At 73.1% G+C, this 55,976-nt stretch carries 54 protein-coding genes, 1 pseudogene and 1 riboswitch (2 of these 56 cut by a window edge); of the genes and pseudogenes, 22 read left to right on the top strand and 33 right to left on the bottom strand.

The window, feature by feature from the left end; translation table 11 throughout:
• The 3 genes from AB0J88_RS23165 to fmdA form a co-directional block, all read left to right on the top strand.
• Positions 1–505, top strand: the 3' portion of a protein-coding gene (locus AB0J88_RS23165; RefSeq protein WP_364359137.1) for an FAD-dependent monooxygenase. The gene continues 659 nt to the left of window position 1, outside the view; the window shows 505 of its 1,164 coding nt (coding positions 660–1,164); the start codon falls outside the window, past its left edge; the stop codon is at positions 503–505.
• 94 nt (positions 506–599) lie between these two features.
• On the top strand, positions 600–869 hold the full coding sequence (locus AB0J88_RS23160) for a zinc ribbon domain-containing protein (protein WP_364359140.1): 270 nt from the start codon (positions 600–602) through the stop codon (positions 867–869).
• A 56-nt stretch (positions 870–925) separates the two neighbouring features.
• Complete coding sequence (gene fmdA / locus AB0J88_RS23155; RefSeq protein WP_364359143.1) at positions 926–2,179, top strand: formamidase; 1,254 nt, start codon at positions 926–928, stop codon at positions 2,177–2,179.
• Here fmdA and AB0J88_RS23150 read toward each other — a convergent pair.
• From AB0J88_RS23150 to AB0J88_RS23115, 8 genes are all read right to left on the bottom strand, one after another.
• Positions 2,142–3,224 carry a VWA domain-containing protein gene (locus tag AB0J88_RS23150; RefSeq protein WP_364359146.1) on the bottom strand — a complete coding sequence of 361 codons (1,083 nt, stop codon included), beginning with the start codon at positions 3,222–3,224 and terminating at the stop codon, positions 2,142–2,144. The two genes, fmdA and AB0J88_RS23150, sit on opposite strands and share 38 nt — an antisense overlap.
• On the bottom strand, positions 3,224–4,159 hold the full coding sequence (locus AB0J88_RS23145) for a VWA domain-containing protein (protein ID WP_364359149.1): 936 nt from the start codon (positions 4,157–4,159) through the stop codon (positions 3,224–3,226). The genes AB0J88_RS23150 and AB0J88_RS23145 overlap by 1 nt, the downstream gene beginning before the upstream one ends.
• Before the next feature lie 17 nt (positions 4,160–4,176).
• A complete protein-coding gene (locus AB0J88_RS23140) occupies positions 4,177–5,061 on the bottom strand; it encodes a DUF58 domain-containing protein (protein WP_364359152.1) in 885 nt (294 codons plus the stop codon).
• On the bottom strand, positions 5,058–6,026 hold the full coding sequence (locus AB0J88_RS23135; protein ID WP_364359155.1) for an AAA family ATPase: 969 nt from the start codon (positions 6,024–6,026) through the stop codon (positions 5,058–5,060). Before AB0J88_RS23135 ends, AB0J88_RS23140 begins: the two co-directional genes overlap by 4 nt.
• A gap of 8 nt (positions 6,027–6,034) precedes the next feature.
• Entirely contained in the window at positions 6,035–6,817 is a 783-nt protein-coding gene (locus AB0J88_RS23130) for a trypsin-like peptidase domain-containing protein (protein ID WP_364359158.1), read from the bottom strand.
• Between the two features lie 105 nt (positions 6,818–6,922).
• Positions 6,923–8,146: a glycosyltransferase gene (locus AB0J88_RS23125; protein ID WP_364359161.1), complete on the bottom strand. Its 1,224-nt coding sequence runs from the start codon at positions 8,144–8,146 to the stop codon at positions 6,923–6,925.
• A complete protein-coding gene (locus AB0J88_RS23120) occupies positions 8,143–9,066 on the bottom strand; it encodes an NADP-dependent oxidoreductase (protein ID WP_364359164.1) in 924 nt (307 codons plus the stop codon). The genes AB0J88_RS23125 and AB0J88_RS23120 overlap by 4 nt, the downstream gene beginning before the upstream one ends.
• A gap of 13 nt (positions 9,067–9,079) precedes the next feature.
• Positions 9,080–9,718 carry an HD domain-containing protein gene (locus AB0J88_RS23115; RefSeq protein WP_364359167.1) on the bottom strand — a complete coding sequence of 213 codons (639 nt, stop codon included), beginning with the start codon at positions 9,716–9,718 and terminating at the stop codon, positions 9,080–9,082.
• A gap of 146 nt (positions 9,719–9,864) precedes the next feature.
• Between AB0J88_RS23115 and AB0J88_RS23110 the strand changes: the two genes are divergently transcribed.
• Positions 9,865–10,812, top strand: coding sequence for a DJ-1/PfpI family protein (locus AB0J88_RS23110; protein WP_364359170.1), 948 nt, complete (start codon positions 9,865–9,867; stop codon positions 10,810–10,812).
• Here the strand turns inward: AB0J88_RS23110 and AB0J88_RS23105 are convergent, their stop codons facing one another.
• From AB0J88_RS23105 to AB0J88_RS23090, 4 genes are all read right to left on the bottom strand, one after another.
• Positions 10,813–11,238, bottom strand: a complete 426-nt coding sequence (locus tag AB0J88_RS23105) for a hypothetical protein (RefSeq protein WP_364359173.1) — start codon at positions 11,236–11,238, stop codon at positions 10,813–10,815.
• A 62-nt stretch (positions 11,239–11,300) separates the two neighbouring features.
• Positions 11,301–13,475, bottom strand: a complete 2,175-nt coding sequence (locus tag AB0J88_RS23100; protein ID WP_364359175.1) for a hypothetical protein — start codon at positions 13,473–13,475, stop codon at positions 11,301–11,303.
• A 273-nt stretch (positions 13,476–13,748) separates the two neighbouring features.
• Entirely contained in the window at positions 13,749–14,687 is a 939-nt protein-coding gene (locus AB0J88_RS23095) for a helix-turn-helix domain-containing protein (RefSeq protein WP_364359178.1), read from the bottom strand.
• A 23-nt stretch (positions 14,688–14,710) separates the two neighbouring features.
• Positions 14,711–15,670, bottom strand: a complete 960-nt coding sequence (locus AB0J88_RS23090) for a DUF2267 domain-containing protein (protein WP_364359181.1) — start codon at positions 15,668–15,670, stop codon at positions 14,711–14,713.
• 155 nt (positions 15,671–15,825) lie between these two features.
• Between AB0J88_RS23090 and AB0J88_RS23085 the strand changes: the two genes are divergently transcribed.
• The gene (locus tag AB0J88_RS23085; protein ID WP_364359184.1) at positions 15,826–18,342 is read left to right on the top strand and encodes an ATP-dependent Clp protease ATP-binding subunit; all 2,517 of its coding nucleotides are present in this window, start codon (positions 15,826–15,828) and stop codon (positions 18,340–18,342) included.
• Here AB0J88_RS23085 and AB0J88_RS23080 read toward each other — a convergent pair.
• The 3 genes from AB0J88_RS23080 to AB0J88_RS23070 all read right to left on the bottom strand — a co-directional run bounded on the left by AB0J88_RS23080 (position 18,336) and on the right by AB0J88_RS23070 (position 20,515).
• Positions 18,336–18,737: a hypothetical protein gene (locus AB0J88_RS23080; protein ID WP_364359187.1), complete on the bottom strand. Its 402-nt coding sequence runs from the start codon at positions 18,735–18,737 to the stop codon at positions 18,336–18,338. The genes AB0J88_RS23085 and AB0J88_RS23080 overlap by 7 nt on opposite strands.
• 69 nt (positions 18,738–18,806) lie before the next feature.
• Positions 18,807–19,445, bottom strand: a complete 639-nt coding sequence (locus AB0J88_RS23075) for a response regulator transcription factor (RefSeq protein ID WP_364359190.1) — start codon at positions 19,443–19,445, stop codon at positions 18,807–18,809.
• Complete coding sequence (locus tag AB0J88_RS23070) at positions 19,442–20,515, bottom strand: sensor histidine kinase (RefSeq protein WP_364359193.1); 1,074 nt, start codon at positions 20,513–20,515, stop codon at positions 19,442–19,444. Before AB0J88_RS23070 ends, AB0J88_RS23075 begins: the two co-directional genes overlap by 4 nt.
• Before the next feature lie 55 nt (positions 20,516–20,570).
• On the opposite strand from AB0J88_RS23070, the gene AB0J88_RS23065 reads away from it, so the two are divergent.
• From AB0J88_RS23065 to AB0J88_RS23055, 3 genes are all read left to right on the top strand, one after another.
• Positions 20,571–21,482, top strand: coding sequence for an ATP-binding cassette domain-containing protein (locus AB0J88_RS23065; protein ID WP_364359196.1), 912 nt, complete (start codon positions 20,571–20,573; stop codon positions 21,480–21,482).
• Positions 21,475–22,245 (top strand): hypothetical protein, encoded by a 771-nt coding sequence (locus tag AB0J88_RS23060; RefSeq protein ID WP_364359199.1) that lies wholly within the window; start codon positions 21,475–21,477, stop codon positions 22,243–22,245. Before AB0J88_RS23065 ends, AB0J88_RS23060 begins: the two co-directional genes overlap by 8 nt.
• An 18-nt stretch (positions 22,246–22,263) precedes the next feature.
• A riboswitch (SAM riboswitch) is annotated at positions 22,264–22,377 on the top strand.
• A gap of 31 nt (positions 22,378–22,408) precedes the next feature.
• Complete coding sequence (locus AB0J88_RS23055) at positions 22,409–23,629, top strand: aminotransferase class V-fold PLP-dependent enzyme (protein ID WP_364359367.1); 1,221 nt, start codon at positions 22,409–22,411, stop codon at positions 23,627–23,629.
• A 24-nt stretch (positions 23,630–23,653) separates the two neighbouring features.
• Here the strand turns inward: AB0J88_RS23055 and AB0J88_RS23050 are convergent, their stop codons facing one another.
• From AB0J88_RS23050 to AB0J88_RS23035, 4 genes are all read right to left on the bottom strand, one after another.
• Positions 23,654–25,018 carry an alpha/beta hydrolase domain-containing protein gene (locus AB0J88_RS23050; protein ID WP_364359202.1) on the bottom strand — a complete coding sequence of 455 codons (1,365 nt, stop codon included), beginning with the start codon at positions 25,016–25,018 and terminating at the stop codon, positions 23,654–23,656.
• A 96-nt stretch (positions 25,019–25,114) separates the two neighbouring features.
• On the bottom strand, positions 25,115–25,663 hold the full coding sequence (locus tag AB0J88_RS23045) for a QsdR family transcriptional regulator (protein WP_364359205.1): 549 nt from the start codon (positions 25,661–25,663) through the stop codon (positions 25,115–25,117).
• Between the two features lie 24 nt (positions 25,664–25,687).
• Positions 25,688–26,479 (bottom strand): MBL fold metallo-hydrolase, encoded by a 792-nt coding sequence (locus AB0J88_RS23040; RefSeq protein WP_364359208.1) that lies wholly within the window; start codon positions 26,477–26,479, stop codon positions 25,688–25,690.
• Positions 26,476–27,276: an alpha/beta hydrolase gene (locus AB0J88_RS23035; RefSeq protein ID WP_364359211.1), complete on the bottom strand. Its 801-nt coding sequence runs from the start codon at positions 27,274–27,276 to the stop codon at positions 26,476–26,478. Before AB0J88_RS23035 ends, AB0J88_RS23040 begins: the two co-directional genes overlap by 4 nt.
• Positions 27,277–27,529: 253 nt before the next feature.
• On the opposite strand from AB0J88_RS23035, the gene AB0J88_RS23030 reads away from it, so the two are divergent.
• Entirely contained in the window at positions 27,530–28,957 is a 1,428-nt protein-coding gene (locus AB0J88_RS23030; protein ID WP_364359214.1) for an RICIN domain-containing protein, read from the top strand.
• 49 nt (positions 28,958–29,006) lie between these two features.
• On the opposite strand, the gene AB0J88_RS23025 is transcribed toward AB0J88_RS23030, so the two are convergent.
• Positions 29,007–29,846 (bottom strand): MBL fold metallo-hydrolase, encoded by an 840-nt coding sequence (locus AB0J88_RS23025; RefSeq protein WP_364359217.1) that lies wholly within the window; start codon positions 29,844–29,846, stop codon positions 29,007–29,009.
• 35 nt (positions 29,847–29,881) lie between these two features.
• Positions 29,882–31,984: a serine/threonine-protein kinase gene (locus tag AB0J88_RS23020; protein ID WP_364359220.1), complete on the bottom strand. Its 2,103-nt coding sequence runs from the start codon at positions 31,982–31,984 to the stop codon at positions 29,882–29,884.
• Positions 31,985–32,125: 141 nt separating this feature from the next.
• On the opposite strand from AB0J88_RS23020, the gene AB0J88_RS23015 reads away from it, so the two are divergent.
• Positions 32,126–32,710 (top strand): response regulator transcription factor, encoded by a 585-nt coding sequence (locus AB0J88_RS23015; protein WP_364359223.1) that lies wholly within the window; start codon positions 32,126–32,128, stop codon positions 32,708–32,710.
• 103 nt (positions 32,711–32,813) lie between these two features.
• Here AB0J88_RS23015 and AB0J88_RS23010 read toward each other — a convergent pair whose 3' ends face one another.
• The 9 genes from AB0J88_RS23010 to AB0J88_RS22970 all read right to left on the bottom strand — a co-directional run bounded on the left by AB0J88_RS23010 (position 32,814) and on the right by AB0J88_RS22970 (position 41,372).
• The gene (locus tag AB0J88_RS23010) at positions 32,814–33,716 is read right to left on the bottom strand and encodes a type II secretion system F family protein (protein ID WP_364359226.1); all 903 of its coding nucleotides are present in this window, start codon (positions 33,714–33,716) and stop codon (positions 32,814–32,816) included.
• A gap of 2 nt (positions 33,717–33,718) precedes the next feature.
• On the bottom strand, positions 33,719–35,536 hold the full coding sequence (locus tag AB0J88_RS23005; RefSeq protein ID WP_364359229.1) for a type II secretion system F family protein: 1,818 nt from the start codon (positions 35,534–35,536) through the stop codon (positions 33,719–33,721).
• A complete protein-coding gene (locus tag AB0J88_RS23000) occupies positions 35,530–36,879 on the bottom strand; it encodes a CpaF family protein (protein WP_364359232.1) in 1,350 nt (449 codons plus the stop codon). The genes AB0J88_RS23005 and AB0J88_RS23000 overlap by 7 nt, the downstream gene beginning before the upstream one ends.
• Positions 36,876–38,030 carry a P-loop NTPase gene (locus AB0J88_RS22995; protein WP_364359235.1) on the bottom strand — a complete coding sequence of 385 codons (1,155 nt, stop codon included), beginning with the start codon at positions 38,028–38,030 and terminating at the stop codon, positions 36,876–36,878. The genes AB0J88_RS23000 and AB0J88_RS22995 overlap by 4 nt, the downstream gene beginning before the upstream one ends.
• A gap of 1 nt (position 38,031) precedes the next feature.
• Positions 38,032–38,817, bottom strand: a complete 786-nt coding sequence (locus tag AB0J88_RS22990) for an RcpC/CpaB family pilus assembly protein (RefSeq protein ID WP_364359237.1) — start codon at positions 38,815–38,817, stop codon at positions 38,032–38,034.
• 19 nt (positions 38,818–38,836) lie between these two features.
• Positions 38,837–39,865: a Tad domain-containing protein gene (locus tag AB0J88_RS22985; protein WP_364359240.1), complete on the bottom strand. Its 1,029-nt coding sequence runs from the start codon at positions 39,863–39,865 to the stop codon at positions 38,837–38,839.
• Positions 39,862–40,290, bottom strand: coding sequence for a TadE family protein (locus AB0J88_RS22980; RefSeq protein ID WP_364359243.1), 429 nt, complete (start codon positions 40,288–40,290; stop codon positions 39,862–39,864). Before AB0J88_RS22980 ends, AB0J88_RS22985 begins: the two co-directional genes overlap by 4 nt.
• Positions 40,275–40,472: a hypothetical protein gene (locus tag AB0J88_RS22975; protein ID WP_364359246.1), complete on the bottom strand. Its 198-nt coding sequence runs from the start codon at positions 40,470–40,472 to the stop codon at positions 40,275–40,277. The genes AB0J88_RS22980 and AB0J88_RS22975 overlap by 16 nt, the downstream gene beginning before the upstream one ends.
• Before the next feature lie 168 nt (positions 40,473–40,640).
• Positions 40,641–41,372 (bottom strand): A24 family peptidase, encoded by a 732-nt coding sequence (locus AB0J88_RS22970; protein WP_364359249.1) that lies wholly within the window; start codon positions 41,370–41,372, stop codon positions 40,641–40,643.
• A gap of 95 nt (positions 41,373–41,467) precedes the next feature.
• Between AB0J88_RS22970 and AB0J88_RS22965 the strand changes: the two genes are divergently transcribed.
• Positions 41,468–41,896, top strand: coding sequence for a hypothetical protein (locus tag AB0J88_RS22965; protein ID WP_364359252.1), 429 nt, complete (start codon positions 41,468–41,470; stop codon positions 41,894–41,896).
• Here AB0J88_RS22965 and AB0J88_RS22960 read toward each other — a convergent pair.
• Positions 41,893–42,660 (bottom strand): AfsR/SARP family transcriptional regulator, encoded by a 768-nt coding sequence (locus AB0J88_RS22960; RefSeq protein ID WP_364359255.1) that lies wholly within the window; start codon positions 42,658–42,660, stop codon positions 41,893–41,895. The genes AB0J88_RS22965 and AB0J88_RS22960 overlap by 4 nt on opposite strands.
• Positions 42,661–42,875: 215 nt before the next feature.
• On the opposite strand from AB0J88_RS22960, the gene AB0J88_RS22955 reads away from it, so the two are divergent.
• From AB0J88_RS22955 to AB0J88_RS22905, 11 genes and pseudogenes are all read left to right on the top strand, one after another.
• A complete protein-coding gene (locus AB0J88_RS22955) occupies positions 42,876–44,054 on the top strand; it encodes an AMP-binding protein (protein WP_364359258.1) in 1,179 nt (392 codons plus the stop codon).
• Positions 44,051–45,748 (top strand): acetyl-CoA carboxylase carboxyltransferase subunit alpha/beta, encoded by a 1,698-nt coding sequence (locus AB0J88_RS22950; protein ID WP_364359260.1) that lies wholly within the window; start codon positions 44,051–44,053, stop codon positions 45,746–45,748. The genes AB0J88_RS22955 and AB0J88_RS22950 overlap by 4 nt, the downstream gene beginning before the upstream one ends.
• Positions 45,745–46,260: an acetyl-CoA carboxylase biotin carboxyl carrier protein subunit gene (locus tag AB0J88_RS22945; RefSeq protein ID WP_364359263.1), complete on the top strand. Its 516-nt coding sequence runs from the start codon at positions 45,745–45,747 to the stop codon at positions 46,258–46,260. Before AB0J88_RS22950 ends, AB0J88_RS22945 begins: the two co-directional genes overlap by 4 nt.
• A 9-nt stretch (positions 46,261–46,269) precedes the next feature.
• Positions 46,270–47,637, top strand: a complete 1,368-nt coding sequence (locus AB0J88_RS22940) for an acetyl-CoA carboxylase biotin carboxylase subunit (protein WP_364359266.1) — start codon at positions 46,270–46,272, stop codon at positions 47,635–47,637.
• A complete protein-coding gene (locus AB0J88_RS22935; protein ID WP_364359268.1) occupies positions 47,634–47,891 on the top strand; it encodes an acyl carrier protein in 258 nt (85 codons plus the stop codon). The genes AB0J88_RS22940 and AB0J88_RS22935 overlap by 4 nt, the downstream gene beginning before the upstream one ends.
• Positions 47,888–48,229: pseudogene (locus AB0J88_RS22930) on the top strand (SRPBCC family protein); the annotation flags it as partial. The gene AB0J88_RS22935 and the pseudogene AB0J88_RS22930, both read left to right, overlap by 4 nt.
• A 111-nt stretch (positions 48,230–48,340) precedes the next feature.
• Positions 48,341–48,772: a cupin domain-containing protein gene (locus AB0J88_RS22925; protein ID WP_364359370.1), complete on the top strand. Its 432-nt coding sequence runs from the start codon at positions 48,341–48,343 to the stop codon at positions 48,770–48,772.
• Complete coding sequence (locus tag AB0J88_RS22920) at positions 48,769–50,031, top strand: beta-ketoacyl-[acyl-carrier-protein] synthase family protein (protein WP_364359271.1); 1,263 nt, start codon at positions 48,769–48,771, stop codon at positions 50,029–50,031. Before AB0J88_RS22925 ends, AB0J88_RS22920 begins: the two co-directional genes overlap by 4 nt.
• Complete coding sequence (locus AB0J88_RS22915) at positions 50,019–51,227, top strand: beta-ketoacyl synthase N-terminal-like domain-containing protein (protein ID WP_364359274.1); 1,209 nt, start codon at positions 50,019–50,021, stop codon at positions 51,225–51,227. Before AB0J88_RS22920 ends, AB0J88_RS22915 begins: the two co-directional genes overlap by 13 nt.
• Positions 51,217–53,568: an FAD-dependent oxidoreductase gene (locus tag AB0J88_RS22910; protein ID WP_364359277.1), complete on the top strand. Its 2,352-nt coding sequence runs from the start codon at positions 51,217–51,219 to the stop codon at positions 53,566–53,568. The genes AB0J88_RS22915 and AB0J88_RS22910 overlap by 11 nt, the downstream gene beginning before the upstream one ends.
• Positions 53,565–53,885 carry a TcmI family type II polyketide cyclase gene (locus AB0J88_RS22905; RefSeq protein WP_364359280.1) on the top strand — a complete coding sequence of 107 codons (321 nt, stop codon included), beginning with the start codon at positions 53,565–53,567 and terminating at the stop codon, positions 53,883–53,885. Before AB0J88_RS22910 ends, AB0J88_RS22905 begins: the two co-directional genes overlap by 4 nt.
• Here the strand turns inward: AB0J88_RS22905 and AB0J88_RS22900 are convergent.
• A complete protein-coding gene (locus AB0J88_RS22900; protein ID WP_364359283.1) occupies positions 53,809–54,798 on the bottom strand; it encodes a hypothetical protein in 990 nt (329 codons plus the stop codon). The genes AB0J88_RS22905 and AB0J88_RS22900 overlap by 77 nt on opposite strands.
• On the bottom strand, positions 54,795–55,976 hold the 3' end of the coding sequence (locus AB0J88_RS22895; RefSeq protein WP_364359286.1) for a DUF4062 domain-containing protein. 1,413 nt of this gene lie beyond the right edge of the window; only the last 1,182 of its 2,595 coding nucleotides appear in the window; its start codon lies beyond the right edge, outside the window — the gene reads right to left on this strand; its stop codon occupies positions 54,795–54,797. Before AB0J88_RS22895 ends, AB0J88_RS22900 begins: the two co-directional genes overlap by 4 nt.

The following is a 55,976-nucleotide window of genomic DNA, read 5'->3' as shown; positions in this document are numbered from 1 at the left end:
CTGCGTGATCGAGGAGGACACCTGGACCCGCGAGTCGTGGACCGACCACGGTGACCCCGCCGAGCTGCGGTCCGCGTTCGCGGACTGGGACCCGGTGGTGCGGGCGCTGGTCGACGCGCTCGACGCGCCCCTCAAGTGGGCGTTGTTCGACCGCTTGCCGTTCCCGCGCTGGAGCAAGGGCCCGGTGACCCTGCTCGGCGACGCGTGCCACCCGATGCTGCCCTACGGTGCGCAGGGCGCGGCACAGGCGATCGAGGACGCCGCGGTGCTCGCCGCCTGCCTGAGTGAGGCGGCCACCGACGTTCCCGCGGCGCTGGCCCGCTACGAGCTGCTCAGGCACGACCGCACCGCCCGCGTCCAGGAGCTCTCGCGCGGCAACGCGACCCGGTTCCACCTGCCGGACGGCCCGGAGCAGCAGGCGCGCGACGCCGCCATCGCGTCGACGTACGGCCTCTCCCCCGACATCGACTGGCTCTACGGGTTCGACCCGCTCACGCCCCGCTGACCGTGCCGTCACCCGATCGGGTGCCTCGGCCGCGCGCCTGCCCGGGCGGGACTTGCCGGCGTTCGATGCTGGGACCCGGGGGAAGGAGACGGCGATGGCGACGTACGTCTACCGCTGCCCGAGCGACGGCGACTTCGAGGTGCGGGTCCCGCTCGGCGCGGCCACCGCGACCGTCCCCTGTGCTCAGTGCTCCGGTGACGCCGCCCGGGTCTGGTCCGCGCCGCACCTGGGCCGGACGCCCCGCGCGCTCACCGAGGCCATCGACCGCGCCGGCCGCAGCGCCGAGACGCCGCGGGTGGTCTCCCGGATACCCGGCACCCGGCGCACGCCGGCAGCAGTCCCGCGCGGCTTGCCACGGCTGTAGCCGGGACCCAGGACGGCGCGCGCCACGGGGGCGCGGCGCGGCGAGAAGGAGTGGGCATGCCCGAGGTCATCTTTGGGTTGGACTCGACGAAGCGGTTCAAGGACCAGGAGAAGGTCGGCCACAACCGGTGGCACCCGGCCGTTCCACCGGTCGCGACCGTCAAGCCCGGGGCCACGTTCCGGGTGCACTGCCGGGAATGGTTCGACGGCGCCATCCACAACGACGACTCGGCCGACGACGTGCGCGACGCGCCACTGTCCACCGTGCACGCCCTCAGCGGGCCGTTCGCGGTGCAGGGCGCGGAGCCGGGCGACCTGCTGATGGTCGACATCCTGGACGTCGGTCCCATTCCCCAGGAGGACTCAGGGCCGCTGGCCGGGCAGGGCTGGGGCTACACGGGCATCTTCGCCAAGCAGAACGGCGGCGGGTTCCTCACCGACCAGTTCCCTGACGCGTACAAGGCGATCTGGGACTTCAGCGGCCAGGTGGCCACCTCCCGGCACGTCCCCGGCGTCTCGTTCACCGGCCTCGTGCACCCCGGGCTGATGGGCACAGCGCCCTCGATCGAGCTGCTGCGCAAGTGGAACCAGCGGGAGACGGCCCTGCGCGAGACCGACCCGAACCGGGTGCCGCCGCTGTCGTTGCCGCCGCTGCCGCAGGACGCGATCCTCGGATCGCTGTCGGGCAAGGCGTTCGACGACGCCGCGGCCGAGGCGGCGCGCACCGCACCGCCGCGGGAGAACGGCGGCAACCAGGACATCAAGAACCTGACGAAGGGCTCGCGGATCTTCTACCCGGTGTTCGTGCCGGGCGCCAACCTGTCCCTGGGCGACCTGCACTTCTCCCAGGGCGACGGCGAGATCACCTTCTGCGGCGCGATCGAGATGGGCGGGTTCATCGACCTGCACGTCGACGTCATCAAGGGCGGCATGACGACGTACGGCGTGGCCGAGAACGCGATCTTCCTCCCGGGCAACAACAACCCGCAGTACAGCCAGTGGCTCGCGTTCTCCGGGGTGTCCGTGACGCTCGACGGCGAGCAGCGCTACCTCGACTCACAGCTGTCGTTCCAGCGGGCCTGCCTGCACGCGATCGACTACCTGGAGAAGTTCGGGTACAGCCGGGAGCAGGCGTACATCATCCTGGGCGCGGCGCCGATCGAGGGGCGCTTCTCGGGCGTCGTGGACATCCCGAACTCGTGCGCGACGGTCTACCTGCCGACCGAGATCTTCGACATCGACGTGCGCCCGTCGGCGTCCGGCCCAGCGAAGGTCAAGGCTGGGAAGCCGGTGCCGAAGTCGTCGTTCTGACCGGGGGCCGCGTCCACCACTGGGCCAGGGCCACGGCGGCGAGCACCAGCAGGGCTCCGGCGAGCGCGAACCAGCCGGTGATCTCCATGTCCTGCCGCTGGAGCACGATCGTGCTCGGCAGGTCACGGAGCACCCGGCTGAGCTCGGCCGCGTCCTGCGCCTGGTAGTACTCGCCGCCGGTGAGCTTGGCGACCTCGCGGAGCGTCGGCTCGTCGATGTTCTGGTAGCGCCGGCCACCGAACCCGCCACCGCCGAACCGGGAGCTGTCGCCGAACATCGCGTCGCCGCTGACCTGGGCGGGGTCGCACACCATCGACGAGGGCTGGGTGGTGCCGAAGCCGATCGTGTAGACGCGCAGCCCGCGGGCCGCGGCCTGCTCCGCGGCGGTGGTGGGGTCGACGCCCTGGGTGTTGCGGCCGTCGGTCAGCACGACGATGGTGTCGGCCTGGAAGTCACCCGGCGTGCTGCCGGCCGGCAGTTCGACGCCGGTCGGCGGCACGCCGACGTTGACCTCGGCGATCGCGTCCACGGAGGCGAGGATGGCCAGGCCGATGGCGGTGCCGCGGGCCGTGCGCAGGGCGTCGATCGCGGCGGTCAGCGCCTCTTTGTCCTCGGTCGGCTCGACCAGCAGGCCGGCGTTGCCGGAGAACGTGACCAGGCCGATCCGGGCTCCCTCGGGCTGGCTCTCGACGAACTCCTTGGCCGCCTGCTGCGCCGCGGTGAGCCGGTTGGGCGGCACGTCGGTCGAGCACATCGAGCCGGAGGAGTCGATCGCCAGCATGATGGTGGTCGAGTTGGCCGGCACCGGCACCGAGGCCTGCGGGCGCGCGGCGCCGGTGGCGAGCACGACCAGGCCGGTTGCGAACAGCCACAGCGGTATCCGGCGCCGCCAGCGCGACCGCCCCGGCAGCGCGGCCCGCACCAGGGCGATGCTGGGCAGCCGCACCGTCTCGCGGCGCCGGCGGCGGCGGGTCCAGGCGCGGTAGCCGAGCAGGGCCGGGAAGACCAGCAGTGCGGCCAGGGCCCAGGGCCAGGTCAACGACATCAGAGCAACCGCCCGAACCAGTGGATCGTGAGCAGCGCGCCGGCCACGAGCAGCAGCAGCGCCAGGACGACGATCGCGCCGGTCAGCTCGATCGGCTGCGGCTCGATCGTGGTGCGCAGGTCGAGGTCGCGGTACGCGGCGTCCAGCGCGCCGGCGTCCTGGGCGCGGTGGTAGGCGCCGCTGGTGGTCGCCGCGATCTGGGACAGCAGGTCCTCGTCCAACGCGGTCGAGATCTGGAAGCCGTCGACGTCGACGGTGTCGCCCTCGACCGTGCCGACCCCCACGGTCTGGATGTGCACGCCGGCGTTGGCGGCAAGCTCGGCGGCCTGGAGCGCGTCCGGGCCGCCGGTGTCCTCGCCGTCGGTGAGAAGCACGATCGTCGCGTCCGGGTGGTAGCCGATATCCGGCGGCGGCGCGGGCGGCTCCGGCAGGGCCACGGTCCGGCCGGCGATCGCCGTGAGCGAGCCGAGGATGGCCTGGCCCAGCGAGGTGCCACCGGTGACGCGCAGGCGTTTGATCGCGTCGACGGTCTCGACGTGCTTGTTGGCGGGCTTGTGCGTGGTCAGCGCGCCCTGGCTGAACGCGACGATGCCGATGTCGACAGTGTCGGGCTGCTCCTCGACGAACGCGGTCGCGGCGGCCTGCGCGGCGGCCAGCCGGCTGGGCGCGATGTCGTCGGCACCCATGCTGTTGGAGACGTCGAAGGCCAGGATCACGGTGCCGGACGTACGCGGGACGCCGAGTGTCGCCTGTGGACGCGCCACGGCCAGCAGCAGGAACACGACGGCGGCGAGGAACACCAGCGGCGGCAGGTAGCGGCGAAGGCCTCCGCGGCTCGTCGCGCCGACGGCCGCGTACGCCCTGGTCCGGTCGCGGTGCAGCCGCCGCAGCGCGAGCGCGCCGGCGGCCCCCACCAGGACGGCGACCGCGATCATCACGGGATGCTGGACGCTCATCGGCGCCCGCGCCGGGTCCGGCGGACCATCTCGACCAGCACCTCGACGAGGTCCTCGTCGGTGCGCACCCGGTGGGCGGCGACACCCGTGCGGGCCATCCGCTCGTCCATCATGGACTCGCGTGCCTCGACCTCGGCCCGCAGCCGTTCCCGGAAGAGCGGGTCGCCGGTGTCGGCCAGCAGCTGCTCGCCGGTCTCCGCGTCCTCCACGAGCACGAGGCCCAGGTCGGGCAGGTCGAGCTCGGCCGGGTGGACGACCCGGATCGCGACCACCTCGTGCCGCAACGCCAAGCGGGTCAGCTCGCCGGCCCAGTCGCCCTCGCCGATGAAGTCCGAGACCACGAACACCAGGCCGCGGCGCCGGGCGCTGCTGGCGGCCAGCTTGAGCATCGCCGCCAGGTCGGTGCTGCCGCCGCCCCGGTCGGCCGTCGGCGCGGTGACGAGGTCGGTGAGGCGCAGCACGTGGTCACGGCCGGTGCGCGGCGGGACGATCCGGTGCGCCCGGTTGTCGTAGAGGATCGCGCCGACCCGGTTGCCGCCGCGGGTGAACAGCCGGGCCAGGCACACGGCCAGGTCGGTGAGCATCGAGTCTTTCCCTTGCGGCGTCTCACCGAACCGCATCGAGGCCGACTGGTCGAGCACCAGCCAGGCGGTCAGCTCGCGCTCCTGCGTGTACTGCCGGACGTGCGGCTGGTCCAGGCGGGCGGTGACGTTCCAGTCGATGTGCCGGACGTCGTCGTCCGGCGCGTACTCGCGCAGGCTGTCGAAGTCGATCCCGGTGCCGCGGAACGCCGTGCGGTAGGCGCCCTGCAACCGGCCGTCGAGCCGGCGGATGACCCGCCACTCGAGGCGGCGCAGGAGACGGTCCGGGGCGGTCCTCACGGGCGTCCGGCTCGTTGCAGGGGAGCCTCGGGCACGGGCACGGCCGCCATCACGCTGGTCAGGACGTCGTCGGCGGTCACGTCGTCGGAGAGCGCCTCGTAGGACAGCACCAGGCGGTGCCGGAACACGTCGTGGACGAGCTCTGTCACGTCAGCCGGCACCACGTAGTCGCGGCCGCGGACGAAGGCCAGCGCGCGACCGGCGAGGATCAGGTTGATCGAGGAGCGAGGGCTGGCACCGAAGCTGACGTAGCGGGCCAGGTCGCCGAGCCCGGCCGCGGCGGGGTCGCGGGTCGTGTTGGCGAGGCGCACGGCGTACTCGATGAGCGCCGGGTCCACGTACACCCGGTCGACCTGGTCCTGCATCGCGACCAGCTTCTCCGGGTCGGACACGGCCTGACCGGCGGCGGTCGCGGCGATCGCCCGCTCGACGATGACGAACTCCTCGGTCGGGCTCGGGTAGCCGACCAGGACCTTCATCATGAACCGGTCGACCTGCGCCTCCGGCAGCGGATAGGTGCCCTCGGACTCGATCGGGTTCTGCGTCGCCATCACCAGGAACGGGCGCGGCACCCGGTGGGTCTCGCGGCCGATGGTGACCTGCTGCTCCTGCATCACCTCGAGCAGCGCGCTCTGCACCTTGGCCGGCGCGCGGTTGATCTCGTCGGCGAGCAGCAGGTTGGTGAACACCGGGCCGAGCGACACCTGGAACTCGCCGCTGTGCTGGTGGTAGACCCGGGTGCCGACGACGTCGGCGGGCACGAGGTCGGGGGTGAACTGCACCCGGTGGAACTGGCCACCGACGGCGCCCGCGAGCGCCTTGACCGCCAGCGTCTTGGCCAGGCCCGGCACGCCCTCGACCAGGATGTGCCCGCGGGCGAGCAGGGCGACCAGCAGCCGCTCCAGCAGCGCGTCCTGGCCGACGATGGTCTTCTTGACCTCGTACAGGATCTGCTCGGTGTCCATCCACGCTCCTATCGCATCGGTCCGGGTGGTCCGGTGCCGTCCGAGCCACCACCGAGCGCGGCGCCGATCGGCACGGCGAAGCCCACACCGACGAAGGTGCCGGCCGGGGTCGGGTTGAGCAGGGCGACGACGATGCCGACGGTCTCGCCCCGGGTGTTGACGAGCGGGCCGCCGGAGCTGCCCGGGTTGACCGCGGCGTCGAACTGGATGAGCCCGCGCAGCCGGGTGCCGTCGGTGCCGGTCGCGGCCCGCTCCAACCCGGACACGACGCCGGCGGTGGTGCTGTGCACGAGACCGAGCTGGTTGCCGATGGCCACGACGTCGTCGCCCACCACGAGCCGGCCGGCGTTGCCGAGCACGGCCGGCACGATCGGGCCGGGCGGGCTGTCGGGCATCAGCAGCGCGATGTCGTTGTCGGGGTCGCTGCCCGCGAGGGTGGCCGGCACTTCGGTGCCGTCCGCGAAGGTGATGGCGATCCGTCTCGCGCCGTCGACCACGTGCAGGGCGGTGACCACCAGCCCGTCGGCGTTGGCGACCACGCCGGTGCCGTTGCCCGCGCCCTCGATGCTGACCACGGACGGGGCCAGCGTGGCGTACACCTGCGACGTGGTCAGCGGTGGCTTGCTCGTCGGCGACGGGCTCGGCTCAGTCTGCGGCCCCGCCTGTCCCCCACCGCCGGCCTGGAAGGCGACGAGGGCGGTGACGACCAGCAGGACGACGACGCCCGCACCGGCCAGTCCACCCCGCCGTGACCAGCGGGGGCGGGGCGGCGGGACGCCCTCGTCGGTCATCGCGGGCCGCGGCCCACGCGCGTCCGGCTGGCGCGGTGCATGAGGCCACCCTAACCGCGCCCCGCCGCCAGGGAAATTGTCCGTCCTTTCGAGACCGCGCCGTGATCAGCGCGCGACAATCTCTGCGATCGCCGCGAACGGGTCGTACCGGCTGATCTCTTTGGCCATGATGCCGGCCCTGTCGTGGTAGGCCGCGGTCTCCAGCACGGTCCGCACCGCGAGGCGCAGCTCCGCGGGCTCCGGCCGGCCGGTGCGCAGGTCGATGCCCGTGCCGCTCCACGCGACGCGGGCGGCCACCTCCGGCTTGTCCTCGCTGGCACCGGCGACGACCAGCGGAACCCCGTGGTAGAGCGCGGTCTGCACGCCGCCGTAGCCGCCGTTGGTGACCATCACGTCGGCGAGCGGCAGCAGGCGGTCGAAGGGCAGGAACCCCGCCAGTCGTACGTTGTCCGGCACGACGCCCAGCTCGCGGCGCACCAGGTCCGGTCCGTCCTCCCGGGCCGTGGCGGCCACCACGACGACGTCCTGGTCGGCAAGGGCCAGCACCGTCGGGACGACCAGCTCGGTCAGGTCGCTCGTGGCGACCGTGCCCTGGGTGACGACCACGACCGGCCGGCCGGCCGACAGCTCGGGCCACCACGACGGCTCATCGAAGTGGACGGTGGTGTGCGGCGGAAGAGCGCCGACGAACCGGATGTGGGGCGGCAGGTCGTCGCGGGGGTACTCGAAGGCGGGCACCGTCAGCTGCAGGTAGTGGTCCGTGCCGCGGAACGCCAGGTCGAGCGGGAAGCCGGGCGCCGACGCGCCCAACGACGCGAGCGTCGCCTCGGCGAACCTCTCCAGGCCGGCGAAGGCCTCGCGGACCGGGGCGGGCGGTCCCTCGGTGTCGAAGAGCAGCGGCACCGTCCCCAGCGTCACGAGCGTCGGGCGGTCCTGCGGCGCGGTGGTGAGGCTGAGCGCCGGAATCGACCAGAACCCGAGCTCACCGAGCACCACGTCGGCGGGGAACGTCGCCAGCAGCTCGCGCAGCCCCCGCAGCTGCGCGGGCAGTTGGCCGATGAAGAAGTGCTCGAAGTCGAAGGAGATCTGGGGCGGCCCCGGCGGCAATGTGGCCCGCTCCGGAAAGCGGGTGTCCAGCTCCCGGTCGTCGAGGTCGGCGTCCGGCGGGAGCGGCCGGAACCGCGCCCCGGTCGCCGCGACCCGGTCCGCGAACCGCGATCCGGTGTAGACGACCACGTCGTGCCCCCGCCGGACCAGGTCCGCCGCGACGGTGAGGACCGGGCTCACGTGTCCCTGGAAGGGCGTCGCGCAGACGACGACCTTGCTCATTCGTCGCCCACCTTGATGATCGTCTTCCCCGCCGCGTGGTGACGGCGGTCGAACGCGTCGGGGGTCTCGGAGAGGGGTCGCACGGCACCGACGACGGGCGTGAGCCGGCCGGCGCGGACGCGCTCCGCGAGATCGGCCAGCCGGGCGCGGTCGGGCTCGACCACGAAGAACACGGCCCGCCCGTCCTTGGGCCGCACGGTCGGTGGCTCGGCGATGGTGACGACGGTGCCGCCGGGCCCGACCAGCGCGGTGGACCGGGCGAGGATGTCGCCGCCGATGACGTCGAACACCACGTCCACCTCGCCGACGGTCGACTCCCAGTCGTCGGCGCCCAGGTCGACGAACGACCGCGCGCCGAGGCCGAGCACGGCGTCGCGGGCGGCGGCGCGGCCGGTGCCGATCACGTGGGCGCCGACCTCGCGGGCGAGCTGGACGCCGATCGAGCCGACGCCGCCCGCGGCGCCGTGGATCAGCACCCGCTGGCCCGTCGCGAGGTGGGCGTGGTCGAACAGTGCCTGCCACGCGGTCAGGCCGGAGATGGGCAGCGCGGCGGCCACGGTGTGGTCGAGGTCGGCCGCGAGGGGCGCGAGGTTGCGCGCCTCCACCGCGGTGAACTCGGCCAGGGACCCGTTGCGCGCCCAGTCGGTCAGCCCGAACACCCGCTGGCCCACGGACAGGCCCGTGGTGCCGTAGCCGAGCTCGGCGACGGTCCCGGACAGCTCGTGCCCAGGGATCGTCGGTGTGCGGTCGTGTCCGGCGCGGTCGGTCCAGGTCGCCGGCCACTCGAGCTCGCCGGGAGTGAACCCGGCCGCGTGTACGCGCACGATGACGTCGTTCTCCGCGGCGTGCGGGTACGGCATGTCGGTCAGGGTGAGGCCGCCGACGCCTGCGTCCCGGTCCTGCACGGTGATCGCTCGCATGTTGGGTCCCCTCTCAGCTCGGCCAGGGTGCACGGATGGTCAGGTCGACCAACGACGGGCTCCGGTAGCCAGGGACGAAGTGCTCGAGCAGATCGGCGTTGAACGTGCCGATCGTGGTGTCGGGCCGGTTCCGCATGCCGTCGACCTGCACCCGCAGGAACTCGTTCTTGAAGTCACCGCGCGGGTGGGCGGCGAGGATCTCGTCGACCTGGTCCTGCTCGAGCCCGTCCAGGCCCGCGCCGATGACGTCTGTCATCACGCCGAGCTGGGTCGTCGCCACCTCCGGACCCATCCGGCCGGGAATGCCCGGCGTGGTGTGCAGCGCGACCGCCTCCCAGACGGTCTGCGCGGCGGCCGCCGAGAAGCCCCGGTCGAGGAGGAACGCGCTGGCGTGGTCGGCACCGTCGATCTCGAAGCGCTGTTCGACCTCGGAGAACGGCGCCGACAGACCGTAGTCGTGGAACAGCGACGCGACATAGAGCAGCTCCGGATCCGGTTTCAGCCCGAGGCGTTGTGCGAAGAGTTGGGCGAAGAGGTAGACCCGCCGCGAGTGGTGGTAGATGACCGGTTCGGTCGCCTCCCGGATATGCGTGGTCGCTTCGGCGACCGCCGCGGTCTCAGGAATCTCAATTCCCGCGATGACCTCAGCCATGACCTCTGACTCCCCCGAGAAGGTACGTGTGCTCTCTTCCATGCTGCCCACCGGCGGGGCCGTACCGCTGCCTTTCTCCGGCCAGGAACCCCTCGCATCCGGACAAGGCGAAATCGGGGTGCATTACCGTGTGTTACGAATGAGCCGTGCCCAGCCATCGCGTCGCGATCCTCGCCTACGACGGAGTGACGATGCTGGACATCGCCGGGCCGGCGGAGGTGTTCAAGGAGGCCAACCGGTTCGGCGGCGACTACCGGCTTGTCGTGCTGTCCCCCACCGGTGCGGACGTCACGTCGAACCTCGGGTTCCGGATGTCGGTCGACGCCGCGGTCTCCGACGAGTCCTTCGACACGCTGCTGGTGCCCGGCGCCGACCGCTTTCCGCGCACGCGGGTCCCGGCCGACTTGGTGGACGCCGTGCGCGTGCCGGTGGCCGACCGGATCGCCTCGGTCTGCACGGGTGCGTTCATCCTCGCCGCCGCCGGGATGCTCGACGGCAAGCGGGCGACCACGCACTGGAAGGTCGCGCACGAGCTCGCCCTGCGCTGCCCGACGTGCCAGGTCGATCCGGACGCGATCTACGTGCGCGACGGCACCACGTACACGTCGGCGGGGGTGACGGCCGGGATCGACCTGGCGCTCGCCCTCGTCGAGGAGGACCTCGGAGCCGACGTGGCGCGCGAGGTCGCCCGCATGCTGGTGGTCTACCTGCAGCGGACGGGCGGCCAGTCCCAGTTCTCGGCGCCGTTGCAGGGACCGCCGCCCCGCTCGCCGATGGTGCGCAGGATCACGGACCTGGTGAGCGCGAACCCCCAGGCCGAGTACTCGCTGGCCGACCTCGCGAAACACCTCAACGTCAGCACGCGGCACCTGAACCGGCTCTTCCACGACGAGCTGTCGACCACGCCGGCCCGCTACGTCGAGAGCATCAGGTTCGACCTGGCCCGGACGCTGCTCGACCAGGGCTACACGGCGACGCGGGCCGCGACGCTCGCGGGCTTCCCCAGCTACGAGAGCATGCGGCGGGTCTTCGCCCGGCGGCTGTCGATCAGTCCGTCGGCCTACCAGCGCCGCTTCGGCACCACCCGCCGGTGACTATCCGGCGAGCCGGCGGAAGACCTCGCCGCAGACGTCGAGGCAGTGGGCCAGGACCACGTCGGCGGTGAGCGCCTCGGTGGTCGTGAAGAGGAAGACCTCGCGGTCGACCCGTTCGACCACCTCTGTCCAGGGCGCGGCCGTGAGCACCTGCTCGAACACGTCGGTGCCCGGACGCGACAGGTCGAAGACGACGAGCATCCCGTCGTCGAAGCTCAGTGTCCACTCACCACCGTCCTTCGTGGAGATGGACAGGTAGGCCGGCAGGTCCTCGAGCGCGGGATCCCGCGGCAGGCGCGCGACGGCCCCGGCCACCGCGGACCGGCCGGCCAGCGTGTCGCCTTCGAACACGTCCCAGCCGTCGATGCGCCTGGGCTCGACGCCGTCGACCGCGTAGGCCGGGCGGGAGCGTCGCAACCAGCTCATGAGATCCAACCTAGCTCCAGGTCCGGAGCCCGGCGTCGCCGCCGGGCTCCGGAGCGACGGGGTCACGGCCAGAAAAGGCCGGTCGAGGCGTAGATCTTGTAGGGGATCCGGTTGCGGCGCAGGCAGTCCAGCAGGTCCTGCGGGATGTCGAGCGAGCCGTTGGCGTGCGGCAGGAAGTGCCAGGTCGCCTCGGCCACCTCCCCGATGTCGAGCAGGTGCCGGTCCTGGTCGCACTGCTTGAGATAGTGACCGGGGTACGGCTTGCCGGTCTTCACCTCGTGCAGCTTGCGCGGCGGTCCGGTCTCCAGGAAGTCGGGCTCACGCGCGGAACCTGGCCTCGGCACGCCCGGGGTCTCGATGCGGCCCGCGTTGTTGCGCAGACCCGGCACGCCGGTCATCAGCACGTCGGCGAAGTAGTCCTCGCCGCGGTCCGCGCCCCGGATCCACGGGATCGGTGACGGCGGTGGCGTGACCGCGGTGGTCAGTGCGTCCGCGAGCCGCCCGAGGCTGTTGTCGGCCCTGCGGGCCAGCCGCAGGATGACGTCGCGCGAGAAGCCCGCATCGGTCAGCCGCCCGTAGTTGCCGAGCAGGATCAGCCGGAACGTCGCCTCTTTGACGCTGTCCGGGATCTTGTCGTACTTGGCGACGAAGTGGATGACCTTGTCGAGCCGGTGCAGGTAGCGGGCCACGAACTTCGCGGCCTTGCCCGGGATCGCGACCGCGTCACCGACGTAGGGCACGAGCCCCATGACGCTCAGGCCGGCGCCGACCCAGTCCTGGTTGATCAGGCCGGCGACGGTGTCGCGCAGGTCGGCGAGGCCGCCCAGGACCCAACCGACGACCGGGATCAGGCTCAGCCCGCCGGAGCACAGATAGCCCGCCAGCCACGCCATCGAGTCCTTGGGCGAGAAGTCGCCGGCGATCAGGCCGACCACGAAGTCGGTCACGTAGGTCCACTTGCTGACCCGCTCGTCCGCGGTCAGCGGGTCGAGGCCCTGGTCCTCGGCGTGCGCGATCTCGTACGCGTCGGCGATCGCGTCACCGTCGGTGTCGGCGGCGAGCGGGTTGGTCAGGTGCTCACCGATCTCGAGCCCGTCGCTGAGGCCGTCGCCGTCGGTGTCGGGGTTGGCGGGATCGGTCTCGGAGTCGTCGCGCTCGGTGCTGTCGGCGACGCCGTCACCGTCGGTGTCGACGTCGGTCGGCGTGGTCTGCACCGGCGCTGTCGGCTCGCTGACCGGCGGCGGCGGGTTGTCGGCGACCAGCGGGTCGCGGCCGCGCTCCAGCTCTGCGCCGTCGGCGAGCCCGTCGCCGTCGGTGTCCGGGTCGGTCAGCTTGGTGCCCAGCTCCTGCTCGCGCAGGTTGGTCAGGCCGTCGCCGTCGGTGTCCTCGGCGCCGTCGTCGACGCCGTCGCCGTCGGAGTCCGGGTTGTCGGGCCGGGTGTCGGTGGCGAGCTGCTCGATCTCGGTCTTGTCGGTGAGGCCGTCACCGTCGGAGTCGACGAGCAGCGGGCTGGCGCCGAACCGCAGCTCTACGACGTCGACCAGCCCGTCGGAGTCGTGGTCGCCCTCGTAGGTGATGCCGAGCCGGGTCAGGACGGTGAAGCCGTTGTGCCAGGCCCGACCGGCGTTGATCGTCGCCGGCGCCGGGTTGGCCTTGCGCAGCATGTCGTCGGCCTTGGCCAGGTCGTCGCGCGCGGCGTCCAGGTCGGCGAACGCCGCGGCCAGGCCCGGTGGCGACGGGCCGGGCGGCGGGCTGGCCCGGAACGGGCCGATCGTCGCCTCGGCGTCCTGGATCGCGGCGTCGGCGAGCAGCCGCGTGGCCGTCAGCGTCTCGACCAGGGCGGTCAGGTGGGCGAGCTCCGCGTCGCCGTTGGGCGCGCTGGCACCGCCCATCCGGCTCTTGAGGAACGTCGCGAGCTGCTTGAGGTTGTCGAAGGCGGGATCACCCTCGGCGGTGCCCCGCAGCCGTGCCCCGTCGAAGAAGGCGGTCTCCGCGTCGGCCAGCACGGCATCGACGCGCTCCTGCCCCGGTCCGTTGCCGAGGTGCGGGACCAGGGCGTTCAGCGACTCGGTGATCGAGACCACGGCGTCCCGGGTGTAGGCCGCGGTCGGGATCTTCGCGACCTCGGCTTCCCACGACTTCGGCCCGGCCTTGACCGGTGCCGCGAAGGCCTGCGCGGCAACCGCCGCGACGACGACCGCGGCGAGCGCATGCCGCATCCGTCTCTTGACTCTCATCGACGTCCCCCCATGCTTCGATGATCAGAGCAGGGGTGAGCGTATTGGAGTTCATGATTGGCCGCCGTCCCGCCCGGCCGACTTGTCCTGTCCCGAGGGGAAAGATCGGTAGTTCAGGGCATCCAGGGCCAAGACGGTTGGGCACTGTGCGCTAACGACATCCGGACGCCGGCCCGGCATCGTTGTCGGCGTCGCGCGGCGCGGGGGCCGCACGGCACGACCGCCGCCGAGACCGTCACGGGGGCGATCTGGACGGCGGTCGTGTCGCGCGGGCTAGCGGCGCCGTTCCGAGGGTGGCATGCCGTAGGCCGCACGGAACGCGCGCGTGAAGTCCGCCGCACGTGGAAAGCCCCACCGGGCGCCCACGACGTGGATGGGCGTGTCCGCCAGCGCCGGGTCCGCCAGGTCGCGGTGCGCGCCCGCCAGGCGTTCGCGACGGATGTAGGCGGCCACGGTCTCGCCCTCGGCCTGGAAGAGCCGGTGCAGGTAGCCGCGCGAGATGTGGTGGTGCTCGGCGATCCGGGTCGGGGTCAACGTCGGTTCGTGCAGGTGCTGCCGGACGAAGTCCTTGACCCGCGGGATCAGCGCGTGGCCAGGGGGCTCCTCCGCCTCGACCGCCTGGGCCACCATCGCGGCCACCAGGTCGACCAGCACCGTCGCCAGCCGGGGTCCGTCGGCCGGCCCGTACACGCTGGTGTCGGCGACCAGGTCGGTCAGGAAACGCGAGAGCAGCGCGCCCACCCCGACCTCGTCCGAGAAGCGCCGGCCGACGGCCCGGTCGACGGTGCGCCGGGGCAGCGGCAGCAGCGCCTTGGGTATCTCGACACCGACCATCGAGGTCCGACCGTTCCCGGTCCAGATCTCGTAGGGTCGCGACGAGTCGTTGAGGTGGAAGTCACCCACGCGGTACGCCGCCCGGTTGTCGCCCCAGGACGCTTTGGCGGCCCCGGCCCGCATGAGCGAGAGGTGGTAGACCTCGGGGTCGGACTGCCGGATCAGCTTCGGCGTGCGCACGAAGACGAGTTGGTCGAAGCTCGCGGGCCAGACCGCCACCGCGCCGAGCGTGATCAGCCGCTGGTGCGCGCGGAAGTCCGCGGCGTGGTCGCTCTCCAGCCGCATCGGCGCGTGGGTCCGGCCCATCCGCTCGCACCAGGCGTCGAACCGGTCGCCGACCGCGAGGTCACCGCTGTCGAACACCGACTCCTGGAGCATGCCGGGGATCCTCGCACGGAGACTCAGCCGGCCATTCCCGCCCCGGCCTCGTCGATCGCGCTGTCCACCCGGTGGGCCAGCGTCACGTCCGCCTCGGTCACGGTGCCGGTCGCCGAGGTGTACGCCGTCAGCGTCGCCGTGCGGGCGTCCGGTCGGGCGATGTGCGGGGCGCGCCCGCTCTCCCGCAGCCGTTCGATCCTCGGCAGCACCCGGTCGAGGTTGTCGGGCGGCAGCTCGATCGTGCGGCTGATGGCGTGGTGGTCACCGGACCACTCCGGGAGGTCGCGCAGCGCCGCGACCACGTCGGCGTCGCTGAGCGGCAGCGGCCGGCCGGCCGTCGTGCGCTCCTCCGGCGGCAGCGGCTCGGACAGCTCGCGGAGCGGCGCCGGAAGCGGCAGGTCGACCCCCGCGTCGCCGAGCACGGCGAACACCGCCTGCACCTTGACCCTTATCTGCTCGGGCCGCCGCTCCACCAGCCGGCCGACCTCGCGCAGGAACATGGTCAGGTCCCGTTCCGGCGGGCCGCTCAGCGCGCGCGGCACCTCCAGCTCGCCCGGCAGCACCGCGACCAGGCGCTTGCCGTCAGGCTCGTCCAGTGACCGGGCGGTGACCCCGACCACCGCCTGGGTCAGCTCGCGGGCCACCGCGAACTCGTCCCCGGTCAGCCGGGCGATCTCGGTGACCATCTCCCGGTAGCGCAGCCGGGGACCCGCGCCGGCGTCCGTGCCGTCGTCGACCGGTGCCGGGCGGCGGGGCCAGGCGGACTCCGGCGTGGCGGGCTCGGTGATCTCGGCGGCACCGGCACGCGGCTTGTGCCGGCCGACGGGCTCCGGCCCCGACCGGCGTTTCTCCTCGCGGTGCTCCTGTTGTTTCGAGGCACCTAGCGTGACGCCCTCCGCGCTGGGCTTGCGGTCCGCGTTGCGGGCCTCCCGGGCCAACTGGCGACGGCGACGGTTGTCGCCCTCCATCTCTTTCGGGGCCATGCGGGTCGGGTGCCCGCTGCACGAGGGGCTACACGCCCCGGATCGTGCGCTTTCGACTCAGTGTCACCGCGGTTCCCGCCTGCCGCGTTGCCGGTTTGCCGGCCCGGTGAACGGGTAGGCGCCGGCAATCGTGGTTTCGACCCGAGGAGAGTCAGATGTCTACCGGTTACTGGGGAAACGGGCCATTCGGCGGCGATCCGTTCGACGAGTTCATGGCTCAGTTCCTTTCCCCGGGGCAACCCCGCGCCCGGCTCGACCTGGGCAAGGTGATGAGCCAGGACGCCCGCGAGCTGCTCCAGGCGGCCGCGGGTGAGGCCGCCCAGCTCGGCAGCACGGACCTGGACACCGAGCACCTGCTGTGGGCGATGACCCAGAAACCTCCGCTCAACGAGCTGCTGGCCCGCGCGGGCGCGGACCCGGCGACGCTGGCCGGCGAGATCGAACAGCGCGACCGCCGGGGCCAGGCGGTCGAGGGCATGCCCGCGCTGACCCCGGCGGCCAAGCGGGTGCTGCTCCAGGCGCACCAGATCTCCCGCCGGCTCGGGTCGTCGTACCTGGGTCCGGAGCACATCCTGCTGGCTCTGACCCTCAGCCAGGAGACCGAGGCCGGCCGGCTGCTCGCGATGCACGGCATCAACCCGGAGTCGCTGCAGGCGGCGTCCCGGCCCGGCGCGCAGACCGTGCCGCGGCCGGCGCAACAGCAGCAGGAGACCGACACACCCACGCTCGACCAGTACGGGCGGGACCTGACCGCGATGGCCCGGGAAGGCCGGATCGACCCGGTCGTCGGCCGCGCGGACGAGATCGAGCAGTGCGTCGAGGTGCTGGCCCGGCGCACCAAGAACAACCCGGTGCTGATCGGCGAGGCCGGCGTCGGCAAGACCGCGATCGTGGAGGGGCTGGCCCAGCGGATCGTCGACGGCGAGGTGCCGCGCACGCTGACCGGCAAGCGGCTCGTGCAGCTCGACGTGACCGGGCTGGTCGCCGGCACCCGCTACCGGGGCGACTTCGAGGAACGGCTCAAGAACCTGCTGGACGAGGTGCGTACCCACTCCGACGACCTGGTCGTGTTCATCGACGAGATCCACACGGTGGTCGGCGCGGGCGGCGGCGAGGGCGCGACCGACGCGGCGAACATCCTCAAGCCGGCGCTGTCCCGCGGCGAGCTGCACGCGGTCGGCGCGACCACGCTCGACGAGTACCGGCGTTACATCGAGAAGGACGCCGCGCTGGAGCGGCGCTTCCAGCCGATCCTGGTGCCGGAGCCGAGCGTCGAGGACACCATCGAGATCCTGCGCGGGCTGCGCGACCGGTACGAGGCGCACCACGGAGTGCGGTTCGCCGACCAGGCGCTGATCGCCTCGGCCGAGCTGTCCGACCGCTACCTGACCGACCGGTTCCTCCCGGACAAGGCGATCGACCTGATGGACCAGGCCGGTGCCCGCGTGCAGCTGCGCAGCCGGTCGGTGGCCAAGGACGAGCGCGACCTGGAGGAGCGGATCGACCAGCTCTGCCGCGACAAGGACCAGGCGGTCGCCGCGGAGCTCTTCGAGCGGGCCAGCGAGCTGCGCGACGAGGTCGCCGGGCTGCGCAAGCAGATCGAGGAACGGGACGCCGACGGGCAGAGCAAGGTGCCGGAGGTGACGCCGGACGACATCGCCGAGGTGGTCTCCCGGGCGACCGGCATCCCGGCGCGGCAGCTCAGCGAGGAGGAGAAGGAGCGCCTCGCCAACCTGGAGGCGCGCCTGCACGAGCGGCTGGTCGGTCAGGACGAGGCGGTTCGGGTGGTCGCGCAGGCGATCCGCCGGTCGCGGACCGGGCTGGGCGACCCGAACCGGCCGATCGGCAGCTTCCTGTTCCTCGGCCCGACCGGCGTCGGCAAGACCGAGCTGGCCCGGGCGCTGGCGGAGACCCTGTTCGGCAACCAGGACCGGATGATCCGCCTCGACATGAGCGAGTTCCAGGAACGGCACACGGTCAGCCGGCTGGTCGGCGCGCCTCCCGGCTATGTCGGGTACGACGAGGCCGGCCAGCTGACGGAGGCGGTGCGCCGAGCTCCGTACTCGGTGGTCCTGCTCGACGAGATCGAGAAGGCGCACCCGGACGTGTTCAACCTGCTGCTCCAGGTGCTCGACGACGGCCGGCTCACCGACAGCCAGGGCCGCACGGTCAGCTTCAAGAACACCGTGCTGATCATGACGAGCAACCTGGGCTCCGAGCTGATCACCGCGGAGCAGCCGTCGGTCGGCTTCGCCACGGCGGGCAGTGGCGACGCCGACCGCGACCTCGCCGACCGCGTCACCCGCCGGCTGCGGGAGGAGCTGCGCCCGGAGTTCATCAACCGGATCGACGAGATCGTCATCTTCCGGCGGCTGGACCCCGAGCAGCTCGTCGCGATCACCGACCTGATGCTGGAGCAGACCCGGCGGCGGATGCACGCCCAGGACATCGCCGCCGAGTTCACCCCGGAGGCGATCCGGTGGCTGGTCGACCGGGGCTACGAGCCGGCCTACGGCGCGCGCCCGATGCGCCGCACGATCCAGCGCGAGGTCGACAACCGGCTGTCGGAGATGCTGCTCGACGGGCGACTCTCGGCGGGCCAGAAGGTCACGGTCGGCGAACGGGAGGGCGCCCTGACCTTCGAGGTCTCGTCACCGGTGACCGCTCAGTGATGGTGGTGGTAGTAGTCCGCCCGGCGCCACCACATGGCGGCCAGCATGGTCACGAACATCAGCACGTGGCCGCCCATCATCAGGCCGTGCCCGGAGACGGCGCCCAGGAAGTAGGGCACGAGCAGCACCACGAAGGGCGCGTACATCGCGGCGACCATCTCCGCGATTCGCGGCCACGCGTGGCGACGGATCGCCATCCAGGCCGCCATGCCGACGGACATGTCGGTGGCCATCACCAACGCGTCGGCGGCGGGATGGTCGGCCAGGCCGGGTAACGCCATGGACCACAGTGGACCCAGGGCGAACATGCCGACCAGCATCGAGACGACCATCTCGAGGTAGTGGAGGGCGAAGCGGAGGTGGCCTCGGCGGCTGCTGTGCGTCGATGTGCTCATGTGGACGATCCTCCCGGCGCGGGCTCGGCGCACGCAGGTGCCGAAGGTCATGACCGGGGTCATGTGACCTCAGAGCAGGCCGAGCTCCCGGGCGCGCAGGGCGGCCTGGGTGCGGTCGCGGGCGTCGAGCTTGCCGAGCACGTTGGTCACGTGGTTCTTGACGGTGCCCTCGGCCAGGAACAGCGCGGCGGCGATCTCCCGGTTGCTGCGGCCGCCGGCGAGCAGCCGGACCACCTCCAGCTCCCGCTCCGACAGCGGCTGGGTCAGCGGCGCGACCTCGGCGGGCTCCGCCGCGATGCGGGCCACCAGCTTGGCGGCGACCGACGGCTGGAGCACCGACTCGCCGCGGGCCGCCGCCAGCACCGCCTCCACCAGCCTGGCCGACGACACGTCCTTGAGCAGGTAGCCGACCGCCCCCGCGCGCAGGGCCGCGAACACGTCCGCGTCGTCGTCGAAGGTGGTCAGGGCGATCACGCGTACGCCCGGATGCTCGGACCGCACGCGCCGGGTGGCGGCGACGCCGTCGAGCACCGGCATCCGCAGGTCCATCAGCACCACGTCGGGTGCGAGCGTCGCCACCGCCGCGAGTGCCCGCGCGCCGTCCCCGGCCTCACCCACGATCTCGATGTCGGCCTGGACGCCGAGCAGCATCGCCAGCGCCTCGCGGAACAGCGCCTGGTCGTCGACGAGCAGCACCCGCACGGTCACCCGGGCACCTCCACCCACAGCGTCGAACCCTGGCCGGGCACCGACTCCAGGCTCATCCGGCCGCCCAGGTGCGCGGCGCGCTCGCGCAGGCCGAGCAGGCCGAACCCGGCGGTGTCGGCCTGGGCGCCGGTGCCGTCGTCGCGCACCTCGACCCGCACCTCCGCCGCTCGTGAGTAGTCCAGGGTCACCGCGGCTCCCCGCGCGTTCGCGTGCTTGCGCACGTTCGTCAGCCCTTCCTGAGCGGCCCGGAACAGGGCCTCCTCGGCCTCGGCCGGCAGTGCTCGCACCGGGCCGGTGACGTCGAGACCGGTCGGCACGCCGGCCGCCGAGGTCTCGGCCGCCAACGCCTTCAGCGCCTCCGGCAACGGCACCGCCGGCTGTCGTTCGCGCAGCGCTCCCACCGAGCGGCGCACCTCCCGGAGTGCTTCCTCGACCTGGTCCTGCGCCTTCGCCAGGACGTCGTCGGCCCGGTCGGGCTGGGCCACCAGCACCGCGCGAGCCGCCTTGATCTGCATCTGCACCACGGTCAGCGAGTGCCCGAGCCCGTCGTGGATGTCGCGGGCCACCCGGTTGCGTTCCCGCACCGCGGCCAGTTCCTCCGCCTGCAACGCGTACTCCCGAAGCTGTTTTCGGGCTTCCTGTTCGCGGACCAACAGCTTGGTCAGCACGGCGGCGAACACAGCGGCGGCGAACAGGCCCAGGCCCTCGCGTAGACCCTCGGCGAAGGCCATGCCGGTGTGGAAGAAGGGCACCAGCACGACCACCACGACCACCGCCGGCAGGGGCAGCAGCAACGTGGTCTGGCTCACCAGCACGACCAGCAGCAGCGCGGCGCCGACGTAGCCACCGGAGGCCGTGAAGACGGCGCCGCCGAGCAGGAAGAGCGCCACGATGTACGCGTACCGCGGCCATCGCCGCAGGTTGCGCTCGACCGGTCCGAAGCCGAGCGTCGCGGCGAGCACGAACGCGACCGCCGGCGCGAGCGACACCGCCGACCGGTGTCCGGCGACGACGTCGACCACGAGGGTGACGAACGCCGCGACGGTCAGCGCGGCCAGGGCACGTCTCACGCCACCACTGTGGGCTCTCAGGCCAGGCACAGCAACCCTGGGCGATCCTGCACGCATGATCCTGGCTACCCACCTGGGCAAGCGGTACGGCGCGAAGGTCGCCGTCGACGACCTCTCGTTCGAGGTCCGCCCTGGCATGGTCACCGGCTTTCTCGGCCCCAACGGTGCCGGCAAGTCGACCACCATGCGACTGATGCTCGACCTCGACCGCGGCGCCGGCGAGACCCTCTTCGACGGTCGGCGGTTCGGCACCCTGCGGCACCCGATGCGCGAGATCGGCGCGGTGCTGGAGGCGCGGGCCTTCCACCCGACCCGCACCGCCCGCAACCATCTGCGCATGCTCGCCGCGGGCAGCGGCATCCCGGTCTCCAGGGTCGACGAGGTGCTCGAGTTCGTGGGCATCGCCGATGTCGCGCGTCGCAAGCCCAAGGGCTTCTCGCTCGGCATGGCGCAACGGCTCGGGCTGGCCCAGGCGCTGCTGGGCGACCCGGGCACGCTGATCCTCGACGAGCCGGCCAACGGCCTGGACCCGCACGGCATCCACTGGTTGCGCGACGTGCTGCGGGCGCTGGCGGCCGAAGGCCGCACGGTGTTCGTCTCCAGCCACCTGCTCTCGGAGATGGAGCTGATGGCGGACGAGCTCGTGGTCGTGGGGCGCGGCCGGATGATCTACCAGGGGAAGGTCGACGGGTTCGTGCGCGAGTTCACCCGGTCGACGGTGCTGGTGCGCAGCCCCCAGGCCTCGGCACTGGCCGACGCGCTGCGCCGCCTCGACGGAGTCAGCGTGGAGCCGACGGAGGCCGGCGGGTTGCGGATCGCCGGCGCCGACGCGGTGGCGATCGGCGACGTCGCGTTCGACAACGGTGTCCGGCTGCACGAGCTCACCACGACGACGGCCTCGCTGGAGGCGGCGTTCATGACCGCGACCGGAGACGCCTCGGAGTACGTGGCGGTGGCGCATGGGTGACGCGCTGCGCTTCGAGTGGGTGCGGCTGCGCACGTTGCGGTCGACCTACTGGCTGATCGGCTCGGCCCTGGTCCTCAACGTGGCGATCGCGCTGCTGGTCGCCTCCTTGGCGGCCGACCCGACGGTCGACGTGGTCGCGGCGGCGGTGACCGGCGGCGGTGCGAACGCGCCGGTGCCGATGGCGGTGGTGTTGCTCGCGGTGGTCGGGGTGTTCGCGTCGGGCCACGAGTACCGCTACGGCACGATCCAGCCGACCTTGACCACGGTGCCGCTCCGGGGCTTGCTGTTCGCCGCGAAGGTGCTCGTCGTCGGGCTGACGGCCCTGGTCGTCACGGTGGTGTCCGTGTCGCTCAACGTCGCGGCGACCATGCCGTTCTGGGCGGACACGCCGTCGCTGACCGACGTGACGGTGATCGGCTACGTGCTGCTCGCGGTGCTCTGGGCGGTCGTCGGCGTCGCCCTGGGACAACTGCTGCGCGGTGTGCCGGGCGCCCTCGTGGTTCTCCTGGTGACGCCGATGATCGTCGAGCAGCTCGTCTTCCGGCTGTCGTACGTGCCGGCCCTGGACTGGCTGCACCCGGCGGTGAGGTTCCTGCCCTTCACCGCCGGCCTGCAACTGGTCAGTGCGGCGGGCGAGGCGTCCGGCGGGCTGGCGTCCGAGGTCGGCCTGTTCGGGCGATGGGGTTCGGCGACGGTGTTCGCGGTCTTCGTGGCCGCCGTCCTGGCCGCCGCCGTGACCCTGTTCCGCCGCCGGGACGCCTGAGCGGGTATGGTGGCCCCAGGTCATGAGTGTCAGCGCGTAGCCCCGGCTTGCTGACCGGCAACCCTTCATCGCGATGGGGTGCCCCGGGTGAGGACCTGGCCGACGCCGCCCGGTGTTCGGCAAGCGCGAGCATCGGAAGGCCCTCGTGATCACTCTTGCTGCCCTGCCGCCTTCGGTGGCGCTCCCTGACGGGCGGAAGCTGCCCTTCGCCAACCTCGACTACGCGGCGACCGCGCCCGTGGCCAGCGCCGCGGTCGAGGCGGTGGAGGACCTGTTGCCGTGGTACGGAAGCGTCCACCGGGGCGCCGGTGCCTTGTCGCAGAGGACCTCGCTCGCGTACGAGCGGGCCAGGCAGACGATCGGCGACTTCCTCGGAGCCCGCGCCGGCGACTCGGTGATCTTCACGCGGAACACCACCGACGCGATGAACCTGCTCGCCCACGCCCTGCCGCCGCGCACGCTGACGGTGACGTTCCTGGGCGAGCACCACGCCGGCCTGCTGCCGTGGCCCTCGGTGCACCGGTTGCCGATACCCGATTCGCCGGCGTCAGCGGTGGCGTCCCTGGCGGCGGCGTTGCGGGCCGCCCGGGCGCGCGACGGCGCGGCCCGGCCGGTGCTCGTGGCCGTGACCGCCGCCAGCAACGTGACCGGCGAGCTGTGGCCGATCGCCGAGCTGGTGCGGGAGGCGCACCGGCACGGCGCCCGGCTGGCGGTCGACGCCGCCCAGCTGGCGCCGCACCGGCCCGTCGACCTGGCGTCGTGGGACGCGGACTACGTGGCGGTCTCGGGACACAAGCTCTACGCGCCGTTCGGCTGCGGGGTGCTCGCGGGCCGGGCGGACTGGCTGGACGAGGCACCGCCGTACCTGTCCGGCGGCGGCGCGACCCGCGGGGTGACCGACGACGGGACGACGGTGACGTGGACGGACGGGCCGTCGAGGCACGAGGCGGGCACGCCGAACGTGTTCGGCGCGGTGGCGTTGGGAGCGGTCTGCGCCGCGCTGACGGCGTCGGACCGCTGTGCCTGGCAGGACCACGAGGCCCGGCTGTCAGCACGCCTGGAGCGACGGCTGTCGGGCATCCCGGGCGTGGCGGTGCTGCGATCCTTCCCGGCCGGCTCCGACCGGGTGGGCATCGTGTCGTTCGCGGTCTCGGGCCACGACAGCGGCGACCTGGCCACGTGGCTGAGCGTGGAGCACGGCATCGGCGTACGCGAGGGCCTGTTCTGCGCGCACCCGTTCAGCCGCCACCTGCTGACCCAAGCCGCCCACCGCACGGGTTTGCCGATGCCGGCGACGGCCCTGCGCGCCAGCGTGGGAGCCGGCACCACCCCGGACGACATCGACCGCCTCGTCGCGGCCCTCAGGCAGGCGGTGTCGGCCTGACGGCAGGCCGCCGGCGGGATCTCCTCAGCGGCCGACGCTGGACCGCAGCGCCGTCCGTAGGTTCTCCGCCGCGTCCGCGGGCTGGAGGTGGCCGGCGACGACGTTGCGGACGTCGGTGGCCACCACTCGCGCGACGTAGCCCAGGTGCGTGCGGTAGAGACCGTCCAGTGTGGCCTCGTCGAACGGCTGGTGCGTGCCGAACAGGAAGCAGAACGACTCGCCCGCGTTGTCTCCGGTGTTCAGGGCCGTCGGAACGTCCACCTGGGACAGTCGGATGCCGCCGTGGATCAGGCCCAGGGCGTCGCGGGCCTTCGTGCCGTCCGCGTTGAACTCGATCGGCGGCGCGGTCGGCGGTGGGGTGCCGCGGCGGACCCACCTCTCCAGGTGTGCGTACGCCGCCGCCGTCACGTGCTGCACCGGCACCTGGCTGAACGGTGGCTGCGCACACGCGTAGACCGGCGCCGCGCCGAGGTCGCGTGCCTGGATCGGCGCCCGGTAGACCTGGCCGTGGTAGCCGCTGTGCGCACCCCCGGCCACCTCCCAGCGGCGGAACCGGTCCGTGTCGGCCGGCCGCACCGGTGTGCGCACGTCGGTCTCGGACAGCACCTGGAAGACGGGCTCCGGCCCGACCCGGGTGGGCGCCGAGCCGACGACGAAGGCGTAACCGGCGTACACCGGCCGCACCTGCGGCAGCACCTTGTCGTAGTAGACGGTCATCCGGGACGCCGACTGCGAGGCGCCGATCGCGAGGACCGTGCGGGCCGTCAGCCGGCCGAGCGGGGAGACGCCGCGCGGGTCGGCGATCGCCTTGCCCGCCTGGGCGAAGATGTCGTACGACAGCTCGTCGGTCAGGAACTGCCGACCGCCGGTCACGTCCAGCGTGCCGTAACGGGTGGGGCTCCAGCCGCGAAGCTGGTCCACCCCGACCCGTTGCGCGGAGACGCCGACCCAGGCGTGGCCGGCGCGGGTGGTCGCCTCGGCGTTCCACAGCGCGTCGAGGTCGTAGCCGGCGGTGACGTTCTGCCACTCGACCAGCACGGTGCCGCTGAACGCGAGGACGTTCGCCGGCCGGCGGACCACCAGTCGCGTCCGGTAAGGCACGTCGGTGGCGACCTGGGTGCCAAGGGTGTCCCACCCGTCGGCGACCCCGGAGAGGTAGAACTCCTCCTCCACGTAGCCGTGCCGGGCCAGGTCGAAGGGCGTCGAGAAGAAGGGGTACGTGTCGGCGAGGTCGGTCGACTTCGGGTCGCCCGGCGCGGTGCCGGGCAGCGGCCCGGATACCGTGGCACGGGCGATCGGCGCGGGGCCGGCCGCGTGCGCCGGGGCCGCGGACAGGAGCGAGGCGAGCAGTCCTGCGGCGAGCGCGGCGCGGCTCCAGAGACGGGTCATGTCGGCGAGCTCCTTCACGACGACGGTCCTGCGCCGCACCATAAGTGGTCTTCGATGCGTGCTGCTACCGGTCGCACGGAAGCTGAGACGGCCGTCTCAGCAGGCCTCGAGCACCGCCCGGGCGGCCCGCTCGGTGGTGCCGGGGTCGGCCCGGTGACCGCCGAGCAGCTCGGCGTACAAGGCGGACTCGATGATCCGGACGTAGAGGTAGGCGGCGCCGTCGAGGTCGCCCGGTGACCAGGCGGGGTCGGTCGCCGCGGCGAGGATGCCCCGCTGCGCCGCGACCACCCGGGCGTGCACTCCCCCGGCCGGGGTGAACAACACCCGCGCGGCCGTCGCGGGCTCCGCATGCAGGAAGGCCAGGAAGGGCTCCGCCGCTCTGACCTGGTCGGCGAACCGCCGGGTGGTCTCCAGGACGCCGTCGATGCCGGGGCTCGTGGTCTGCGCGCGGGCGCGGGCCAGCATCCGCTCGGCGAGCCGCCACAGCACCTCGCCGAGGATCGCGTCGCGGCCGTGCACCACGCGGTAGAGCGTGGCGCGGCTGACCGACAGGCTGCCGGCCAGGCCGTCCATGTCCAATGTGCCGTGCCGCAGGAAGAACGCGCAGCCGCCCCGCACGACCCGTTCCTGGCTGACCACCCGCATGCCGGTGACGATAGCGCGGAACAGTCAGACGTCGATATCCGTCGGCGCACCGATCGGGAGCCACCGCACGCTGCCACGGACGGCCTCCGGCGCGGCGCCGAAGGCCCGCTCGATCGCGGGCCGCGGCTCCTGGAAGTGGCTCCAGCCCTCGTAGTGCACCGGGATCGCGGTGTGCGGGCGGACGAGCTCGCACAGCCGCACGGCCCGTCGCGCGGTCAACGAGTAGCGCAACGGGCCGGTGATCGGGAACCGCACGCCGCCGAGGTGGAGCACGGCGGTGCCGACCTGCACGCGGTCGGCGACGCCGCGCACGCCGCCGTAGAGCACGGTGTCGCCGGTGAACCAGAGCGCGCCGTGCCGCTGTCCCTCCCACCGCAGGGCGAAGCCGATCACGTCGCCGACCAGCGGGCCGCTCAGCGGCGGGCCGTGCCGGCAGGGCGTCGCGGTGACCTCGATGCTGGGCCGTCCGGGCCGGGACAGCGTGAGGGTCTGCCAGGGACGCAACCCCTGTGCCCGCCCGCCGAGCCGGCGCGCCCCGGACGCCGTCGTGACGATGTCGTCCGCGACGGACAGCAGCGCGCGCCCGGCGTCGTCGAGGTTGTCGGCATGGTGGTCGTGGGTGAGCAGCACCGCGTCGATCGGGCCGAGGCCGTCGACCGCGACGGCCGGGCCGGTCAGCTTGCGCGACGAGGTGCCCAGGCCGAACCCGTACCGCCGGCCCGGTGGGTCGAAGGTCGGGTCGGTGAGCAGCCGCCAGCCGGCGACCTCGACCAGGGTGGTCGGGCCGCCGACGTGCGTCAGCCGAGCCTGGGTCACTTGGCGTGCTCGAGTGCCCAGTCCAGGGCGTAGTCGGCGATGTCCTGCCAGCCGTCCTGGGAGGGCAGCAGGTGCGCGTACCCCTCGTACAGCTTCACCTCGGTGATCGTGTCGCCCTTGTAGTGCGCGGCGTTCGACTTCTGCACGCTCGGCGGCATGATGTGGTCCTCGGAGCCCGAGATGAACAGCAGCGGCGCGCGGTCCGCGTTGCGGTAGTCGACCGCGATGTCCTGCGGACCGGGCATCAGGTTGGCCAGCACGCTGTTCCAGAGGATGCCGCCCGAGGCCGGGATCGCGTAGCGCTCGTAGAGCGCCCGTGCCCTGTCCTCGGGGAAGGTGTTGGTGAACGCGTAGTTCCACTGGTCGAAGTCGAAGCCGACCGCGCGGTGCCGGTTGGCCGGGTTCTTCAGCACCGGGAACGTCGACTTGAGCTGCGAGAGCGGGGTGACCTTGACCCCCTCGGTCGGCGCCGAGTTGAGCACTACGGCCGACGCGCCGTAGCCCCGGTCGAGCAGCACCTGGGTGAACGCGCCGCCGGCCGAGTGGCCCATCAGGATCGGCGGCTTCGGCAGCGCTCCGACCACCGCGGACAGGTGCTCGATGACCTGCGGCGCGGTCAGGGAGGCGATCGGCGACGGGTCGGCGTTGAGCGCCTCGACCTCGACCTCGAAGCCGGGGTAGGCCGGCGTGACGACGGTGAAGCCCTTCGCCTCGTAATGCGCCTTCCAGTCTTCCCAGCTGCGGGGTGTCACCCAGAATCCGTGGATCAGAACGATGGTGTCCGGCTTTTCGCTCATGCTCAGGCTCCGTGTGGTCGAAGTCGGGCGAGAAAGTCAGCAAACCGCAACATCATCGCACCCCGACACCGGCGGTGGCCTCAGCCGAACGCATTGCAAACTTCCTGCACGTGCCAAAGCATTGACGAGCATGGTTATAAAAGCCTACCTTTCCCCGAGGAAAGCGCTTACCTAAGCCAGCTCGGCCCTATGGCCAATTCAGCATGCCGGCGACCAGCCCCGCCGGCTGAACGGCAATGGAGGTCTTGTCCCCATGCGACATTCCGCTCCCGCGCACCGCGTACGCGCGCTGCTCGCAGGCGCCCTGGGCCTGCTCGCGGCCGTCGCGGTCACGCAGGTGGTGGCCGCACCCGCGCAAGCGGCCACCATCGACACCGGTGCCTACTACGTGATCGTCTCCCGGCACAGCGGCAAGGCCATCGATCTCTACAACTTCAACACTGCCGACGGCGCACCGATCGTGCAGTGGACCCGCAACAACAACAACGCGCAGCAATGGCAGTTCGTCGACGCCGGCAGCGGCTACTACAAGCTGCGCTCGCGGCACAGTGGCAAGTTCCTGGAGCTGCCGAACGCGAACGACGGCACGCAGCTCGTCGCGAACTCCGACAACGGCACGACCCGGCAGCACTTCGCCGTCCGGGACACCGACAGCGGCTTCGTGAAGCTGCTCAACCGGCACAGCGGCAAGGCGCTCGACATCTGGGAGTGGTCGACGGCCGACGGCGGCGTCATCTCGCAGTACGCGGACCTCGGCGGCTGGAACCAGCAGTGGCAGCTCGCCGCGGTCGGCAGCGGCGGAGGCGGCGGCGGTGGCGGCACTCCGCAGACCGGCCCGGTCGGTTGGGCCACGCAGGGCGGCGGCACCACCGGCGGCGGCAGCGCGTCCGCGACCACGGTGACGAGCTCGTCGGCGCTGTCCAGCGCGGTCTCCGGGTCGACGGCTCGGGTCGTCCGGATCTCCGGCACGATCTCGTGCTCCGGGATGATCTCGGTCGGGTCGAACAAGACGATCCTCGGCAACTCCGGCGCGACGATCGCCGGTTGCGGGCTCAACGTCTCCAACGCCAGCAACGTGATCATCCGCAACATCTCGTTCCGCGACTGGGACGACGACGCGATCAACGTCCAGTACTCCACGCGGGTCTGGGTCGACCACAACAGCTTCACCAACGGGTACGACGGCGCGGTCGACGTGAAGCGGGCGTCGGACTACGTGACCGTCTCCTGGAACCGGGTGTACGGCCACGACAAGTCCATGCTCCTCGGCCACAGCGACGACAACGCCGGCGAGGACCGGGGCCACCTGCGGGTGACGTACCACCACAACTGGTTCGACGGCTCCGGCACCCGCCACCCGCGGGTCCGGTTCGGCAACCCGGTGCACGTCTACAACAACTACTACCGCGGCAACGAGTACGGCGTCGCGTCCACGATGGGCGCCGGCGTGCTGGTCGAGGGCAACTACTTCGAGAGCGTCGACGAGCCCACGCTGGTCGGTTACGCGGACTCGGACGACGGCGCGATCGTCCAGCGCAACAACTACTTCACCGGCTCCGGCACCCCGGAGAGCGGTGGAGGGAGCGTCTCCGGCATTCCCTACTCGTACCAGCTCGACAGCGCCAGCGGCGTCAAGGCGAGCGTCTCGGCAGGGGCCGGCGCCGGCCGGATCTCGGTCTGACGAACACCACCGGCGCGGCGGCCGACTCGCCGCCGCGCCGGCGTGCGCCCTAGCTCTTGGCGGCCTCCGCCGAATGCCAGAGGACGGCCCGGTTGATCCGGTCGGGGTGGCGCTCGATCATCGTGTCGTAGAGCGCCTGCGCGTCGGAGGTGCGGCGCACCGCCTCGACCCAGTCGCGCAGGTAGTCGCGGGTCGCGTCGACGTCGGTCGGGCGGTCGTCGGCGTCGGCGCGCTTGTGGCCGGCCACCACCGCCCGCGGTCGCAGCCCGGCCACGGTGTCCAACGCGTCGAACCAGCCGTCGAGCCCGTCCCGGCCGGCCTCGGCCAGATAGAGGTGCACGCCGTTGTAGACGCTGTCGCCGGCCACGACCAGCCCGATCGACGGTGCGTGCAGCGCGGTGGTGTGGTCGGTGTCGCTGTGCCCGAGCGCGACGGCGTGCAGCTCCTGTCCCTCGAGCTCGATGGTGTCGCCGTCGAGCGGCTCGGCCACCACGGGGTCGCCGATCTGGTCGGGGAACCTGGCGCGCCAGAACCCGTCGAGCAGGTCCGGCTCGACCTGCTCGGCCATCACGTCGACCACCTCGGAGGTGGCCACCAGCCGGGCGTCCGGGAACCGCTCCAGCACCGCGGCGGCGCCGAAGAAGTGGTCGCCGTGCCCGTGCGTGACGTAGATCGTGGTCAGGTCCCTGCCCGACTCCTCGATCCAGTCGGCCAGGTCGTAGCCCTCGCGGTCGGTCAGCAGCGCGTCGACGAGCACCGCGTCGCGCTCGCCGTGGATCAGGGTCGCGCTGGTCGGAGACCACATCTCCGTCGTCTCGCCGGCGGGCAGGTCATCGGACACCACCGGCTTCGCGGGCGCCACGTACGTCTCGTAGGCAAGTGTTGTCATGACGACTCCCCCATCGTCGAGACACCTCTTGAACCCTACCCGCGCAGGACGACGTCGGAGGCGTGGAACGGGACGTAGTGGTCGAAGAACAGGCTGGTCAGCAGCTCCGCCCGGCTGTCGGCGCGGAAGGCCGCCAGCAGCGCCGTCAGGCCGTCCTCGACCGCGTAGACCGACAGGCTCAGCTCGCGGGCGATCTGCCGGGTGTTGCGGCCCCGGGCGACCGCGCCGAGGATCGTGCCGTGCCAGGGCCGCAGGCCCCGGGCCCGCACGACGAAGGCGCTGATCTCGTGCGGGCGGATGCGGCCCACGCTCACCGCGATCGCGCTCTCCAGGTCGACGGCGTGGAACGCCAACCAGCGGCCGTCGTACCGCAGGGCGCCGGACGTGTCGACCAGGCCGGTGCGGCGGCCTTTGGCGACGGCGGTGCCGACCCGGTCGAGCTCCACCGCGTCGAGGACGCCGCGGGCCGAGGCCGTCACGTCGAGCAGGCGGCCGTCGGGTGACAGGACGAGGCGGCCCGAGTCGGAGTCCGGCTCGGCCGTGGCGGGTGCCGGCGGAGCGGCCGAGGTCAGGTCGGCGCGGCCGCGTGCCCGCCGCTGCCGGGGCAGGCGGAACCGCGAGGCGCGTGGGGCCGGCTCGCCCGGGACCGGCGAGGGCTCGGGAGGCGGCGGGGCCTCGTGCCCGCGCGCCAACGCGTTGTGCAGGGCCGCCCCGAGCAACCGGCCCGCGGGCGCCACCTGGGCCACGTCCGCGCTGGTGAAGACGCCGCCGGCCCGGTAAGCGAACAGTGCCCCCCAGGTGCCGTCGGCGTCGTGGAAGGAGGCCCGGAGCTCGTCGGTGAAGCCGCGTGGCCGCAGGACGCCCCGGAACCTCGGGCTCAGCGCCGGGTCGCCGTGCGTGGCGGCGTCCAGCGTGCCGATGCGCTGGTCGCCGGCCAGGTCGACCAGCCGCAGCACGTCGTCCTGGCCGTACTCGTTGGCGAACAGCTCGCGTTCGAGGGACGCGTCGTGCGGGCCGCCGTCGACCACGCAGGCCGCCCACATCAGCGTCACCGGGTCGAGCACCGCCCAGATCGCCAGGTCGAACCCGACCGTCTCACGCAACAGCCCGCTCGCCTGGCGGCGCAGGTCGACGTGGTCCAGCGCGACGTCGAGCTCAGCACCGAGGCGGGACGCGAACGGCCCGGCGCGGGGCAGCCCGCCGGTGGCGGCGCGCAGGGGCCGCCGGTCGGCCGTGGTCCCCGCGCCCGGCCCGGGCTCGAGCGGCGCCGCCTCTTCGACCTCGTCCGGCTCGTCGTCGTCGACTCCGTCCAGCGGGACCCGGATCCCGGCCGCGCGGGCCAGCGTCACGGTCACCTCGCTGCTGGCGGGGCGGGCGTCCGGCTCCTTGTCCAGACAGCGGTGCAGCAGGTCGCGGACGACCGGCGGCACGCCGGGCAGCTTCGGCAACGGCTCCGGCTCCAGGTAGATGTGCGCCTCGAGCATCTGCGTGCTCGTCTCGGCGGTCCACGGCAGCCGGCCGGCGAGCAGGCGGTAGAGCAGGAGGGCCAGCGCGTACACGTCGGTGGCGGCCACCACCGGCCGCCCGTCGAGCCGTTCCGGCGCGAGGTAGGCCGGCGTGCCGAGGACGAGCTCGCCCTCGACCGCGTCGCGTGCCCCGGCCACGGCGGCGAGTCCGAAGTCGACCACCTTGGCGCCGCCCGCCGGCAGCATCACGTTGCCGGGCTTGACGTCACGGTGGACCACGCCGCGGGCGTGTGCGGCGGCGAGCGCGGAGGCGACCTCGGCGCAGATCCGCAGAGCCGGTTCGACCCCGATCGGGCCGCGCTTGAGCCGCTGCTCGAGCGAGCGGCCCTGCAGGAGCTCCATCACGACGAACGGGAGCGGATCGCCGGGACCGGTCGTCTCGCCGTAGTCGTAGACGCTCGCGATGTGCGGGTGGCTGAGCCGGCCGGCCGCGCGGGCCTCGGCCAGGATCCGGCGACGGAACTCGGCATCCCGGGCGAACTGGGGCGCCAGCAGCTTGACGGCCACCTCACGATCGAGGACCTGGTCGTACGCCTGCCAGACGACGCCCATGCCGCCCGCGCCGAGCCGGCGCGTGAGCCGGTAGCGGGAACTGAGCGTCTCGTCCTGCACTATGTCGAATCCTCCCTCCGATTTAAGCAAGACCTAATCGACAGCTAAGTCGGTCCTAGGTGGATCCATAGGCGTGTCAAGTACCGTCGGCAGGACTTCACACGGGGCCAAGGAAGGAACCGAGCGGATCGGAGTGGTGCAGTGGCGACGACCGTCTTCGCCATCCACGCCAACGCGGCGACACACCTGATGATCAGCCGCGCGGTGACCTCGGTCGCCAACACCGAGCTGACCGGCCGCACGGCCTCGGCGGTCGAGGCGCAACGGGTGGTCGAGTCCCTCGCACCGGACCTCGTCACCGTTGATCTTCGTCTGCCGGACGGCGACGGGATCGCCCTGGCCGAGCGCCTGCGCAGGACCCGGCCACACCTGCCGGTGCTGGTCGTCGGCACGCCGACGCACCGGTTGCTCGAACGCGCCCTCACCGCGGGCGTGGCCGCCTACGTGTCGCGGGAGGCCGGCGCGGTCGAGGTCGCGGCGGCCATCCGCGCCTGCCTGTCGGGCGGGGGCAGCTACTCGGCCCACTCTCTGAACGCCGCGCTCCGCCAGCACCGGGCTCCCGGGCTGAGCCGCCGGGAGCGGGAGGTCTACGACCTGCTCCGCAACGGCCTGACCCCGGCGGCGGTGGCCGACGCACTGGGGCTGGGCGAGTCGACCGTGCGCACCTACGTCGCCCGCGTGCGCGCGAAGACGGCCGGCGGCGGCGACCTGCCCCAGGCCGGCTGAGCCGACCACACAGGCCGAGCCGACCACACAGGCCGAGCCGCCCGCGCAGGCCGAGCCGCCCGGACCGGCGACTCCGGCCGCGCCCGCTGAGCCGGTCGCGGCCTCAGCCACCGAAGGCTCGCAGGATCTTGATCGCGGCCGGACCGATCACGACCACGAACAGGGCCGGGAAGATGCAGAAGACCATCGGGAACAGGATCTTCACCGGGACCTTCTGGGCCGCTTCCTCCGCCCGTTGCCGGCGGCGCAGGCGCATCTCGGCCGACTGCTGGCGCAGCACCTGGCCCATCGGGATGCCGAGCGTCGTCGCCTGCACCACCGCCGACGCGAATGCCCGTAGCTCGGTCACCGTGGTGCGGGCCGCCATCTCGCGCAGCGCGTCGACCCGCGGCCGGCCGATCTGCATCTCGTGCAGGACCCGGGCGAACTCGCCGACCATCGGCCCGCGTCCGTTGCGCACCACCTGGGCCAGCGCGGCCTCGAAGCCGAGCCCGGCCTCCACGGTCACGACGAGGGTGTCCAGGACGTCGGGCAGCGTACGCCGGACCGACTCCTGCCGTTCCTGGGCGAGATGCAGCACGAGCAGGGCCGGCGCCGCATAGCCGGCCGCGGCACCCAGCACCGTCCACACCGGCCAACCCAGCGGCGGCGCCGCGAGCACGGCGAGCGCGAGCCCGGCCGTGGCGCCCACCACCACGAGCAGTCCCTGGTAGGCGATCACCTTGGGCACGTTGAGCCAGCCGGGGTTGCCGGCCTGGTCGAGCCGCCGGGTCAGCCAGGCCGACACACCGCCACGGCCCAGTGCGTGACCGAGGGCGTACGCCGCGGGCGGCAACGCCCCGGCGCCGCGGGCGGGACGGGCGACCCGGACCCCGGGCACCCGGTAGCCCCGGTCGGCCGTCTCGACGGTGCGGGTGACGGCCTCCTGCGGGCGGCCACCGGCCAGCGCGACGGCGGCGCCGGCCAACCCCACGGTGACCGCGACCAACCCGATGACCAGCAGCATCCTCAGACCTCGACCTTCAGCCAGCGGGACATCCAGAACGCGCCGAGCGCCATCAGCAGACCCGCCGTGACGAGCATGACCAGGCCCGCCGTCGTGGTCCAGAGCACGCTCAGGTAGTCGCGGCTGACAAGGAACATCCAGGCGCCGATCGCGACGGGCAGACCCAGCAGGAGGTACGCGGACAGCCGCCCCTCGGCCGACAACGCCCGCACGTGCCGGCGCAGCCGCGCCCGCTCCCGGATCGTGTCCACCGTGGTCTCCAGCGTCTCGGCGAGGTTGCCGCCGGTCTCGTGCTGGATCCGGATGGCGATCACCGCCCAGGCCAGGTCCTGGTTGCCGACCCGCTCGGCCGCCCGGTCCAGTGCGTCCGCCAGGTCGGCGCCCAACCGCACCTCGGCCATCGCGCGGCCGAGCTCGACGGCCAGCGGACCGGGCGGGGCGTCCCGCACGACCGCGTCCAGCGACTGGGTCAGCGAGAAGCCCGAGCGCAGCGAGCTCACGATCAGCGCGAGCGCGTCGGGAAGCTGGTCGGCGAACGACTGCCGGCGGCGGCGCTCGCGGACCCGGGGAAAGAGCGCCGAGAGCAGCGCGCCGAGCAGGGCGCCGAGCACGATGCCCAACAGGCCGACCAGCGGCCCGAGCACGGCGACGCCGACGGCCATGGCGGCCAGCCGGACCTTCCAGCCCTGGCCCGTCGCCGGGCCGGCATCGTCGGTTCGCGGTGCCTGGCGGGTCGCTCGGGCCACCCCGCCCGAGACGGTGCCCGCGAACCCGGCGCCGGACATGACCGGGACGCCGCCACCCTGGCCGGCCAGGCGGAATCGCTGGACCTGGTCGAGCCGGCGCTGCCGGCGGGTGCCGCCCGCGCCGAAGACCACCAGCAGCAGCGCCACCAGCAGCACCGCGAAGACCAGGATGCCGAGCACGCCGGAGCCGAGCCGGGGCACCAGCAAGCGTGGACCGCTCCCCGATTCAGCCGGGGCGGGCGCGGGCGCGAACCGCACCTTGACCTCGCCGGTGCGCCGGGCCGCACCGGTGCCGGCGCTGACCCGCAACGAGGTCGAGGAGCCGGCGAGCTCGGCGGGCACCGACACGGTGATGGTGACCAGCGCCGGCAGCGTGGCGGCCGACCGGAGCGAGGCGGCCAGGGTGTCGTCCGTCGCCGACCGGGAACCACCACCGGTCGCGGAGGCGAGCTCGCGCAGGCCCGCACCCGTCGCACCGAGCGAGACCACGTCGAGGCGTTGACCGGCCCGGGCCAGGGCGTCCGCGATGTCGGCACCGGACCCACGGGTCGCCCCCTCGGCGTCGACCAGCAGCAGCCGTCGTTCGCCCGACCTCGGTGCCAGGGCCGCCGCCGTGCGCAGCGCGGTCGGTGGACCCGGGCCGGCCTCGGCCCGCAGGCGGTCGAGGCCGGCCCGGAAGGCGGCGCGGTCCCGGGTCGGCGACACGGTCACCACCGGCGGGTCCGTCGCCGCGACCAGCCCGAGCGAGACGTCGCCCGGCACGCCGGCGGCCAGCGCGGCCACCGCGGTCCGGGCCGTGCCCAGGCTCTGCGGACCGGCGTCGACCACGACGGTCAGGGTCCGGGCCGGCGCCGCTCCGGCCGCGACGCCGGCCCGGACGGTCGCGGGCAGCGCGTAGCCGTCGCGGGAGACGGTGACGCGCCCGCCCGGCAGCGCCGCCACGAGCCGCACCTGGCCCGGGCTCACGTCCGCGACCGAGACCGGCAGGTCGCTGTCCGCGTGTGCCGCCGGACCGGTCAGCAGGCCGACCGCGAGCCCTGCGGCGGCGGCGCCGAGCAGCCGCCGGGTCACCACGGCGGGCTCTCGAAGAGCCCGGCGGGCAGCGGGATCCCGCTGTCCGCGAGCGTGTCCAGGAACCGGGGCCGCAGGCCGGTCCAGCGCAGCGTCCCGCGGTGCCGGCCGTGCTCGTCGAGGCCGGCCCGATGGTCGAAGACGAACAGGTCCTGGAGGGTCACGACCTCGCCCTCCATGCCGATCACCTCGGAGACGTGGGTGATCCGGCGCGAGCCGTCGCGCAGGCGGTCCTGGTGCAGGATCACGTCGACGGCGGAGGCCAGCTGCTCGCGGATGGCGCGCACCGGCAGGTCCAGGCCCGCCATCATGGCCATCGTCTCGAGCCGGGCGATCGAGTCCCGCGGCGCGTTGGCGTGCACCGTGGTCAACGAGCCGTTGTGGCCGGTGTTCATCGCCTGGAGCAGGTCCAGCGCGGCGCCGTCGCGGACCTCGCCGATGACGATCCGGTCGGGCCGCATCCGCAGCGAGTTGCGGACCAGGTCGCGGATGGTGATCTCGCCCCGGCCCTCGATGTTGGGCGGGCGCGCCTCCAACCGCAGCACGTGGTCCTGGCGGAGCTGGAGCTCGGCGGCGTCCTCGATGGTGACGATCCGCTCGTCGGGCGGGATGAAGCCGGACAGGACGTTGAGGGTCGTCGTCTTGCCGGACCCCGTGCCACCGCTGATCACGACGTCGAGGCGGCCGCGCACGCACGCGTACAACAGCTGGGCCACCTCCTGGGTGACCGTGCCGAAGCCGATCAGGTCGTCGACCGTGAACGCCTCGCGGGCGAACTTGCGGATCGTCAGCATCGAGCCGTCCAGCGCGATCGGCGGCAGCACGACGTTGACCCGGCTGCCGTCGGGCAGGCGGGCGTCCACCATCGGGCTCGCCTCGTCGACCCGCCGGCCCACCCGCCAGACGATCCGGTCGATCACCCGCCGCAGGTGGTCCTCGTCGACGAAGGTCGCGTCGACCTGGTGGATCTGCCCGAACCGCTCGACGAAGATCCGGTTCGGGCCGTTGACCATGATCTCGGTGATGTCCGGGTCGCGCAGCAGCGGCTCGACGGGGCCGTGACCGAGGATCTCGTCGATCAGCTCGGCGGCGACGCGGGCCGGGTCGGCGACCGCCAGGGGCGAGTCGTCGCGGGCCAGCACGTCGTTGATGGTCTCCCGGACCTTCTGCTCCAGCGCCTGGTCGCCGGTGCGCTGGTCGTAGAGCTGTGGCCCGAGGATGGCGAGCAGCTCACGGTGCACCCGCACGCGCAGGGCGGCCGCCGAGCCCACGTGCGCGCGGGTCGGCCAGGCGCCGCTGTCGCCGCCGGCGGAGTGCCGCTGCGAGAGCCGGTCGGTCAGGCTCATCGGCCGGCCCGCTGCCACCGGCGGCCACGGGCGGCGCCCGCCCGCTGCGCGATCGGGCCGGCGGCCAGGTCGCGGATCGCCTTGCTGACCGGGTGGCCGGGCTTCTCGACCACGATCGGCGTGCCGCGGTTGATCGAGATCGGCACGTCGCGGCTGGACGGGATGTGTGCGGTGGTGCGGGCCTGGAGCACGCGCTCGATGTCGGCACCGGAGAGGCCGACCTTGGCGTCGCTGCGGTTGAGCACCACCAGCCGGTTGTCCTTGCCCAGCCCGAGCAGGTCGAGCATGTCCATCGCGATCCGCAGGTTCTTGAGCGCCGGCACGTCGGGCGTCGCGACGAGCACGTGGACGTCGGTGACGTCGAGCGCCGCCAGCACGCCCTCGGTGAAGTGCGCGGGGGTGTCGATGACCACGTAGTCGGCCATCGTGCGGACCGCGGCCAGCACCGCGACCACGAGGTCCCGGTCGACGCGCTCCGCCTCGGTCGGCCCGACCGGCGCGAGCAGCACGTCCACCCCCGGGGCGTACGACGTCAGCAACGCCCGGATCAGCCCGGCGTCGATCCGCTCCCGCGAGGCGACGGCGTCGGCGATGCCCCGGTCCGGCGAGAGCTGGAGCATGATCCCGACGTCGCCGAACGCGAGGTCGAGGTCGACGAGGCAGACCCGCCGTCTCCCGCCCTCCGCCAGACAGACGGCGAGATTGGTGGCCATCGTGGACTTGCCGCAGCCACCCTTGGCCGAGAAGACCGTGACGATCTTCGCCTCCCCCTGCGGTGCCGCCGCCGGCGCGCCGGTCAGCTGGCGGGACACCTCGAGCGACCGGCTGCAGGCCGTCCGCACGGCGGTCCGGTCGTGCGCGTCGACGGCCTCCCGCACGCCCGCCCGCAGCGCCTGCGACATGGTCTCCACGTCCAGGCGTTCGCGGAGCAGCACCACTCCGAGCGCCGGCCGCACCAGTCGCTGCTGAGCCGCGACCTCCAACGCCACCGAGGCGGGCGCTCCCGGGCCGACGACCACCAGCGGCTCGGTGCCGGCGTCAACGAGCAGGCGCTGGAGGTCGGTGACCTGGCCGACGGCGTGCACGCCCGCGCCGAGCAACGCCGCGAGGTGCGCCGCCCACTGCCGGTTCGGTTCGAAGAGGATGGTCATCTCATCCCGCCTTCCCGAAGAGGGTCCCGTTGTCGACCCCGCGGTCGGGGCTGACGTCGGACGAGTCGCCGAGCAGGCCGACGTTGAGCAGGCCGCCCAGGGCGGTGGCGTGCGCCAGGATCTCCGCCTGCCGCTGGTCGAGGGCGAAGGTCATGGCGACGTCGCCGGTGCTGGCGGTGGCCGGCAGCGGCGCGTCCCCGACCGCGTCGTCCGCGGCGACGCCGACCGAGATCACCTCGATGTCGGTCATCAGCACCCGGGTGACGCTCCTGGTGTCGCGGCCGCGCTCGAGCCCGCTGCCGGACACGTCGTCGATCTTGCCTTCCGACAGCGGCGTGTACGTGTAGAAGATCGCGACCCGGGTGCCGGCCCGCACGGAACCGGGGCCGAACACGGCCGACTTGACCTTGGCGGAGATCGCGAGCTTGCCGTCGGGGATGGCCATCCCCGAGCTGTCGACCGCCGTGCCGAACATGGTCCGCAGCACCAACTGTCCACGCTGGACGGTCGCAGTGGTGACCAGCGCGTCCAGGTCCGGCTCGACCGCCGCCAGGGTGTCGTCCGGCACCGTCTCGGTCGGCATCCGGGTCTGCCGCAGGTAGCCACCGGCCCGCAGCGCACGGCCGTCGGTGCCGGCCGGAATCTGCTTCTCGGCGATCAGCACGGTGCGCGCCTGCTTGCCGGCGACGGCGCGGGAGTCGGCCGACCTGACGTACAGCAGGACGGCGCCGGCCCCGGCCGCGGCCACGACGACGGCGGCGAGCACCGCGATGATGCGTCGGTTCATCAGTGGTCTGTCCCCTCGGTCAACCGATGAGTGCGGTGATCTGTGCGCCGAGGTCCGGCCCGCCGACCGTTCCTCCGCCGGGCACCGGTGCCCGCGTGAAGTACCCGGACACGCAGTCGCCCCCGCCGCAGCCGGCCGGCGTCCGCGGCGAGCGCGAGCCGGGCAGCCGCCAGCCGGTGACGACGAAGGCCCCGACACCCAGCACGGTGTACGCGAACCCGCCGTCGCCGGCGTCGGTGACGGCGCTGAAGATCGGCACGGCCACCGCCTGCCCGGGCGTCAACGTCTCCAGGACGTCCCGGCAGCCGGCGGGCCGCTGCGTACGCGCGGTCACCCGGAACGTCGTGGTGGTCGACACCGGAGTGCGGCAGGACGCGTCCGCGCCGGCCACCCAGCGGAAGCCGCCCGCACCCCGGCTGCCGACGCCGCCCCGGCCGCACGCCGCCGGGTCCGTGTCGTCGTAGCCGCGGACGGTCCGCTCGGCGGACGGGAAGGTCCGCCCGCGGCGGGTCAGGTCGGCCCAGTCGCAGGCGGAGACCGTCAGCCCGAGGGTCCGCGCGGCCCGGGGTGGACCCCAGGTGACGCGGGCGCAGGCGGTGACGGCCGCTCCGTCGTAGTCGTCGACCACCGCCTGCGCGAACACCGGCGGCAGCAGCGTCGAGCCGTCCGCCCGCAGGATGCTGGTGCGCACCTCGGCGTAGACGCCGGTCTCGGGCGCGGGGCGGGCGCAGGCGCTGACGCCGGCGCACGCGGCCAGTCCCCCGCCCCGGCCGCAGACCGCTGCCATCGCCTCGCCGTCTACGACGTTCTCCCGGGCGTACGCGGCCGCGGTGGCGTTGGTGCCCGGTGCGCCGCAGGCGACGGCGCTGGCGGCGCAGACGCGGGCGACCTCGACGGCGGCCGCGTCGGCGCCGGTCTGGAGCTGTTTGCGCTCGACGTAGATCAGTCCGATGTCGACGACCAGCGCGGCCATGCCCAACGCGACCCCGGTGCCGAAGAGCACGGCGACGATCGCGCCGACGGCACCCCGGTCGCGTGGCCGTCTCACGAGCACGGCATGACCCCTCGGCCGGTCAGCTCCACCGTGCCGTCCGGCCCGTCGGCGCCCAGCACGCCGGCGATCGCGCCCATCGGCGTGACGAACCTGAAGGGGTACGTGACGGTGACCTCCGCCGTCCTTGCGGCGCCGCCGGAGAGCGGGCAGACGACGGCGTCGACGCGGGCATCGGCGCCGGCGAGCTCGCGAATTCGGGTCAGGGGCGGGTCGCCGAAGGACGCGATCCGTGCGCCCTGTTGGGCGGCTTCCGTGGCATTCATCTGGGCGTTGAGCATCCGTCCGAAGTCGACGATTCCGAATATCAGCAACAGCAGAATCGGAAAGACGAGGGCCGCCTCGACGGCCGCCGCGCCGCGGTCGAGGCGACGGCGGCCGGTCGAGGCCTGACCCAGGCGAACCGCTACGGGACGCGGCACGTGTCGGTGGGTGCGACGCCCTTGCACGCCTTGTCGAACGTCCGCGCGATGGAGGGGCCGAAAACGGCGAGCACCACGATCAGCGCCGTGACGATAAACCCCAGGATCAACGCGTACTCGGTCGCGCTCGCGCCACGATCGCGATTACGGCGCTCGGCGAACCGCTTGATCTTCTCGATCATGAGACAGGACTCCAAGAAAGGTCGGGACACGGGTGGGGAACGCACATGAGTCTCATTCGGGAAGAGATCACTGTCATTCAGTCACCGGTCGATATCGGGACTGGATGATCGCTGTGCGCGGCTACACGACCACCACACGATTGACCGAGGGCAACTATGGCCGGTCGGCTACCGCAGCGCGACCAACGTGACTGCCAGCAGCGCCGCCGCCAGCATCGCCGGGCCGAACGGCGCGGCCGATCGACGATCGGTCCGGCCGCTGAGCAGCAGGCCGATCACCAGCGGCAGGTTGACCACGGGTGCCAGCACGACCCCGCCGACCACCGCCGGCCAGCCGAACCACCCCAGGTAGAGGCCGAGTGCGGCGCCCAGCTTCACGTCTCCGAAGCCGATCTGCCCGCGCAGCGCCACGGCGAGCAGGCCGTAGGCGGCACCGCAGGCCGCGGCGGCGACCACCGCCCGCAGCAGCGCCCGGCCGTCACCCGCGAGCGCGAGCAGGGCCACTCCGCCGCCGGCCAGCACGCCGACCAGCGGGTCGGGCAGCCGCAGCACCAGCAGGTCGACCGTGGCCAGCGGCACCGCCAGGGCCGCGAGCAGCAGGACGGCCGGCAGTACCGCCGTCGGCCCGACGGCCGCGGCCGGGACCGCGCAGACCAGGGCGGTCACCGGCACGAGCAGTCGGCGGCCGGGCACCGGCGCGCGGCCGCAGGACGGGCACCGCCCCGACGCCAGCCACCAGCCCGGCCGGTCGGCGCCGCAGTGTGGACAGCCGCGCCGCCAGGCGGGCGCCCGCTCCTCGTCCTCCGGCCAGACCACCGCGAACCGGGCGACCAGTCCCGGCAACACCGCGCCCCAGCACGCGCCGAGCGACGCGGCGACGACCAGCAACGGCAGCGACACGGGCGCATCGTAGTCATCGACGACCGCGAGCCCCAGAGCCACCAGGCCGGGTCGACCGATAGGCCGCCGCGCCGGCGGCGGTAGATTGCGCTCTCGTGAGCACGGAGGCTGATCTTGATTGGGCCGAGCAGCGCCGGCGGGCGCTCGATGCCCACGCCCGCGCGCAGGCGGACCGGCAGGAGCGCGAGGGCCGGCGGGCGGCCGAGCTGATCGCGGAGTTCGTCCGCGACGCGGCCGAGCGCGGGATCGCCCCCGTGGCGCTGACCGCGGCCGCCCATCGCGGCGGCGCCCGCTACCGCACCGGCCTGCACGGTTGGTACCTCGACCGCCACCGCAGTCTCGGTGTCGACACCGAGGGCCGGTTCTACCTGCTCAACGTGCCCAGGTCGACCCGGGCGCGGCTGACCGGCGTGCACCTCGATCCCCGGCCGGCGCCGCTGGTCGTCGGGCGCGGCGGCCGCGACGGCGAGTCGATCCCGCTCGACGTCCTGCTCCGCCGCCGGCTCGCGGAGCCCGTCGCCTAGCTCGCGGCGTACGCGTGGTCCAGCGCCGGGTCGGCGGTCAGGATCGCGTGCTGGAGGCGCTGGACGCGCTGTGACGGCTCGAGGCCCAGGTCGTCCTGGAGCGTCCCGCGCAGGCGGTGGAAGGCCTCCAGCGCGTCGGTGCGCCGGCCCGCCCGGTAGAGCGCGACCATGTACTGCGCCTGGAGGTCCTCGTTGAGCGGGTGCCGGGCGGCCAGCCAGCCCAGGTCGCCGAGCACCGCCTGGTGCCGGCCCGCCCGCAGGTCCGCCTCGATGCGCTGCCGCCAGAGGCTCAGCCGGCCCTCCTCCAGGCGCTGCACCTCCGCCTGGAGCACCGGGCCGAGCCGCACGTCGACGAGCGCGCTTCCCTTCCAGAGGTCGAGCGCCTCGCCGAGCAGCCGCGCTCCCTCGACGTCGTCGCCCTGGTCGAGCGCGGCGCGGCCGGCGGCGGCCAACCGCTCGTACTCGTGCAGGTCGAGCTCGCCGGGACCCACGTTGAGCCGGTAGCCCCCGGACGCGGTCACCAGGATCTCGCTGGCCAGGTGGTTCGGGCAGACGGCCAGCGCCGTCACCAGCATCCGGCGGATCTTCAGGATGTAGGTCTGGAGCGTGGTCTGCGCGCTCGCCGGCGGGTCGTCGCCCCACAGCTCGGCGATCAGGGTCTCGACCGGCACGACCAGGTTCGCGTGGAGCAGGAGCAGGGCCAGCACCTTGCGCGGTTTGGGCGCGGTGAGCTGGTCCGGCGGACCGGCAGGTGTGGCCCTCACCAGCAGCGGACCAAGAACGTGGTAGTTCATCGCGCCCCCGAATGACCGTCGCTGTGAAGAACCTTAAAGCCCTTAAAGGACATGAGTCTCCCTTTCGGTCTGATCGTACGATTGCGACAGAGGGTTTTTCGCCTCCAGCGACATTCCAGGCGGGCTCAAGTGGACAACTGCGACCGTCGGAGGGCCGTAAGACAGCCGGCCCGAAGGAGCCCTCCGTGTCCGAAACTGAGCCTTCTCAGTCGCTGGATGGGCTGCTGCGACGGGCAGCGACGATCGCTCCCGACCAGGCCGCCATCCGGTACGGCTCCCGGGCGCTGACCTACCGCGAGCTCGACGCCGCCGTCGACGGCTTCGCCTCGGCCCTGCGCCACCTGCGGCCCACCGCGGTCGTGGGCGTCACCGCCGCCCTGCATCCCGCGTTCCCGATCGCCTACTTCGGGGCTGTGCGCGCCGGCCGCGTGTGCGCGGTCCTGGAGCCCGCCCTGACCGAGGACGCCCTCGACGACCTCGTCGGGCGGGCCGGCATCGAGCTTCTGATGGCCACCGCCGGCATGGCCGACCTGCTGCGCCGGATCCGGGTGGAGCGCGAGGACCTGGACGTGGCCTATCTGGACCAGCCGGGCCACCACCGGGCCCAGACCGTGGCCGCCCTGGTGCGCAAGCACGCGGGCCGCCGGCGCCCCAGGCCGTCCCTCGACGCCGACGCGGTAGCGTGCCTGCGGGTCGCGGGCGACGGCGCGATCGTCCCGCTGACCCACCGCAACCTCACCGTCGGTGCCGCGCAGGCGGCCCAGGCCTACGGATTCGGCCCGGGCTCGACGGTGGTCAACCAGCTTCCGACGTACGAGCAGGTGTACCTGAACGCGGCGGTCCACGCGGCCGCGACCCAGGTGCTCTGCGCGGACCCGGACCCGGCCGGTGGCGTCACGCTGGCCGCGCGCGAGGCCGCCACCCACTACTGCGGCCTGCCGGCACCGCTGGCCCGGCTGGCCGCCGACCCCCGGTCGACGCACCCGCGGACGCCGACCGTGCGGGCCGTGCTGTCGAGCGGTGCCACACTCGCCCCGTCCGCCGCCAGCCGGCTCGCTCTGCGCGTCGGCGCGCCGCTGGTGCAGTGGTACGGCCCCGCCGGCGGACCGCTGACCCACTGCGACCGGCTGGACCGTCAGACGGCCGGTTCGGTGGGCCACCCGGTGACCGGCACCGACTGCCTGGTCCTGGACCTCGACGGGCGACGACCCGCGCCGCCGGGCAAGCCGGGGCTCGTGCGGGTCCGCGGGCCGCAGGTGGCCACCGCGATCGCCGACGCGGACGGCTGGCTGCACACCGGCGACGTCGGCTATCTCGACGACGAGGGCACCCTGTTCCTCGTCGACACGGGGGTGACGGGATGAGCACCCGACCGGACTGGGCCCTGTGCCGGCACTGCCGGGCCGTCGTCTACGCCAAGCGGCTGGCCCGCAACCACGGCGTCTGCCCCCAGTGCGGCGGCTGCTTCCCGCTGACCGCACAGGAATGGCTCGACCTGCTGGCCGACCGGGACTCGCTGCGCCCGCTGGACTGCGAGATCGCGTCCGCGGACCCGTTGGGCTTCACCGACGGCGTGCCCTACGCCGACCGCCTGGCGCAGGCCCGCTCGGCGACCGGCATGCCCGAGGCGGTGCTCTGCGCCCGACTGTCCATCGGGGACACACCGGCGATCGTCGCCGCGATGGACTTCCGGTTCATGGGCGGCAGCCTCAGTGGCGCCGTCGGCGAGCTGATCACGCGGGCCGCCGAGAGCGCGCTCGCCGAGCGCCTGCCGCTGATCACCGTGACCGCCTCCGGCGGCGTGCGGATGCAGGAGGGCGTGGTCGGCCTGATGCAGATGGCCAAGACCGCGCAGGCCATGCAGCAGCTCGACGAGGCCGGCCTGATCACCGTCTGCGTCATCACCGACCCGACCTACGGCGGCGTGGCGGCGTCCTACGCGATGCTCGGCGACATCGTCATCGCGGAGCCGGGCGCGCGGTTCGGCTTCGCCGGCCCCCGGGTGATCGCGCAGACCATCAAACAGGAGCTGCCACCGGGCTTCCAGACGGCCGAGTTCCTGCTGGATCGGGGCTTCGTCGACCTGGTGTCGCCGCGGTCGGCGCTGCGCGAGCGGCTGGGCCGGATCCTGTCGGTCGGCGGCCGCCGGGACACCGCCGCCAACGTCTGCCCGGTCGAGCAGGTGGTGATCCGGGATCCCGACCAGGTGACCGAGCAGGACGCCTGGGACGCGGTGCGCAAGGCCCGGCACATCGGCCGACCGACCACATCGGACTACTTCCGGATGATCCTCGACGACTTCGAGGAGCTGCACGGCGACCGGGTCGGCGGCGACTGCCCCGCGATCGTCGGCGGGGTGGGCCGGATCGGCCGCGACTGCGTGGTCGTGATCGGCCACGAGAAGGGCCACACGCCGGCCGACCTGGCCGCGCACAACTTCGGGATGCCCAACCCGGCCGGCTACCGCAAGGCGGCCCGGCTGATGCGGCTGGCCGCCAAGTGGGGTCTGCCGGTGGTGACGCTCGTCGACACGCCCGGCGCGTACCCGGGCGTGGACGCCGAGCTGCAGGGGCAGGCCACCGTGATCGCGGAGACGTTGCGCCTCATGGGCGCCCTGCCGGTCCCGCTGGTCACGGTGGTCACCGGAGAGGGCTGCAGCGGCGGTGCGCTCGCCATCGCGGTCGCCGACCGGGTCATGATCATGGAGAACGCGATCTACACGGTGATCAGCCCGGAGGGTTGCGCGGCCATCCTCTGGAAGGACTCCTCGGCCGCGCCCACCGCCGCCCGGGCGCTGCGCGTCGACGCCCGCTCCCTGCTCTCCCTCGGCATCGTCGACGGCGTGGTGCCTGAGCCCGAGGGCGGCGCCCAGTCCGACCCGACCGCCGCCGCGGCGCTCGTCCGGGCCGCGATCCGGGCCGAGCTCGACGACCTCGCCTCTCGCGACCCCGCGCGGCTCGTCGCCGAGCGGCGCGCCCGGTTCCGCCGGTTCGGCGCCGGCCCGGGCCACGCCCCTGACAGCGCCGTGGCGCTCTCGCACCCTGGAGGATCCCAGTGACGTCCTTGATCGAACCAGCGCCGACGGACAGCCCGGCCCCGCTCGCGGAGGCCCTGGACGAGGTCCGGCGCAGCGCGCAGTCGCTCCTTGCCGACCTGGGCCACCGACCCCGCGCCCTGCGGATCCGGGCCGGCGACGTGGTCGTCGAGATGGAGTGGACCGCACAGGAGGCGGCGGCCGGACCCGCCGCCCCCGCACCCGCCGCCACCGCGGCCCCGCAGGAAGCCGCACCGGCGCCCGCCGCCGACGAGCCGGCCCTGCCCCCCGGCGTCGGCGTGTGCGCGCCGATCGTCGGCACCTTCTACCGGGCGCCCGAGCCCGGTGCCACGCCCTTCGTGGCCGAAGGTGACCAGGTCCGCCGGGGCCAGCAGGTCGGCATCGTCGAGGCGATGAAGCTGATGATCCCCGTCGAGGCCGACGCCGACGGGCGGGTCGTGGCGCTGCACGTCGCCGACGGCGCGGCGGTCGAGTTCGGCGAACGGATCCTGACCATCGACCCCCAGGGCGCATAGGAGGTCGTCGTGTTCGACACCGTGCTCATCGCCAACCGAGGCGAGATCGCCATGCGGGTCGCCCGCACCTGCCGCGAGCTCGGCATCCGCGTGGCGGCCGTCTACTCCACCGAGGACCGGGACAGCGCCGTCGTGCGCTTCGCGGACCAGGCCGTGTGCATCGGCCCCGGTCCCGCCCGGCACAGCTACCTCTACCTGCCGGCGATCATGGAGGCGGCCCGGCAGACCGGCGCCGAGGCGGTCCACCCCGGCTACGGCTTCCTCTCCGAGCAGGCCGACTTCGCCGAGGCGTGCGAGGCCGAAGGGCTCGTCTTCGTCGGCCCTCCGCCGTCCGTTATCGATCGGCTCGGCGACAAGTCCACCGCTCGGGCCGCGATGGCCGACGCCGGCCTGCCGCTGCTGCCCGGCACGATCGAACCCGTCAGCGACGCGGAGGCCGTCGCCAAGGTGGCCGCCGAGATCGGCTACCCCGTCATCGTCAAGGCTGTCGCGGGCGGCGGCGGGCGGGGCATGCAGGTCGTCACCGAGCCCGACGACCTGCCACGCCAGTACCGCGAGATCCGCAGCACCGCCCAGTCGCTGTTCGGCGACGACCGGGTCTACGTCGAGCGCTACCTGCCGGCCGCCCGGCACATCGAGGTGCAGGTGCTCTGCGACAGCCACGGCAACGGGCTGCACCTCGGCCAGCGCGACTGCTCCGTGCAGCGGCGGCGGCAGAAGATCATCGAGGAGGCACCGGCCCCGGGCCTGCCGCGCGGGCTGGTCGAGCAGATGGGCCACGCGGCGGTGCGCGGCCTGCTCGCCGCCGGGTACGTCGGCGCCGGCACCGTCGAGTTCCTCGTCGACGACCAGCACCGGTTCTACTTCATGGAGGTCAACTGCCGGATCCAGGTCGAGCACCCGGTGACCGAGCTGACCCACGGCGTCGACCTGGTCCGCGAGCAGCTGCGGATCGCGGCGGGCGAGCCGCTGGACGTCTCGCAGGAGGAGCTCACGGCGCGCGGCTGGGCCATCGAGTGCCGCATCAACGCCGAGGATCCCGACCGCGACTTCATGCCGACCCCGGGCCGGCTGACCGGCCTCGCGCTGCCCGCCGGGCCGTTCGTCCGCGTCGACACGGCCGCGGTGGCCGGCGGGCGCATCTCCGCCGCGTACGACCCGCTGCTCGCCAAGATCTGCGTCTGGGCGCCGGACCGCCCCCAGGCGATCGCCCGGATGCGTCGGGCGCTCGCGGAGCTCTCCGTCGAAGGTCCCGGGGTGCGGACCAACCGCGACTTCCTGCTGACCGCACTGGACCACCCGCAATTCGTCGCCGGAACCCACGACACGTCGCTCGTCGGCCGGCTCACCGATCCGCAGACACGGGAGGAATCATGAGGTTCACCATCGACGACCTGATGCAGCTGCTGGTCAGCAAGGTCGGGCTGCCCTCTGACATGCGCACGCAGGACCCGAGCAAGACGTTCGGCGACCTGGGGCTCGACTCGCTCGCGTTCCTCCAGCTGCAGTCGGAGCTTCAGGACGCGTACGGCTTCGAGCTGCCCGACGACCGCCCGCTGGCCTTCAGCGTTGGCGACATGACCGCCGCCATCAACGAGCGGCTTTCGCGTGACGAGGAGCCGGCGGCATGAGTGCACCCACCATTGGCCACGTGGACAACGAGATTCTGATCAACGCGCCGTTCGACGTCGTCTGGGACGCCACCAACGACGTCGAGAAGTGGCCCGAGCTGTTCACCGAGTACGCGACCGCCGAGATCATCGAGCGCTCCGGCGCGACGGTCCGGTTCCGGCTCGCCATGCACCCGGACGAGAACGGCAAGGTGTGGAGCTGGGTCTCCGAGCGCACCCCCGACAAGGCCGCCAAGCGGGTCGTCGCCCGCCGCGTCGAGCCGGGTCCGTTCGAGTTCATGAACATCGAATGGCTGTACGAGGCCGAGGGCAGGAACGCCACCCGGATGCGCTGGATCCAGGACTTCCGGATGCGGCCCGACGCGCCGATCGACACGGCCGCGATGACCGACCGGATCAACGCCAACACGGCGATCCAGATGGACGTCATCCGCGACAAGGTCGAGCGGATGGCCCTGCACGGCATCGGCGGCCCGAGCCAGGCCCGGCCGGCGATCCGGACGGTGTCCATCGAGGACGTGCCCAGCAACCGGCGGCGCGGCGGCGACATCCGCACGATCCTGTCGCCGGCCACCGTCGGCTCGACCTCGGGCTTCATGGGCACGCTGCGCCTGCAGCCGGCCGAGGTCGTCACCGAGCACTGGCACCCGTACTCGGAGGAGTTCCTGTTCTGCGTCGAGGGCGAGATCACCGTGCGCCTGGACGGCCGGGAGCTGCCGCTGAGGGCCAACGAGGGCGTGCACATCCCGATCGGCGTCAAGCACCGGCTGATGAACGACGGCGCCGCACCGGCGTTCCTGGTCTTCACGCTCGGCCCGCTGGCCCCGCGCCCGGAGCTCGGGCACGTGGACACGGAGGCGCTGCCCGGGAGCACGCCGTGACCGGGAGGCGCACCGTGGTGACCGGCGTCGGGGTGGTCGCACCCGGCGGGGTCACCCGCGCCGCGTTCTGGGACCTGCTGACCGCCGGGCGCACGGCGACGCGGCGGATCTCGTTCTTCGACCCGGCCGACTTCCGTTCCCAGATCGCGGCCGAGTGCGACTTCGACCCACGCGCGGCCGGGCTGACACCGCAGGAGATCCACCGCAACGACCGGTTCGCCCAGTTCACCCTGGTCGCCGCCGACGAGGCCCTGGCCGAGAGCGGCCTGGACCTCGGTGCCACCGACCGGGACAACGTCGCCGTGAGCATCGGCAGCGCGGTGGGTGCCACGACCCGGCTCGAGGACGAGTACGTCAACGTCAGCGACCACGGCCGCAACTGGCACGTCGACGAGCGCTACGGCAGTCGGTTCCTCTACCAGGCGCTGGTGCCGAGCAGCGCGGCGACCGAGGTGGCCTGCCGGTTCGGCGCGCACGGGCCGGCCGCGGTGATCTCCACCGGGTGCACGTCGGGCCTCGACGCGATCGGGCACGGCCACCAGCTCATCGAGGACGGCGAGGCCGACGTGGTCATCGCCGGCGCGGCCGACGCGCCGATCTCGCCCATCTCGATGGCGTGCTTCGACGCGATCCGGGCCACCTCCGCGCGCAACGACGACCCGGAGCACGCCTCCCGGCCGTTCGACGCGACCCGGGACGGCTTCGTGATGGGCGAGGGCGCGGCCGTGCTCATCCTCGAGGAGCTCGAGCACGCGCGCCGCCGCGGTGCCGAGATCTTCTGCGAGGTGGCCGGCTTCGCCAACCGCAGCAACGCGTTCCACATGACGGGGCTGCGGCCCGACGGGCTGGAGATGGCGGAGGCGATCACCGACGCCCTCGACCAGGCTCGCCTCGACCCGACCGCGGTCAGCTACGTCAACGCGCACGGCTCGGGCACGAAGCAGAACGACCGGCACGAGACCGCGGCGTTCAAACGGAGCCTCGGGCAGCACGCGTACGACGTGCCGGTCAGCTCGATCAAGTCGATGGTCGGCCACTCGCTGGGCGCGATCGGCGCGATCGAGCTCGCGGCGTGCGTGCTGGCGATCCGCTACGGCGTGGTCCCGCCGACCGCGAACCTGGAGAACAAGGATCCCGAGTGCGACCTGGACTACGTGCCGAAGAACGCGCGCGAGCAGCGCGTCGACGTCGCGCTGTCCGTGGGTAGCGGATTCGGCGGGTTCCAGTCCGCCGCGGTGTTGCGGAGGTGGTCGTCGTGAAGCGGGCCGTCGTGACCGGGATCGGCGTCGTCGCGCCGAGCGGTCTGACCACCGAGGACCACTGGCGCTCCACATTGGCCGGTGAGCGGCACGTCAGCGAGCTCGACGGCATGCTGGTGGGCCAGGTGCCGGGCTTCGCCGCCGAGGGCGCCGTCGACCCGCGCCTGATCATCCAGACCGACCGGTGGACCTGGATGTCGCTGGCGGCGACGCGGCAGGCGCTCGACGACGCCAAGTACGACCCCGCGGCGCACGACCCGTACGCCACCTCGGTCGTGCTGGCCAGCGGCTCCGGCGGCAACGAGTTCGGCCAGCGGGAGATCCAGGCGCTGTGGAGCAAGGGACGCCGGGCCGTCACCGCGTACCAGTCGATCGCCTGGTTCTACGCCGCCAGCGTCGGGCAGACCTCGATCCTGCACGGGACCAAGGGTCCCAACCAGGTGCTGGTCTCCGAGGGCGCGGGCGGGCTGGACAGCCTGGGTGCCGCGCGCCGGGTGATCCGCCGTGGCACGCCGACGGTCATCGCCGGCGGCACCGAGGCGCCGCTGTCCCCGTACGCACTGGTCTGCCAGCGCACCAGCGAGCGGCTGTCGGCGACCGGCTACCGGCCGTTCGACGCCGACGCGGACGGCCACGTGCCGGGCGAGGGCGGCGCGGTGCTGATCGTGGAGGACGCCGCGGCCGCTGCCGAGCGCGGCGCCCAGCAGATCTACGGCGAGATCGCCGGGTACGCCGCGACCCACGACGCGCACCACCCGGAGCGGCCCGCGCCCGACTGCGCGCAGCTCGTGCGGGCCATGCGCAAGGCGCTCGCCGACGCCGGCGTCACGCCGGACGACGTCGGATTCGTGTTCGCCGACGGCGCGGCCACGCCCGCGCTGGACGCCCTGGAGGCGCGGGCGATCCGCGAGGTGTTCGGCCGGCCGGTGCCGGTCACGGCGCCGCAGGGACTCATCGGGCGGCTCTGCTCCGGCGGCGGCGCGCTCACCGTGGCGACCGCGCTGCTGGCGCTGCGCGACGGGATCGTGCCGGCGGTGGGCAACCTCGCCCGCCCGGGTCACGACCTCGACCTGGTGCGCGAGCCGCGCCAGCTCGCCGCCGACGTGGTGCTCGTCAACGCCCGCGGCTTCGGCGGTTTCAACAGCTCCATCGTGCTCAAGCGCTATCGGGAGGAAGGGCTCCGCGATGCCGGATGAGGGTTCAGTGCGGACGATCCTGAGGATGCGGGCCAGGGAGGGCTGCGTCGAGGCCTTCGAGGCCGCCTGGCGGGTCGCCGCCGAGGAGATCAGCCGCACGCCGGGAAGTCTGCGCCAGGAGCTGATCCGGGACGCCGACGATCCGCGGACGTTCCTGATCGTGAGCGACTGGCGCGACCAGGAGGCACTCGACGCGTTCGGGCCGAGCGCCGCCCGCGAGCAGCTCACGGCCGCGCTGCGCGACCTGCGCGAGTCGGGTGAGAAGAACACGTACGAGGTGCTCCAGGCCGTCGTCGGCCGGGGTCCCGGGATCCGCGTGCGGGTCACCGTCACCGTGCCCGAGGGCGAGGAGGCCGCGTACGAGAAGGCCTATCGCAAGGTCGCCGAGCGGATGCGCGGCACGCCCGGGCACGTCCGCGAGGAGCTGCTGCGCGAGCCCGGCACCGGGACGTACCACATCTTCGCGGAGTGGCGCGACGAGGCGTCGTTCGACGCCTGGACCGACGACCAGTCCCACCTGGACCAGACGGCACCGCTGATCCAGTACATCTGCGAGAACTTCGAGCGGGCCACGTACCACATCGTGGCGCGGCCCGAGGAGAGCCCGCAGCCGGGCGCGGGCGTGGTGCACGCGCCGCCGCGGCCGGTCGCCCAGGTCGAGCCCGTCGCGCCGAAGCCGGCCACCGTGGTCAAGGAGCGGGCCGCGGTGGACAGTTCGACCGACGTGATCGTCGTGGGTGCCGGCCCGGCCGGGCTGACCGCGGCGATCGAGCTGGCCCGGCGTGGCGTCGCGTGCCGGCTCGTCGAGAAGCGGCCCGACGCGGCCGGCACCGCCGACAAGGCGATCGGCGTGCAGTGCCGGACGATGGAGATCTGGGAGCAGCTCGGCATCGTCCGCGAGGCGATGGACGCGGGCATCTGGCTGCACGGCCAGACCGTGTTCGTCAACGGCCGCCAGACGCACCAGGTCGACTGGGACCTGCCCGACCTGCCGTACGCGCACGTCGGCCTGCCGCAGTACGAGACCGAGACCATCCTCACCAAGTGCCTGGCCGGGCACGGGGTGCGGGTCGAGCGGGGCACCGAGCTCAAGGAGTTCACCCAGGACGCCGACGGGGTGACCGCCTACCTGGTCGGGGCCGACGGCCGCGCGGAGACCGTGCGGGCGCAGTACCTCGTCGGCGCCGACGGCGCCCACAGCACCGTGCGGCAGAAGCTCGGCCTGACCTTCGAGGGCGGCATGGGCATGTTCCCCCAGCTGTTCATGCTGGGCGACGTCGACCTGGACTGGTCGATGCCGGAGGGCCACCTGCTGCGCTTCATCCACGTCGAGGACGACGAGATGAAGGGCATGCTGGTCTGCGTGCCGCTCAAGGGCCGCAACCGCTACCGGGTGGCCACCCTCGCGCCGCCGCGGCTGCAGGCCGAGATCGGCTCGAACCCCATCCCGCCGGGCTTCTCGGCCGAGTACGACCCGCCCTCGCTGGCGGACATCCAGGTCGTCCTGGACGAGCTCGCCCCGGAGGCCACGACCGCCAGCAACCTGCGCTGGTCGTCGATCTTCCGGATCAAGCACGGCATCGTGGACCGCTACCGCGAGGGCCGGGTGTTCGTCGTCGGTGACGCCGCGCACCTGCACCCGCCTGCCGGCGGACAGGGCATGAACACCGGCATCCAGGACTCCTGGAACCTCGGGTGGAAGCTGGCCCTGGCGGTGAACGGCGACGCCGCGCCCGCCCTGCTCGACAGCTACGAGGCCGAGCGCCGGCCCGCCGGCAAGGCCATCGTCGACCGCGCGGTGAAGATCGCGTTCACCGACGAGATGGACATGGACGACGAGCGGGAGCAGTTCCTGCTCGAGATGCAGATGACGCTGAGCTACGCCGGCAGCCCGCTGGTCGGCGCGCACGGTGATGGCTTCGACGGCGGGCCGCAGCCCGGCGACCGGGCGCCCGACGCGCACGACCTGCGGCGCTTCGGGGTCGGCCACCCGACGCGGCTGTTCGAGCTGACCCGCGGCACCGCGCACACGCTGCTGGTGCACGCGGACGGCGCGACGCCGCAGGAGGAGTACGCCGGCTTCGAGAAGCTGGCCGAGAAGGTCCGCGGGTTCGTCAACATCTACGTGCTGGCCAGCCCGGACGCCGCGGTCCCGGAGGGTCTCGACGTGCCGGTCCTGCGTGACGCCTCCGGCACGTTCCGCGCCGCGTACGGCCTGCGCGGCACGGGCGCCTACCTGATCCGCCCCGACGGCCATGTCGGGTTCCGCAGTTCGCCGGTCGCGGCCGAGGCGCTCGACGCACACCTTTCCGGGATCTTCGCTCTAGGGGGAGACGCATGAACCGCACCGTGATCGTCGCCAAGATCCAGCCCGACGCACAGCAGTCGGTGGCCCAGATCTTCGCGGCGTCCGACGCCACCTCGCTCCCGCACGACCTGGGGGTGAAGACCCGCTCGCTCTACTCGCTCAACGACCTCTACCTGCACGTCATCGAGTTCGCCGACGACCCGACCGAGGCGCTGCGCAAGGGTCCCGGGCTGGCCGGGTTCAAGCAGATCAGCGACGACCTGCGGGCCTACATCAAGCCGTACGACCCGCAGACGTGGAAGTCGCCGCAGGACGCGGTGGCCCGCGAGTTCTACCACTGGCGGGGCTAGACCTCGACCTCGGCGGGCGTCCCTTCGGGGGCGCCCGCTTCGGCGTCCCGAACCGCCTCCTCCACCGCGCCGGCGAGCCCGAGCCGCTCGCCCTCGCGCCGGCTCCGGTCGTAGCGCTCCTCCCCAGGCGCTCCCGGAGCTCCGCGGAGCCGGGGCCGACGGTCGGCCAGGGCGGCACGTACGCCCGCATCCACAGCTTGCCCGACGGGGTCCGGCACGTGGCCGAGCTCGTCGTCGACGCGGGCGGCGACCCGCTTCGCCTCGTCGAGATGCCGCCCGGCGTCCACCGGGTCACCCGACCGAAGGCGATCATGCCGAGCCGGCAGTGGAAGAGACTGACCAGCCAGAGCCGGTTGCCGCGCACCGCCAGCTCGTACGCCTGGCCGAGCAGCTCGCGTCCGCGGTCGATGTCGCCGGCACGGGCGGCGTAGCTGCCGAGCGGGCCGAGCGCGTGCGCCTCGGCGACGTCGTCACCCGCCGCCCGGGCGAGCTCCCGTGCCTGTTCGAAGGTGGTGCGGGCCTCGTCGTCCTGGCCCGAGACGTAGGCCATGGCGGCGACGACCAGGGCGCGGCCGCGAGCGGCCGGTGGCAGGGCGTCCGGATCCACCAGGACCCGCCGCAGGTAGCGCACGCCTTCGTCGATGTAGCCGCGGCGCCACCAGAACAGCCAGACGGCCGAGCAGACCTCGACGGCCTCCAGCCGCCGAGCCGCCGGGTGATCTCCAGAACCGCGGCGGCGTTGTCGTCGGTCAGGACGAACCGCCGGTCGGCGGCCCGCGCCCGGTCCACGAAGAGCCGGACGGCGCTGAACCGCCTCGCGCTCGGCCGCCAGCTCCGTGAGCGTCGTGCTGACGAACACGCGGGCGCGCTGGTCCGGCGTCAGGATGACCCGGCCGGAGGTGCTCCCCGTCACCCGCGTGCTGCCTCGTCGATAGCCCCGCGCAGCCCCAGTCGCTCGCCCTCGCCCCAGGCGTGGTCGAAGGGCTCGTCACCGAGCTCCGCACGGATCGTCCCGAGGTCCGGGGCGGCGACGGGCCAGGGTGGCACGTACGCCCGCATCCACAGCTTGCTCGACGGCGTCTGGAAGCTCGCCGCGGCGGCCGCCAGGACCACGGACCGGACCAGCCGGCCGTCCGCGCCGGCCAGGTCCGCCAGCGCGGCGAGGAACAGCCCCACACTGGCCTGGTCGCCGCTGCGGGCGGCCAGCCGCAGGCCGGCCATGAGACTCTCGTGCGAGCCGGCAGTGTCGCCGTCCGCCGACCGCACGACGGCGGCTGTGTAACGGGCGACCACCATGCCGAGCTCGTCGCCACCCCGCGTGGAGACCCGCACCGCGTCGTCGAGGTGACGACGGGCTGCCACCTGATCGCCCTGCCGGAACGCGATCATCCCGAGCCGGCTGTGGAACAGGCTGATCAGCCACTGCTCGTCGCTGTCCCGCGCCAGCTCGTACGCCTCGTGCAGCAGCCGGCCGGCTCGCTCGTGGTCACCGTCGCGGCTCGCGAAGGAGCCGAGCGGGCCGAGGGCGCGGGCTTCGGTGACGGGATCCCCGGCGGCCCGGGCCAGCTCCCGCGCCTGCTCGAAGTCGGTCCGCGCCTGGTCGTCCTGGCCGGACACCAGCGCCATGGCGCCCGATGCCACGAGTGCCCGGCCGTGCGCCTTCGGCGTGAGCCGCTCGGCGCCGTCGAGGATGCGGCCGATGTAGCGCGCGGCTTCGTCGACGTAGCCGCGCTGCCACCACAGCGGCCAGATCGCCCACCCGATGCGGAGTGCCTCATCCGGCCGGCCGGAGTCCACGAGCCATTCCGTCGCCGCGCCGAGGTTGGGGTGCTCGCGGTCGAGCCGGTCCAGCCACACAGGCGAGTCGACGGTGTTGAGATAGGGCGCCGCGTGCACCGCGACGTGCAGGAAGTGGGCGGCGTGCCGGTCGCGGACCGCGGTCATGTCGTCGTCGCCGGCGAGGCGCTCCAGCGCGTACAGGCGGACGCTGTCGACCATCCGGAAGCGGTCCTGCTCGTCCGGCTCGACCAGCGCGGCGTCCACAAGGGACTCCAGTGCCGCGAAGACGTCGAACGACTCGTCGGCGCACAC

It is taken from the genome of Asanoa sp. NPDC049475, from assembly GCF_040676915.1.
Lineage (GTDB): Bacteria > Actinomycetota > Actinomycetes > Mycobacteriales > Micromonosporaceae > Asanoa.
The sequence above is the reverse complement of the archived record's forward strand: the minus strand, read 5'-3'. Positions and strand labels throughout refer to the sequence as shown.

Excerpts from the sequence above, each read along its gene's own strand:
- AB0J88_RS23160 (WP_364359140.1), top strand. The coding sequence starts at position 600 with ATGGCGACGTACGTCTACCGCTGCCCGAGCGACGGCGACTTCGAGGTG.
- fmdA (WP_364359143.1), top strand. The coding sequence starts at position 926 with ATGCCCGAGGTCATCTTTGGGTTGGACTCGACGAAGCGGTTCAAGGAC.
- AB0J88_RS23150 (WP_364359146.1), bottom strand. The coding sequence starts at position 3,224 with ATGTCGTTGACCTGGCCCTGGGCCCTGGCCGCACTGCTGGTCTTCCCG.
- AB0J88_RS23145 (WP_364359149.1), bottom strand. The coding sequence starts at position 4,159 with ATGATCGCGGTCGCCGTCCTGGTGGGGGCCGCCGGCGCGCTCGCGCTG.
- AB0J88_RS23135 (WP_364359155.1), bottom strand. The coding sequence starts at position 6,026 with ATGGACACCGAGCAGATCCTGTACGAGGTCAAGAAGACCATCGTCGGC.
- AB0J88_RS23130 (WP_364359158.1), bottom strand. The coding sequence starts at position 6,817 with ATGACCGACGAGGGCGTCCCGCCGCCCCGCCCCCGCTGGTCACGGCGG.
- AB0J88_RS23125 (WP_364359161.1), bottom strand. The coding sequence starts at position 8,146 with ATGAGCAAGGTCGTCGTCTGCGCGACGCCCTTCCAGGGACACGTGAGC.
- AB0J88_RS23120 (WP_364359164.1), bottom strand. The coding sequence starts at position 9,066 with ATGCGAGCGATCACCGTGCAGGACCGGGACGCAGGCGTCGGCGGCCTC.
- AB0J88_RS23115 (WP_364359167.1), bottom strand. The coding sequence starts at position 9,718 with ATGGCTGAGGTCATCGCGGGAATTGAGATTCCTGAGACCGCGGCGGTC.
- AB0J88_RS23105 (WP_364359173.1), bottom strand. The coding sequence starts at position 11,238 with ATGAGCTGGTTGCGACGCTCCCGCCCGGCCTACGCGGTCGACGGCGTC.
- AB0J88_RS23100 (WP_364359175.1), bottom strand. The coding sequence starts at position 13,475 with ATGAGAGTCAAGAGACGGATGCGGCATGCGCTCGCCGCGGTCGTCGTC.
- AB0J88_RS23095 (WP_364359178.1), bottom strand. The coding sequence starts at position 14,687 with ATGCTCCAGGAGTCGGTGTTCGACAGCGGTGACCTCGCGGTCGGCGAC.
- AB0J88_RS23090 (WP_364359181.1), bottom strand. The coding sequence starts at position 15,670 with ATGGCCCCGAAAGAGATGGAGGGCGACAACCGTCGCCGTCGCCAGTTG.
- AB0J88_RS23085 (WP_364359184.1), top strand. The coding sequence starts at position 15,826 with ATGTCTACCGGTTACTGGGGAAACGGGCCATTCGGCGGCGATCCGTTC.
- AB0J88_RS23080 (WP_364359187.1), bottom strand. The coding sequence starts at position 18,737 with ATGAGCACATCGACGCACAGCAGCCGCCGAGGCCACCTCCGCTTCGCC.
- AB0J88_RS23065 (WP_364359196.1), top strand. The coding sequence starts at position 20,571 with ATGATCCTGGCTACCCACCTGGGCAAGCGGTACGGCGCGAAGGTCGCC.
- AB0J88_RS23060 (WP_364359199.1), top strand. The coding sequence starts at position 21,475 with ATGGGTGACGCGCTGCGCTTCGAGTGGGTGCGGCTGCGCACGTTGCGG.
- AB0J88_RS23050 (WP_364359202.1), bottom strand. The coding sequence starts at position 25,018 with ATGACCCGTCTCTGGAGCCGCGCCGCGCTCGCCGCAGGACTGCTCGCC.
- AB0J88_RS23045 (WP_364359205.1), bottom strand. The coding sequence starts at position 25,663 with ATGCGGGTGGTCAGCCAGGAACGGGTCGTGCGGGGCGGCTGCGCGTTC.
- AB0J88_RS23035 (WP_364359211.1), bottom strand. The coding sequence starts at position 27,276 with ATGAGCGAAAAGCCGGACACCATCGTTCTGATCCACGGATTCTGGGTG.
- AB0J88_RS23030 (WP_364359214.1), top strand. The coding sequence starts at position 27,530 with ATGCGACATTCCGCTCCCGCGCACCGCGTACGCGCGCTGCTCGCAGGC.
- AB0J88_RS23025 (WP_364359217.1), bottom strand. The coding sequence starts at position 29,846 with ATGACAACACTTGCCTACGAGACGTACGTGGCGCCCGCGAAGCCGGTG.
- AB0J88_RS23010 (WP_364359226.1), bottom strand. The coding sequence starts at position 33,716 with ATGCTGCTGGTCATCGGGTTGGTCGCGGTCACCGTGGGGTTGGCCGGC.
- AB0J88_RS23000 (WP_364359232.1), bottom strand. The coding sequence starts at position 36,879 with ATGAGCCTGACCGACCGGCTCTCGCAGCGGCACTCCGCCGGCGGCGAC.
- AB0J88_RS22995 (WP_364359235.1), bottom strand. The coding sequence starts at position 38,030 with ATGACCATCCTCTTCGAACCGAACCGGCAGTGGGCGGCGCACCTCGCG.
- AB0J88_RS22990 (WP_364359237.1), bottom strand. The coding sequence starts at position 38,817 with ATGAACCGACGCATCATCGCGGTGCTCGCCGCCGTCGTCGTGGCCGCG.
- AB0J88_RS22975 (WP_364359246.1), bottom strand. The coding sequence starts at position 40,472 with ATGATCGAGAAGATCAAGCGGTTCGCCGAGCGCCGTAATCGCGATCGT.
- AB0J88_RS22950 (WP_364359260.1), top strand. The coding sequence starts at position 44,051 with ATGAGCACCCGACCGGACTGGGCCCTGTGCCGGCACTGCCGGGCCGTC.
- AB0J88_RS22935 (WP_364359268.1), top strand. The coding sequence starts at position 47,634 with ATGAGGTTCACCATCGACGACCTGATGCAGCTGCTGGTCAGCAAGGTC.
- AB0J88_RS22925 (WP_364359370.1), top strand. The coding sequence starts at position 48,341 with ATGGCCCTGCACGGCATCGGCGGCCCGAGCCAGGCCCGGCCGGCGATC.
- AB0J88_RS22910 (WP_364359277.1), top strand. The coding sequence starts at position 51,217 with ATGCCGGATGAGGGTTCAGTGCGGACGATCCTGAGGATGCGGGCCAGG.
- AB0J88_RS22905 (WP_364359280.1), top strand. The coding sequence starts at position 53,565 with ATGAACCGCACCGTGATCGTCGCCAAGATCCAGCCCGACGCACAGCAG.